Below are 56111 nucleotides of genomic sequence, written 5' to 3' on the forward strand. Positions count from 1 at the left end.
TCGCCTCACCGGTGTCCATGATCGCGAACAGCGTCCGCTTCCCGATCTTGAGCGGCGGGCACAGGTCGTGCGAGCCGTCCGACTTCGTGTCCCCGTTGACGCAGTTGGGCTGGTTCCACAGCACCTTGCGCACCACGTCGTTCAGCCCGGTCGAGATCGGGTTCCACTCGAACTGCTTCCAGTTGCGCTTGGCGTCCTCCTTCGCGTCCGGGATCCCCGAGGAGTCCTGCCGGACGAGGGAGTCGGTCGGGTAGCCGGAGAAGGCCGGGCGCAGGTAGAAGCTGTCCACGTGCATGCCCCACGGGTCGGACTCGCCGTCCAGGAAGCGCACCGCGTCGGGGTCCGAGGCGATCCACGACGTCAGCTGGTACGTCATGTCCGCCGTCCCGCCGAACACCGTCGGGGTGGTGTTGTTCGAGAGGCAACCCGTGGGCCAGGAGACCGTGCCGTCCGAGGGCAGCGGGTTCAGCTTCTGGAACTCCGGGTCGTCGAAGATGCAGATCGGGTTGCCCTTCACCGACGGGATCGCGGCGCCGGGCGAGGCGTAGGACTGCGTGAGCAGCTTGGCCAGCAACCGCGCGTTGAGCTTCATGCTCCTGATCTGCCGACCGGTGTTCGGGTCGTCCACGACGAACACCACGGAGATCCCCGAGGTCGCGATCGGCGAGTACACGTACGGGCGCGGTGGCGGCGCCTGGGTGTCCGGCCGGGACGCCAGCGCCATGTCGCCGCCGCCCGACAGGAAGTCCGTGCGGGCCTGGGCGTCGCCGTTCGCGAAGCCGTACGTGAGCGACATCGGCTCGGTGCCCTGGCACAGCCCGGCCTGCCACTGCGCCATCGCCCGCTTGGCCGGTTCGAGTCCGGCCACCCTGAAGGCCGCGTGCTGGTCCGGACAGGCCGCCGCCGTGGGGGCGAACTCCAACGGCACCACCGTGCGGCGCTCCCAGGAGCACTGCTCGGACGTCTTCATGTTCGTGTAGCGGTTGATGGTGCCGTTGAGCTTCAGGTCGGACGCCATGCCGAAGTCCAGGTCCAGGCTGTGGTTGTCGCAGCCGAGGACGCCCTTGCGGGTCTTGTCCGCCCAGGCGATCGAGTCGCCACCGTAGTTGGGCTCGACGACCAGCGAACACGGGTGCTTGTCGTCACAGCCCAGGGTGGGGCTCTGGTCGGCCGTGTAGAGCTCGATGTCCGCGAAGCCCGAACCGTCCGGGCCCGTGACCGAGACGACCATGTTCGACGGGTAGTCGGGGAAGGTCGTCCCCGGCGCGGGCGTCTTCTGCTGGAAGCCCGCCGCCGCGTCGGCGTTGTACAGGGTGCTGTCGTAGCAGTCGGTGACCTTGGGGTCGGTGCCCCGGCACTGGTACACCCGCACCTGGTAGAAGGGCTGCTCGCTGCGCGGTGCCGGCCCGTTCAGCCAGGGATCGCCGTTGGCGTCCGAGGTCGGGGTGAACCCCTTCCAGCCGACGTGGACCACCTGGTTGACCAGGTTCCTGGTCTGCACGACGCTCACACTGCCCTCGGGGCCGTACACGCCCTCGTTCGGCTGCCACACCTTGGGCCCCGGCACCGTGACGGCGGAGTCCTCCGCCACGGCCTGCGGCAGCGCCCCCAGGCCGATCGGCAGCACGCCGACAGCGACCACCGACGACCACACCATCGCGAGAGCGGGCAGTCGGCGGCGCCACCGGCCCAAAGGTCTCCGGTCGGGCGGTCGGACTCTCATGGCGGGTACCTCCGTGCGATTGCGCGCCGCCGGGAGACGCGGCGCAGGGGATCAGGCATCGAGCGGCCAACGATTCCGGTACCCGTCCATTCGGCCAGCCGCAGATGGCCGGATCCGGTCGCGCGCGTGTACGAGACCACAACGCGGCACCTCGGTAGCGGAGTTGACGCCTCCACGGAAAAACAGGCCCGCGCCTGTCGGCACGGGCCTGGACCAACCGGTGGGCGATGCTCAGCCGTTGACGGTCAGCGCGAAGGAACCGACCGCCTGACCGTTCGTGAAGAAGGCGGTGTTCAGCTTGCTGTCGAGGAACTGCGCACCCGCGGCGTCCACGGTGAGGGCGGAGGCGGTCAGCGACTGCGTGGTACCGCTCTGCTCGGTCCGCTGGAGGCCGGCTGGCTTGAACAGCAGGACCGGGTCGGTGGCGCCGTCCGGCACACCGGTGAGGCGCCAGTCGTCGGCGCTGAACGCGAGCTGCTTGAAGAGCACGCTCTTGCCGGTGAAGACGTCGACGAACAGCAGGCTGCCACCGAGCGTCGCGTTGCCGTAGTAGCCGCGCAGGTTCACGCTGCCGCCGGTCACCGGGAGGCTCGTCGCCAGGCCCGCGGTGGTGTTGTAGGAGACGCTGGCGTTCGGCAGCGGAACGATGAACACACCGTTTCTCGCCGCGGCCTGGAGGAAGGTGTTGTTCTCGGTCACCACGGCGCTGCCGGTGGGGACGGGAGCGGCGTCGGCCGCGGCCACGCCGCCGAAGGCGGTGACGGCGAGGACGACCGCGACGCCGCCGGCGAGGAACCGACCGGTGGTACGGGACATGCTGGGCTCCTTGGGAGAGGAAGGTTTCGCGCTGAGGGTGGAGAACCGGTCCGAGGGCCGGCCGACGGGTCCGACCGGAGCCGGCCCGTTCCCTTCGAGACGTCCCGCCGGTGGGCCGGCGGCCACGGGCGCGAAGCCCGTGGCCGCCGGATGGTGCGGGGTGGATCAGGTGCGGGATGGATCAGGTGCGGGGTGAGTCAGGTGAGGGTGGATCAGGTGAGGGTGGCGACACCGCAGGCCGGGGTGGCCAGGAAGCCGTAGCTCGCCAGGTCGGCGGCGGCGACCGGGTCGGTGCAGATCCAGCCGTTGGAGCCGAAGATGGCCTGGAGCGCCTGGCCGTGCGCGTCGGTCGCCGTCCACTCGGTGTCGCGGATCACGTTGTAGACCACGCGGCCGAAGGAGGAGTTGGCGAACTTGGTGTTGATCACGTTGTTGGTGACCGGGGTCAGGGTGGCGCCGTTGACCACGATGTTGCGCAGGGTCAGGCTGCCGGGGGCGTCGGTCGCCGTGCCGTGGCCGCCGACGGTCTGGCCGAGGTAGTGGGCGACGGAGTAGGGGAAGACGACGTTCGGGTCGGTCAGGTTGGCGTCGGTGCCCTCGTTCTCCTCCGGGCCGGTGGTGACGCAGGCGCCGGGGGTGGTCACGCCGATCGCACCCAGGAAGAAGGAGCGCGTGCCGGAGTCGGCCTGCGGCAGGAACGGCTTGATGGTGGCGTTCGGCAGGCTCGCGCTGATCTGGTTCCAGTTGGTGGTGGTGCAGTTGTAGATCGCGGTCAGCTGCGCGGAGGTCAGCTGCGCCGGGGCGTTGCCGGTGCTCGGGGCGGACCAGGTGACGGCATCCTTGGCGAGCGCGACGAAGTCCAGGCCGTGGGCGTCGGTGGCCGCCGGGCCGCGCGAGGAGCGGGCGAAGTCCACGGTCGCGCCGGTGTTGGCGACCAGGGCCTTGATGCCGGCGCCGGAGCCGTTCGGGCGGGCGATCGAGGTGGCGCCGGTCTTGGTGGTGATCGGCGAGGTGCCGGTCGCGTCCCAGCTGTACAGGCGCGGCGCGGTGGAACCGGCGCCCAGGGAGGCGTTGTAGTCGGCCGAGAACTGGTTCAGCAGGACCTGGATGGTGTCCGAGCCGACACCCACGATGTCCTGGGCGGCCGGGGTGACACCGGCGGCCGGGTCGGCGATGGCCGAGCCCGAGGCGACGGTGGCGAGGGAGGTCGCCAGGGCGGCAACGGTGAGCAGCTTGGCAGCGGTCTTACGCATGTTTCTCTTCCTCCGGTGGGAGAGACGTCCATCGCGTGAACCCGTGCTCTGGTTGGGAGCCCGGGGCCGGTGGCCGCGTCCGCTGCGGCCGCTCCGGCAGTGCAGATCCTGTCCGGCCCGGAGGTTCCGCCGGAAGGGAGGTCGAGGGCGGGTCGGGATTGTCGACTCATCGGTTCGACGAGGTTTAGCGACTGGTCAGCGCGGGCGCGGCGGAGGGGAAAGGGGGTGGTCGGAGGCCGGTGACGTTCTTCTCCAGGTGGCGACTCGGGGTGTTGCCGGAAACCTGCGCTTCACCGGAACTGCACGTGGGCCCCGGCCGCCTCACAGCGGCCAGCGGCCGTCCCGACCGCCCCGCCGCAACTCCTGCCCCACCCACTGGAGTCCGGACAGGAAGCCCTCGGCGCCGGCCTGGCACTGGTCGCGCCGCAGGTAGCCGCGGGCGCTGCGTGCCACCGGCGCGGGCTCGACCGCCGCCCGCCGGGTGCTGCGCGCCGGCAGGTAGGCGGACCACACCCACTGCCGGCCCTCGGACTGGGCCACCGAACATCGAAGGGCCGCCCGCTCGATCAGCAACACCCGGACCGCCTCGGCGAGTTCCTCCTCGCTGCGGTAGGTGCGCACGCCCACGCCGAGCGGCCGCCCGTTGGCGGCGCGCAGCGCCCAGCCCAGGCAGCGTTCGGGTGCGGGGACGATCAGCAGACGGGGGCCGCGCCCCTCAGCGGCCATCGGGGCGTCTCAACGAGACGGTGTTCCGGGGAAGTTCACGGCCCGGAAGATCACGAACCGGCCGCTCCCTGGCAGGCCGCTCACGAACGGCTTGGTCGCGAACGGCTTGGTCGCGAACGGGCCGGTCACGCGCGGGCCGGTCACGCGCGGGCAGCTCCCGCACGGGCAGGTCCCGCGCGGGCTGTTTGGCCAGCAGCACGACGAAGCGCCGGAAGGCGTTCTGGCAGGTCGCGTACCGCTCGTACGCGCGGCTGGAGCGCACCTCGGGCAGGCTGCGCGACCCGGGGACGACCCAGATCCAGCCGATGCCGTCCCGGACGTGGGTGATCCGCGCGGTGAGTTCGGCGGCCCCGACGCGTAATCCGTCGAAGCCGCGCTCGGCCTCGCCGGGCGTCTCGAACATGGCGGCGGTGATGGCCACCACCCGGCCGTTCGGCGCCTTCAGCTGCCAGCGGTACCGCCCGTCCGGGGCGCGCTCCGTCCTGAACCCGCCTCGACTTGCCCCTGCTGCGGTGTTCCCGCGGCCAGACGCGTCCACTGCTCCCCCCGTCCGGTTACCCCTCCGAGACCGGTGCAAAGCTATGTGTGCACACGGACCCACGGAAAGCCCAGAACGTTCACAACTTGCGCTGTTGGTCGGGAAGTTCTCCCTCGTTTAACTTTCACCGGCCAACTGCCGAGGAGGATCGGGCCGGGCTCAGAGCCGGGCCGTCCAGCGGACCATGGTGCCCTTCCCGTACGGTCCGGTCTCGTGCCAGGCGGCGCCGCCGAGCGCCTCGGCCCGCCGGGTCAGGTTGAGCAGGCCGCTGCGGCGCCCGCCCGCCGGGATGCCGACGCCGTCGTCGGTCACCGTCAGCAGCACGCCCGGGCGCCCGCCCCGGTCCAGCGACTCCGGGTCGCCGCTCACCGGCCGGCCGGTGTCGTCCAGGTGGGCGGTCGCGTCGATCTCGACGCCGACCCGGGAGGCCCGCGCGTGCCGGGCCGTGTTGGAGAGCATCTCCCTGAGCGCGGCGAGCAGTTGACGGCCGTTCTTCTCCTCGACCAGGCTCTCCACCGGCCCGACGAAGCTCACCGAGGGTTTGAAGCCGAGCGCCGCCGCGGCCTGGCTGGCCTCCCGCAGCACCCGGGTGCGCAGGGTGTCCGGCGCGTCGCCGTGGTTGTCGTGCTGGAGGGCGTAGATGGTGGTGCGGACCTCCTGGATGGTGGCGTCCAGCTCGTCCACCGCCTTGCCGATGCCGACCTTCACCTCGGGCACCACGGACCGCCGGGCCGCGCTCTCCAGCATCATCCCGGTGGCGAACAGCCGCTGGATCACCAGGTCGTGCAGGTCGCGGGCGATCCGGTCGCGGTCCTGGAAGACGGCCAGGCGCTGCTGGTCGCGCTGGCCCTCGGCGAGCCGCAGGGCCAGCGCGGCCTGCGAGGCGAAGGTCTCGGCGAGCTGCTTCTCGGTGTCGGTGAACGGCAGGGCGCCGCGCGGGCGCCAGACGCAGAGTCCGCCGAGCACCCGCCCGGCGGCGACCATCGGGACGGCCATCGACGGGCCGAAGGCGCGGGCGAGCCGGATCTCCACGGTCGGGTCGCTGGACATGTCGTCCAGGTGGACGCTCTCCCCGGCGAGCAGCCGGGCCGCGAAGCTCTCCCTGGGCAGCAGCTCGCCCCGGACGAACTCGGCGGCCTCGCCGGAGGCGTGGGCGACCCGCATCTGCCCGTCGCCGTCCTCCGTCGGTTCGGTCGGGAGCAGGATCATGCCGAGCGCGGCGTCCGCCAGCTCCCGGACCTGCTCGGCCGCGACGGTGAGCGCGGTCTCGGCCTGGTCGGTGGAGAGCAGCGCCGTGGTGACGGCGGAGGCGCCGGCGATCCAGCGTTCCCGGCGCCGCCCCTCCTCGTACAGCCGGGAGTTCTCGATGGCGACGCCGGCCGCCGCGGCGAGCGCGTGCACCACCTGTTCGTCCTCGGGGGTGAAGGCGCCGCCGCCCTTCTTCTCGGTGAGGTAGAGGTTGCCGAAGACCTCGTCGCGGACCCGGATCGGCTCGCCGAGGAAGGTCTTCATCTCCGGGTGGTGCGGCGGGAATCCGGAGGAGCGCGGGTCGGCGCCGAGGTCGGCGAGCCGCAGCGGCTCGGGGCGGTCGATCAGCGCGCCGAGGATGCCGCGGCCGGCGGGCAGGTCGCCGATCTCGGCGGCGGTCTCGTCGTCGACGCCGACGTGGATGAAGTCGGCCAGGCCGGTGCGGCCGGGGGCGATCACGCCGAGGGCCGCGTACCGGGCGTCGACGAGTTCGGCGGCGCCGGTGGCGATCCGGTGCAGGGTGGCGTGCAGGTCGAGCCCGGCGCCGATGGAGACCACCGCCTCCAGCAGCCGCTGCATCCGGTCGGTGACCGCGGCGGCCGACTGCAGGCGCTCCGCGACCTCGGTGACCAGGGTGTCCAGCCCGAGCGAGGCGATCTCCGGCACCCGATGGGGTGTCGGCTCGGGCGCGGCGACGGAGGGCTCTGGCGTGGGGTCCATGCAGAAAGCCTAGTTTGTACGCTTTTCATCCGAAGGACGGCGCGACTCGGGAACCGCGCCCTGCCCGGGCCCGACGAGCGGCCCCGACCAGGCTGAACGGGCGGCCCCGACCGGGTCTAACGGGCGGCCCCGACCGGTTCCAGCAGCCCGTCCGCCTCCCGCTCCCGCCGCCACATGGTGTGCAGCCGCCCGTCCCGGTCCGCGATCAGCTCCGACCAGCGGCCGCGCTCGGCGACCCGGCCGCCGTCCAGCACCAGCACCTCGTCGACGGTGGTGTCGTCCAGTCCGGCCAGCCGGTGGGTGATCAGCACGGTGGTGCGGCCCTCGGTGGCGGCCAGCAGGTCGGTGGTGAGCGCGTCGGCGGTGGGCAGGTCGAGGTGTTCGGCGGGCTCGTCCAGGACGAGCACCGGGAAGTCGGCGAGCAGGGCCCGGGCCAGTGCGAGCCGCTGCCGCTGGCCGCCGGAGAGCCGGGCGCCGTGCTCGCCGACCATGGTGTCCAGGCCGTCGGGCAGGGTCAGCGTCCAGTCCAGCAACCGGGCGGCGGCGAGCGCGGCGCGCAGGTCGTCCTCGGTGGCGCCCGGCCGGGCCAGCCGCAGGTTCTCCCGCAGCGAGCTGTCGAAGACGTGGGCGTCCTGGGCGCACAGTCCGATCACCCGGCGGACGTCCTCGCCCGCGAGCGCACGGCTGTCCACAGCCTGTGGACGGCCGTCAGCGAAGGTGACGCCGCCCGCGCTCGGCTCCAGGAACCGCAGCAGCGCCTGGGCCAGCGTGGTCTTGCCGGAGCCGGACGGGCCGACCACGGCGATCCGGCGGCCGGCCGCGAGGTCGAGGTCGACGCCGGTGAGCGCGTCCACGGCCTGCCCGGGGTGCCGGACGGTCAGTCCGCGCGCGGCGACCGGCAGCGGCTGTTCGGGCAGCGCGGCGGGCGCGGCCGGCTCCGGGACGGCGGCCTCGGCCTCCAGCACCTCGTCCAGCCGGGCCCGCGCGGCCCGGCTGCGCTGGCGCGCCTGGACGGCCAGCGGCATCCCGGTGACGGCCTCGAACGCGGCCAGCGGGGTGAGCACGACCACGGCCAGGCAGACCGGCGCCAGCGCGCCGCCGTGCACCCCCTGGACGCCGACGGCCGCCGCGGCGGTCACGGTCAGCCCGGTGAGCAGCGCGATCAGCCCGGTGCCGAGCGCGGTGGTGGCCGCCGAGCGGGCGGCCAGCCGGGTGAGCGCGGCATCGGCGCCGTGGACGGCCGCGAGCCGGCCGGGCAGCGCGCCGGCCACGGTGAGTTCGGCGGTGCCGGTGAAGGCGTCGACGACGGTGGTGGCGAGCCGCCCGCGCTCCGGGGCCTGCCGCCGTTCGGCACCGGCCGACCAGCGGGCGGCCAGGGCGGGCACCACCGCGCCCGCGAGCAGCAGCCCGACCCCGAGCACGACCCCGGCGGCGGGCAGGAAGGCGCCCATCGCCGCCGCCGCGGCCAGCGAGACCACGCCCGCCACGGCGGCCGGCAGCCGCCAGCGCAGGTGGTGGTCCTGGACCGCGTCGACGTCGGCGACCAGCCGGGAGAGCAGGTCGCCGCGCCGGAAGGCGGGCAGCCCGGCCGGGGCGAGCGCGGTGAGCCGCCGGTAGACGGCGGCCCGCAGGGTGCCGAGGGTGCGCAGCACGGCGTCGTGCGAGACCAGCCGCTCGGCGTAGCGGAAGACGCTGCGGCCGATGCCGAAGGCCCGTACCGAGGTGACGGCCATCATCAGGTAGAGCACCGGCGGCATCTCGGAGGCCCGGGAGATCAGGTAGCCGGAGGTGGCCATCAGCGCGACGGCGCAGCCGAGGGCGAGCGCGCCGAGCAGGACGGACAGCGCCAGCCTCGGGGTGGCGGCGGCTTCGGGCTCGTCCTGTGCCGTGGCGGGGGCGGGTGTCGGCCGCCCGCTGTGCGCGGGCCGCTCGACCGGAGCGGAGGCCGCAGCGGAGGACGTAGCCGCGGCCGGGCCGGCGGCCGGGGCGGGCGCCCCCGCCAGCCGGACCCGGTGGTCGGCGACGGCCAGCAGCGCCGGCCGGTGGGCGACGATCAGCACGGTGCGTGCCGGGTCCTCGGCGAGCGTCCGGACGGCGTCCACGACGGCGGCCTCGGAGGCGCCGTCCAGGTTGGCGGTCGGCTCGTCGAGGAGGACCAGCGGCCGGTCGTCGGCGAGCAGGACCCGGGCGAGCGCGAGCCGCTGGCGCTGCCCGGCGGAGAGCCCGGCGCCGTCCTCGCCGAGCGGGGCGTCCAGCCTGGTCACGAAGTCGAGCGCGTGCGCGGCCCCCAGCGCCGTCCACAGCTGCTCGTCGGTGGCCTCCGGGCGGTAGAGCCGCAGGTTGTCGGCGACCGTCCCGGCGAACAGGTGCGGGTGCTGCGGCACCCAGGCGATCTGCCGCCGCCAGCTCGCCGGTTCCAGTGCGGCCAGGTCGTGGGTCCGCCCGTCGGCGGTGATCCGGACGGTGCCGGCGTCCGGGGCGACGAGGCCGAGCAGGACGGCGAGCAGGGTGGACTTGCCGGCCCCGCTCGGGCCAGTGAGGGCGGTGGTGGTGCCCGGGCGCAGGGTCAGCGCGGCGCCGTCCAGCGCGGGCTCGGTCCGCCCGGGGTGGCGTACGACCAGGTCGGAGACGGCGACGACGGCCCCGGTGAGGGCGGGTGCGGGCACCGTGCCGGCGGCGGGCAGCGGGGTCTCCAGCACCTGGAAGATCTCGTCGGCGGCGGTCAGGCCCTCCACGCTGGAGTGGTAGAGCGCGCCGACCTGGCGGATCGGGAAGTACACCTCGGGGGCGAGGATCAGGATCAGCAACCCGGTCTCCAGGTCGAGCGTGCCGTCCACCAGCCGGAAGCCGACGGTGACCGCGACCAGCGCGACCGACAGGGTGGAGAGCAGCTCCAGCGCGAAGGAGGAGATGAAGGCGATCCGCAGGGTGCGCAGGGTGGCGCGGCGGTAGTCGGCGGTGATCCGGGCGATGGTGGCGGCCTGGGCGCGGGCCCGGTTGAACACCTTGAGGGTGGGCAGTCCGGCCACCACGTCGAGGAAGTGGTGCGAGAGCCGGGCCAGGGTGCTCCACTGCCGGTCCATCCGGCTCTGGGTGGCCATCCCGATCAGCACCATGAACAGCGGGATCAGCGGGAGCGTCCCGGCGATGATCGCGGCCGAGGTGAAGTCGGCGCCGACGATCCGCAGCAGCACGATCACCGGGACGACGACGGCGAGCGCCAGCTGCGGCAGGTAGCGGGCGAAGTAGTCGTCCAGCGCGTCGACGCCGCGGGTGGCGAGGGTGGTGAGTTCGCCGGTGCGCCGGCCCGCCAGGTAGGCCGGGCCGAGCGCGGTGGCGTGGTCGAGCAGCCGGCGCCGCAGGGTGGACTTCACCCGGGCGACGGACCGGTGCGCGGTGAGTTCGGTGAGCCAGCCGACCAGCCCGCGCCCGACGGCCGTCAGGGCGAGCAGCAGCAGCGGCGTGGTCAGTTCGCCGAGGGTCGCCTGGCGCTGGAAGGCGCGGACGACGATCTCGGCGATCAGACTCGCCTGGGCGACCACCAGGGCCGCGCCCGCCCCGCCGAGGAGCACGGATCCGGCGAGGAAGGCACGGGTGGTGCGGGCGTACCCGAGGAGTCGGGGGTCGACCGGCTTCACGGCGTCAGGCCTGGTCGAGCGCGGCGGCCGGGTCGTGCCCGGGGATGTGCTGGACGCCGATGCGCTTGCGGAACACCCAGTACGTCCAGCCCTGGTAGAGCAGCACGAGCGGGGTGAACACCGCGGCCACGATGGTCATCAGCTTCAGCGTGTACGGCGAGGAGGCCGCGTTGGCGACGGTCAGGCTCCAGCCGTCGTTCAGGGTGGAGGGCATGACGTCCGGGAAGAGCGCCAGGAAGAGCATCGCGACGGCGGCCACGATGGTCGCCCCGGAGAGGATGAACGCCCAGCCCTCGCGGCCGAGTTGGTTGGCCGCCAGCGCTCCGACCAGCGCCAGCACCGCGATGACCAGGGCGGCCAGGCTGCGGCCGTTGCCGTTGTCGGCCTGCGTCCAGAGCAGGAAGGCCAGCGCCAGCACCGCCGCCACCACGCCCACCCGCAGGGCGGTGGCCCGCGCCCGGTCGCGGATGTCGCCGACCGTCTTGAGCGCCGCGAACACCGCGCCGTGGAAGGTGAACAGGCTGAGCGTCACCAGGCCGCCGAGGATGGCGTACGGGTTGAGCAGGTCCCAGAAGGTGCCGACGTAGTTCTTCTGCGCGTCGATGTCGACGCCGCGCACGATGTTGGCGAAGGCCACGCCCCACAGGAAGGCCGGGAGCAGCGAGGTCCAGAAGATGGCCTCCTCCCAGTTGCGCTGCCAGCGCGCGTCGTCGCGCTTGGCCCGGTACTCGAAGGCCACGCCGCGCACGATGAGGCAGACCAGGATGATCAGCAGCGGGATGTAGAAGCCGCTGAACAGGGTCGCGTACCAGTCCGGGAAGGCCGCGAAGGTGGCGCCGCCGGCGGTCAGCAGCCAGACCTCGTTGCCGTCCCAGACCGGGCCGATGGTGTTGATCAGGACGCGCCGTTCGGCGGTGTTGCGGGCGAGCGGCTTGGTGAGGATGCCGATCCCGAAGTCGAAGCCCTCCAGGAAGAAGTAGCCGATCCACAGGACCGCGATCAGTACGAACCAGACGTCGTGGAGTTGCATGTCAGATCCCCTGTGGTCCTCAGTAGGCGAAGGCGAGAGGCTTGTCGGCGTCGTCGTCCGAGGACGGTCCGCGCAGGGTCGGGTCCTTGGCGGGGGGCTGCTCGGTCACCACCGGGCCGGCCTTGGCGTACTTCACCAGCAGCCGCACCTCGACGACGGCGAGGATCGCGTACAGCAGGGTGAAGGTGGTGAGGGCGCCGATCTGGGTGCCGACGCTCACGTTGGGGGAGACCGCGTTCGCCGTGGTCATCAGGCCGAAGACGGCCCACGGCTGGCGGCCCATCTCGGTGAAGATCCAGCCGAAGCTGTTGGCGATCAGCGGGAAGCCCATGGTCAGGATGCCGATCCGCCAGCTCCACTTGGTGAGGAACGGACCCATCTCCCGTCCCGGGGTGAGCATCAGCCGGGGCACCTCGGTCTCGCCGGTGCGGAACTCGGGGCGCAGGAACTTCTTGCGCCGGGTGGTCCAGAGCCCGATCAGGCCGGCCACGAAGGAGGTCATCCCGAAACCGATCATGAGGCGGAAGCCCCAGTAGGTGACGAAGATGCTCGGGATGTAGTCCTTGGGGTCGCCGCCGTACTTGGCGGCCTCGGCGGCCGCGGTGTCGTTGATGCCGGGGACGGAGGAGTTGAAGTCGCTGTGGGCGAGGAAGGAGAGTATCCCGGGGATCTCCAGCTCGACCGAGTTGTGGCCCTTGCTGACGTCGCCGACCGCGAAGATCGAGAACGGCGCGGGCGACTGGGTGTCCCACAGGGCCTCGGCGGCGGCCATCTTCATCGGCTGCTGCTCGAACATGACCTTGGCGAGCGAGTCGCCGCTGAGCGCGGTGCCGGCGCCGAAGACCACGGCGAGGACCAGGCCGAGCCGCAGCGAAGTGCGCATCACGGCGGTCTTCTTGGGGTCGGCGCTCTCCGGCTTGCGCTTGGCCTTCCAGAGGTGGAAGGAGGCGATGCCGACCATGAAGGCCGCGCCGGTGAGGAAGGCGGCGGTCAGGGTGTGCGCCACCACGGTGAGGGTGGTGTTCTGGAACAGCACCTTGGCAATGTCGGTGAGCTGGGCCTTGCCGGTGGCCGGGTCGATCGAGTAGCCGACCGGGTGCTGCATCCAGGAGTTGGCCGCCAGGATGAAGTAGGCGGAGAGCACGGTGCCCAGGGCGACCATCCACATGCAGGCGCAGTGGATCTTCTTCGGCAGCTTGTCCCAGCCGAAGATCCACAGGCCGATGAAGGTGGACTCGAAGAAGAAGGCGATCAGCGCCTCCATCGCGAGCGGGGCGCCGAAGACGTCGCCGACGAAACGGGAGTAGTCGGACCAGTTCATGCCGAACTGGAATTCCTGGACGATGCCGGTGACCACGCCCATCGCGATGTTGATCAGGAAGAGCTTCCCCCAGAACTTGGTGGCGTGGAAGTACTTCTCCTTGTTCGTCCTCACCCAGGCGGTCTCCAGCCCGGCCACGATGGCGGCGAGGCTGATGGTGAGCGGGACGAAGAGGAAGTGGTAAACGGTGGTGATGCCGAATTGCCATCGCGCGATGGTCTCGTGAGCGATTGCCAGCTCCACGTCGCCCTCTCTCCAACCGACCGGCCCTGTTGAAGGGCATGTTTCGGACAAACTTCATCTATAGCTGTAGACCGCTGCCCAACCACGCAAGCTTGTCCGCTTGTGAACGTGAACACGTTCACAAGGAGCAGTATCCATCATCCTTACGAAGGAATCGCAGGCGGGGTGTGGTTGACACCTTCGGAACGGTGTGTAGCCGTACGTAGCGGGGCGTGGCCGTGTGTGGCCGTGCGGCGGCGGTGCAGTGGTGAACGCAGTGGCGGTGGGGACAGTCTGCGGAGCCGTCCACGGCCCTGACAACGAACGGCCGGGCAGCCGGCGGAGCGATCTTGGCCGATCCGTCGCTTGACACGACGGCGCCCACGCCGTCGCGGACGGCGTGGGCGCTGACCGGGCCAGGGGGCCCTGGCCCTTTCCGCGTTCTTCCGCTACGCCCTTCGGCTACGTCCGGCCATTACGCCCGGCCGAGGAGCTGGGTGCCCGGGGTGGAGTCGGCGCGGGCGGTGAAGAACTCGGTGAAACCGTGCAGGAACTCCTCCACGGTGATCCGGCCGTCCCCATCCACGTCCAACTGGCGGAACCCGTGCGAGAGTTCGGCCGGATGGACGCGCGGTCCACCGAACACCGCCCGGTACTCGTCCGCCTCCAGGAAGCCGCTGCCGTCGGTGTCGGCGGCGGTGAACACGGCCCGCAGCGCGGGCAGCAGCCCCTGCTCCAGATAGGCCGGATCCCGGTCGCAGCCCGCGACGGTGGCCGCCACGAACTCCTCCCGGCTCACCTTGCCGTCGCCGTTCGCGTCCATCGCCGCGCGCAGCTGCTCCCACCAGCCGTCGAAGGCCTGATACACCCGCGCCTCGGCGGCCTCGTCCAACTCCAGCTGCCAGCACACGTTGTGCGCCATCGCCCGCAGGTCGTGGACGGTGAGGAAGCCGTCGCCGGTCTGGTCCAGCACCTCGCGGAAGAACCGGTCCACCCGGGACCCGCGCGCGTCCCGGCGCGGCGGACGCCACCGGGACGGGGCACCGCCCTGCCCCGGGGAGCGGTAGCGCAGCCGGTCCGGCAGCAGCGGGACGACCGCGCCGGCGCCCCGGTGCAGCAGCCAGGACAGCAGCGCGGCCCGCCGCGTCCGCACCAGCCCGAACCGCTCCCGCACCGCCGGCGGCAGATCCGCCACCGTCAGCGCCGTGATCGCCCGCGCCACCACCGCCCGCAGCACCCGCCACCCGGCGTCGCCGAGGAACCACAGCCGACGCGGCCGCGGCGCCCCGCGCAGCATGTCCTCCAGCAGGTAGCGGGCCGCCTCGGTGAGCTCCAGCCGCTCGCGCGCCGCCCGGGCGAAGTACGCGGGCAACTCGGCCGCACTGCGGGGAAGTTCACCCTCAGGCAGCCCGAAGGCCGCCACCGACCCGGTGAACTCCTGGTACGCCGCCTCCAGTTGACCGGCGTCGTACGGATCCCCGCCCAGCCGCCGCATCGCGACCACGCACTCGAACAGCGTCAGCAGCACCCACGCCCGGGTCGCCGCGTCCTCGGCGTCGTACGCCCGCCCGTCCGGCGCCGTCCCGCGGATCCGCTTGTGCGCCCGGTCCAGCCGCGCGACCTCCCGCCGCAGCGCCTCCCCGTCCTGGTAGAACAGCCGCCGCCCGCTCCCCAGCGTGTGCTCCACCCGCCGCCACGGATGCGCCTGGTACGTCGAGTGCTCGGCCATCCCGGCCCCCACCACCGGATCCGCCGCCTGCAGCACCAGCAGCCGCCACGCGACCAGCGCGATCCGCCACTCGGACAGGTCCCGCCGGAACGACACGCCGGGATCAACCACGGGATCAACCACGGGATCAGCCACGGCGCTCACCGGTGACCTCCGGCCCGATCACGAACCCCTTGGCGGGGCCCTCGGGGATCACGGCCTCCTCCCCGTACGGGATCCGGGTCGAGGACGCGTACGCACGGCGTTCGGGGTCGGGGCGGGAAAGTACGGTCACGGTACCGCCGTGACCGTAGTCATCGATGACCACGTACACCGGAATGTCCGCGGAAGCGTAGGCGCGCGGCTTGAATTCCTGGTCACGGCGTTCGTAGCAGTCGGGCCACACGACCTCGGCGACAAGGGGGATCCCGGACGCCAGAAGCCCCACACCCTCCGGGTGTTCGATCGCCTTCGTGTCGTCCGGTGCCACGGCGAAGTCAGGTTTCATCGCCTTCAAACCGGCGATCACATAACGGCCCTGCGTCGCCGTGTACCCCGTCCCGCGCAGGTGCTTCGTCAGCGCCTTCCTGAGGCCACCTCCCACCGCCGCATGGCGGAGGTCACCGATGACCGAGATGGTGATGCTGTCATCTCCGATCTCTGCGCGCGCGATCTTCGGGACGGCCATGGCCTTCCAGGCCTTCCATAACCTCTGATCAGGGTCCATAGCGATCTCCCGGTGCGTGAGTGAGCACCTGGACCGTCGCACAGGACCGGGGGGCCGGTCGGGTGAACGGCGGGGGTTCACCCGATCGGGGCGTTTCGGGGCCGGGAAACGCGAAACCGCAGGGCGGGCCGGGAGGGGGCCTGCCCTGCGGTTCGGGGGTGCTGTGGGGTTCGCGCCCTCCTCCCGAGCGGGCGCGAACCGGGTGGATCAGGAGGAGGAGCGGGCCGGCTTGCGGCGGGAGACGTAGAGGGCCGCGGCACCCAGGCTGAGGGCCAGGCCGGAACCCAGCGCCAGGTACGGGGTGGCCGGGTTGGAACCGGTCTCGGCGAGCTCGGTGGTCGAACCGGTGGTCGCCTTGGCCGGGGCGGCGGTCGTCGACCTGGCCTGGCTGCTCGCGGTGGTCGCCTTGGTGCCGGCGCCGGTGCCGTTGGTGGTGGTGGTCGCGGTGGTGTCCGAGACCGGGGTGACGGCGGCGGACTGCTGGGCCGGCTGCTCCGCCGGGGCCGGGGCGGGCTGCTCGACCGGCTTCTCGCTCGGCTTGTCGGCCGGCTTGTCGACCGGCTTCTCGGCGGCGGCCTTGGCCTCGGCGAGGGCCTTGTCCGCAGTGGCCTGGGCGGCGGCCGCGGTCTTGGTGGCCTCCTGCAGCACGCCGAGCTTGCGCATCGCCGCGACCTTGGCGTCGTCCAGCGCCGTGCCGGCGGCGGTCACGGCGGCCTTGGCCTTGGTGTCCGCGTCGGTGGCGGCGTTGGCGGCGTCGAACGCCGCCAGCATCCGCACCCTGGCCGCTTCCAGTTCCTCCGGCTTCGCGGAGCGGTACGCGGCCGAGGCCTCCACGGCTTCGTTGTAGGTCTTCTCGTGGGCCGCGGCGGCCGTCTTGGCGGCGGCCTGGGCCTCCTGGAGCTTGCCGAGGTAGGGCTGCGGGTTGTTCATGAAGGCCGTGGTCTCGGCCTGCCCGGCGGCCTCGGCGGCGACGGCGGCCTGGTGGGCCTTGGCCGCGGCGGCGGCGGCCTTCTCCAGCTCCGCGATCGAGCCGGTGTCGTTCCGGGTCTGCGCCGTCGAAGCCGACTCCGCGAAGGCGGGTGCCGCGGAGAGCATGGCTGCGGGCGAGATCACGGCGGCGACGAGGGCGGCCGAGACCAGCGTACGGCGGAGTTTCACAATGACCCCTTTCGGGTCGGAAAGAAAGCAAAAGCCGTGTGCCGGGCTGTTCTTGACGACCCGACGGCGTTGATCATAGGCACACGGATTCTTTACGCTCCATGCCGCATTCCGGCAATGAAATCGGCCCGCCATTGCTTGGTCAGCAAGGGAATTGACGTGTCGACAATGCCGTCAGGAAGTCCGGTCACCGTTGGTGGGCAGTTCGACCCGGAACGTGGCGCCGGCGCCGGGGGCGGTGTCCAGGGTGAGGGTGCCGCCGTGCGCGTGGGTGAGCGCGGTGGCGATGGCGAGGCCGAGTCCGGCGCCGCCTCCGCCGTGCCGGCTGCGGGAGGCGTCGACCCGGTAGAAGCGGTCGAAGACCCGCTGGGCCTGGCCGTCGGTGAGCCCCGGCCCGGCGTCGGCGACCTCCAGCAGGCAGACACCGCCCGCGCCGCCGACCCCGATCCGCACCGGGGTGCCGGGCGGGGTGTGCTTGACCGCGTTGCCGACCAGGTTGGTGACCACCTGGCGCAGCCGGGCCTCGTCGCCGAGGACGGGGGCCGCGCCGGGGGCGCCTGTGCCGGACGGGCCGGTGAGGGAGACGGGCCGGGTCGGGTCGAGGGCGGTGAGGTCGTGCAGCGCGTCCGCGGCGAGGGTGCGCAGGTCCATCGGGGCGAGGTCGAGCGGGCGTTCCTCGTCGAGCCGGGCGAGCACCAGCAGGTCCTCGACCAGGGCGCCCATCCGGACGGCCTCGCTCTCGATCCGGGTCATGGTCCGCTTGACGTCCCCGTCGGTGGGCAGCGCGCCCATCCGGTAGAGCTCGGTGAAGCCGCGGATCCCGGCGAGCGGGGTGCGCAGTTCGTGCGAGGCGTCGGCGACGAACCGGCGCATCCGGGCCTCGGATTCGGCGCGGGCGGCGAAGGCGGCCTCGATCTGGGTGAGCATGCCGTTGAGCGCGATGGAGAGCCGCCCGACCTCGGTGCCGGGGGAGAGTTCCGGCATCCGGTGGGAGAGTTCGCCGTCGGCGATCCGGGCGGCGCCGGCCTCGATCCGGCGCAGTGGCCGCAACCCGGCCCGGACGGCGAAGAAGCCGAGCCCGGCGATCAGCAGCAGGACGGCGCCGCCGATCGCGAGGAAGGAGCTGCGCAGCTTGCCGACGGTGGCGTCGATGTCCGCGCGGGAGACGGCCACCATGACGTAGGTCGCGGTGACGGCGGGCGAGGCGTAGTCGCTGGGGCTGGCGGCGGCCGGGGCCCGGGGGGTCTGGATCGGCAGCACGAGGACCCGCCAGTTGTAGTGGCCGCGCTGGTCGGGCAGGTCGAAGGGGACGTCGGGCTCGGTGCGGGTCGGGTCGAGGCCGGCGAGTTGGGGCGCCGGGTCGCTGTCGGAGACGGGCTGGCGCATGACGGCCTGCACCTTGCCGTCCGAGGAGAGGTACTGGACCAGGTACTGGCTGGGGAGGGTGCTGCGTTTGCCGGTGACGGCGGGGCGCCCGGCCTCCGGGGTGCCGACCCGTACCGGGCCCTTGTGGGACAGCGGCAGCCCGTACCGCTGGAGCTGCTCGTCGAGTTGATCGACCAGCTGCACCCGGACGGTGCCGAGCACGACGGCGTCGCTGACCGCCAGCCCGGTGGTGACCAGCACCAGCGCGAGCACCAGCAGCCGGGCGCGCAGGGACAGCCGGGACAGCCCGGTCAGCCTCGACAGCCGGGAGAACAGCCGGGAGAACGGCCGCCGGAGCAGGGGCAGCCGGGAGAACCGCCGCCGGAACACCGACAGCCGGGTGGAGAGCCGGGCGGGCACGGAGCGGACCGGTCAGCCCTGCGGGGGGCGGCGCAGCGCGTAGCCGATGCCGCGCACGGTGTGGATCAGCTTGGGGCCGTGGGCCGGGCCGGAGTCGAGCTTGCGGCGCAGGTAGGAGATGTACGACTCGACGATGGAGAGGTCGCCGCCGAAGTCGTAGGCCCAGACGTGGTCGAGGATCTGCGCCTTGGAGACCACCCGGCCGACGTTGGCCATCAGGTAGTGCAGCAGCTTGAACTCGGTCGGGGAGAGCGCGACGGGGGTGCCGGCCCGGGTGACCTCGTGGGCGACCGGGTCGAGGCTGAGGTCGGCGACGATGAGCCGGCCGTCCTCGGCGGGCCCGCCGGAGCGGCGCAGGATGGCGCGGATCCGGGCGATCAGCTCCTCCAGGCTGAACGGCTTGGTGACGTAGTCGTCGGCGCCCGCGGCGAGGCCCTGGACCTTGTCGCCGACGCCGTCCTTGGCGGTGAGGAAGAGTACCGGGAGGTGGTCGCCGGGGTGGCCGTGCACGGGCCCGGCGATCTGGCCGCGGTTGGTCCGCTCGCGCAGCTTCTCGACGACGGTGAAGCCGTCGAGGTCCGGGAGCATCACGTCGAGGACGACGAGGTCGGGGCGTTCGACGGCTATCAGGTCGAGGGCCTCGGTGCCGCTGGCGGCGGAGGCGACCCGGAAACCGGAGAAGCGCAGCGAGGCGGCGAGCAGCTCGCGGATGTTGGGTTCGTCGTCGACGACGAGGAGGAAGGCCTCGCCAGGGCCGCCGGCCACCGCGGACCCGCCTGGTGTGGTGACTGTGCCTTGCACGGGGCTTTCGCCTCCTGGTCGGACGATGGCATTCGGCATGAGGCTAGCCCCCGGAGGCTATGCGGCATCGATGAATGTTGGATTAACACCTTATCGGTCGGTTTTTGAAGCACAAGGCCCCCAGCGCAGGCTGGGTGGTATGCGCACGGACGGTAACGCCCCGGAAGCACCGACGGCCGAGAACCCGACGGCCGGGAACCCGACGCCCGCGGCCGGGGAGACCACTCCCCGGCCGCGGAAGGGGCTCCGGTCAGGCGTGCTGACCGGGCCGGTAGCCGCCGGCGGGCATCCGGGTGATGACGTTGCCGCGGTTGAAGGCGTTGATGATCGCGATGAGGGACACCAGGGCCGCGAGCTGCTCCTCGTCGTAGTGCTGCGCGGCGTTCGCCCAGGCCTCGTCCGTGACCCCGCCGGCCGCGTCGGCCAGGCGGGTGCCCTGCTCCGCCAGCTCCAGGGCGGCGCGCTCGGCGTCGGTGAACACCGTCGCCTCCCGCCAGGCCGCGACCAGGTTGAGGCGGGTCGCCTCCTCCCCGCCGTGCACGGCGTCCTTGAAGTGCATGTCGACGCAGAAGCCGCAGCCGTTGATCTGGCTGGCGCGCAGCTTCACCAACTCCTGCGTCGCGAACGGCAGAGTCGACTCCACGATCACCTTGTTGGCCGCGATGAGGTGCTTGAGGAACTTGGACATGGTCTGGCTGGCGAAGGGGTTCAGGCGGGCTTCCATCGTGTGCTCCCTTGTCGTTGTCCGCTGGTGCCCTCTGAGACAGGGCACCCCGGCGGGCCGTGACAGGTACGGATGTGATCTGCGTCACTGCCACCTGGGCACCGTTGGATACCCTGCTCGGCGAACCGAGGGAGGGGTTCCAGTGCCGGAATCAGCCATCACCACGGACGCGACCGGATACCGGCCGCTGCTGTTCTCCATCGCCTACGGGATGACGGGCTCCGTGGGCGACGCCGAGGACATCGTCCAGGACGCCTTCCTCGGTCTGACCCGGGCCGACCAGGCCGGGACCACGATCACCAACCTCAAGGCGTACCTGACCACGTCGGTGACCAGGCTGGGCATCAACCACCTGACGTCGGCCCGGGTCCGCCGGGAGACGTACGTGGGCGAGTGGCTGCCCGAGCCCGTCGTGGTCACCGCCGACCGCCCGGGGCCGGCCGAACACGCCGAGCTGGCCGACGCGTTGTCGATGGCGTTCCTCGTCCTGCTGGAGGCCCTCTCCCCGACCGAGCGGGCGGTGTTCATGCTCCGCGAGGCCTTCGGGTACGGCTACCCGGAGATCGCCGACGCCGTCGGCAAGTCCGAGGCCAACTGCCGCCAGATCCTCACCCGCGCCCGCAAGCGCCTCGCCCCCTCCGCCCAGGCCGTCGACACCCGGGCGCGCAAGGCGGAGGCCGACGAACTCGCCCGCAGGTTCTTCGAAGCCACCGAAGGCGGCGACCTGGACGCCCTGCTCCGACTCCTCTCCCCCGACGTCGTCTTCCACGGCGACGGCGGCGGCAAGGCCCGCGCCCTCGGCAAGGCCCTCACCGGCCTGCGCCGCGTCGCCCAGCTCCTCATAGGCGGCCTCCGCCGCAACCGCAAACTCGGCGTCACGCTGACGCCCGCCACCGTCAACGGCCGCCCGGGCGCCGTCCTCCACGACGCCTCCGGCCGCGTCGCCAGCGTCCTCGAACTCCACATCGCCGACGGCACCATCCAGGCCGTCCACGCCGTCTCCAACCCCGACAAGCTCACCCACCTCGGCCCGGTCTCCGGCATCGGCCTGGTGAAGCCGAGATGACCTGCCGTCACCCATGAGGCCCGGCTGCTTCGGATCAAGCGTCAATGCCCTTGACGTACTCCTCGAAAGGCACCGATTCAGCGACGGCGATCCCCTCTGCCGTGAGCGAGCGACCAAGGGTCAAAAGCGCTGACGGTCGATCAGTTGTCGGTGTGACTCCTGCAGTCCCTCGGGAAGATCGTCCGGCGAGAACCATCGAGCCTCCAGAATCTCGAACGAGGCCACCTCGATCCGGCCACTGACGTACAGTGCCTCGTAGGCGACTTCGACCCGCAGTTGGTAACCGCTCTTCAGGTGCGCCAGCTCGCAGACCTTCACCGTGAGCCCGGTCTCCTCCCGGACCTCGCGCACGACGGTGTCCTCGAAGGTCTCCTTCGCGTTCGCGTAGCCAGTCGGCAGCCCCCACTGCCGGCCCTCCGGCCACATGCGGTGCTTCAGCAGCAGCACCCGGCCGTCCTGGTCACGGACGATACCCGTCACGCCGACCATGAACTTCGAGTGCCACAACCACAGCACCCGCCACTGCATCGGCCCCCGAATGATCCGCCAGAGCCGCGCAGCGATCTTCTTCATGGGTTCGCCCCTTCATCGGTCGGGCCGCTCTCACGCTTCTCGCGCAGTCGACCCACGATCCCGCACGCCACGCCATCGACGCCAACTCTGCGATTTGTCAGATTAATTCGAGGACATCGCGCATCGGGGCTGCCGCCTCACCCGTGGCGGGCGAGCACCAACATATAGGGCGGCAAGGCGCGCTAGAAGGCGATTTCCTGTTCCCTCAAGAACTCGTCCCTGATGCTCTCGATCAGGCTGCGCATCTCGTCACCGGGCAAGGCCACGCCCACGAACCCGTCGAACTTTCGAACATAGACCTCAACGTCGCGAGGGTCAGTGACTACCACCTCGGCATGGACGGTTTCGACCGTGACCATGCGGTCATCCCGGATGACGAAGGAGTGTGCCGGAACGTCGGACTGCGGTGCAGCGAGAGGCACAATTCGAATATCCACATGCGGCAGGCGGGATACGGAGACGATACGGTCCAACTGTCCGGCCATCATTGCGGGCGGGACCAGTCGCCACCGGAGAACAGGCTCGGTGATGACGAATCGCAGCGTCTTGGTGGTGTCGTAGAGGGATTGCTGCCTTGCAAGGCGTGCTGCGACCACCCTCGACAACTGCTCTTCGGTGAGGCCCCTTCTCGCGAACACGGCACGCACGTACTCCGGGGTTTGCAGCAGCCCGGGAACCAGGGAAGGCTGGAACAGGCGAAGAAGCTTGGTCGAGTCGTCCAACGCTTTGATCTGCTGCTGCTTGCGGTGGTAGCCCAGACGCCGGATCAGACGCCACGCTGTCGCCTCCGTGGCCTCCGCCCGTGCAGCAGCCATGTACTCGGCCTTGACGTCATCGGACACGCCTATAGCCGTGAGGATGCGGTCCACGTCGACGACGGTGGGTGACACCTTGCCGGTCTCGATCTTGCTCAACTTGCTCGCAGACATGACAGCGCTGCGGGCCACGGCCTTGGCTTCTTTGCCTGAAGCCTGCCGAAGTTCCCGCAGCGCCGACCCGAGCCGTGTTCTGTTCACTCGCCGTACTGGTCCCACCATTCCGCGAACGACACGGACCGCGCCATCACCGTGTCACGGTACGCCCTGAACTCATCGATCCGACCGCCGTCGAGGAATTCACTTCCGAGATACTTGCCGTTCCCGTCATAGCTCATCGCAGCCACGGTCTCGTCATCGAACAGCCAGAAGTCCGGAGCCTCCGGGACCGGGTTCCCCTGATCAGTCAGGTCCAGAGTTGGACAATCACCCTCGTCACAGGAACCCGCAAGCCTTGTCAGCTCCACCATTGCCCCCTCGATCGCTCGCCACCCCCACGATGTTCCCGAGGCAACCACGACACGGCAAGAGGTTCGCGTTTCCGATACTGGAAACCGCCCAACTTCGAACAGGTGATCAGAAGTTCATCGACCGCACGCCTGTCCGGCGGCAGCCCCTCGCGCGGGTAGGCGCGAGGGGGAGGCGGCTTCGGGGGGGGGGGGGGGGGGGGGGGGGGGGGGGTGGGCGGGGTGGTGGGGGGGGGGGGGGGGGGGGGAGGGGGGGGGGGGGAGGGGAGGGGATCATCTCTCGCCCCCCCCCCCCCCCCCCCCCCCCCCCCCCCCCCCCCCCGGGGCGCGGGCAGCGCCGTGACGTTCCGCCGGCGACTGGGTGCGGGGCGCGTAGGGGTGCCGTCGGTGGGGCTGGGTGGCGGCGGATCGCACGAGTCGGCGTCGGGGCTCACCGGGCGCAGGCAACCTTTCGGCCCGTTCGCGGCATCTAAGTGGTGTCAGGGCCGCGAGAGGGGGAGGACGCGGTAGGCGGGAGCCACGGGTGCCGCAGGCATGGTCCGTGGTGTGTCACGGGGGGGATGGATTAGTTAAAGGCGGCCTGTATTTCTATTGCGCCAATTTGGTGCGTATGCGATTTGACGTGCCGTGGTCGACTTCCGCTATCTGTTGCACAGCCGTGACAGCCTTGCGCGAAAAAACGTTCGATCCGCAGAGTGTGTGAGGACTAGCATTCCGGGATGGAATCGAATCTCCCTCCGATATTGAATTCCTCCGACAGTGCGGCTCTCCCCCCGCCCCGCAGGACGCCGCTCCGGCTGGCCCGCTTCGGTGCGATCTTCCTGGCGGCGAGCGTGGTGTCCGGTGTGCTGCTGGCTGGCCTCGCCCTGCCCGCCGCCGGCGGTTTCGGACTGACCGCCAAGGGCACGGCGGAGGGCTTCGAGGACATCCCCAGTGACTTCAAGACTCCGCCGCTCACCCAGGCGACGCAGATCTTCGACGCCAAGGGCGGCCTGATCGCCAAGGTGTACGAGCGCGACCGCACGGTCATCACCCCTGAGCAGATGTCGCCGTTCATGCGACAGGCTCAAGTCGACATCGAGGACGCCCGGTTCTACGAGCACGGCGCCGTCGACCTCAAGGGCGTGCTCCGCGCGATCAGCAAGAACGCCGAGAGCGGCACCGCCTCGCAGGGCGCCTCGACGCTGACCCAGCAGTACGTGAAGAACGTCAACGTCGAAAAGGCGGGCGAGGACCAGGCCGCGGTACAGGAAGCGCAGCGCAAGACCCTGGGTCGCAAGATCCAGGAGCTCAAGGTCGCGATCAAGCTGGAGGAGGACCTGTCGAAGGACCAGATCCTCACCAACTACCTCAACATCACGTACTACGGGAACGGCGCCTACGGCGTGGAGGCCGCCTCCCAGCGCTACTTCAGCAAGAGCAACAAGGACCTGACCATCGCCGAGGCCGCCATGCTGGCCGGGCTGGTGCAGAACCCCTCCCAGTACGACCCGAAGCTGCACCCGGTGGCCGCGCAGAAGCGCCGGGACACGGTCATCGACAAGATGCTGGAGAACAAGCACATCACCGCGGACCAGGCCAAGGAGGCGAAGGCCGCCCCGCTGGGTCTCAACTTCAAGGACCCGCAGAACGGTTGCATCACCGCCACCGCCCAGGGCGGCATGGGCTTCTTCTGCGACTACGTCCGGCACGTGGTCAAGCAGGACCCGGCGTTCGGCCAGAGCGCCGCCGACCGCAAGAAGTTCTGGGACACCGGCGGCCTGAACATCTACACCACGCTGGACCCGGACAAGCAGGCTGCCGCCCAGAACGCCGTGACCTCCAACGTGAAGATCACCGACAGCGTCTCGGCCGCCGCCACCATGGTCGAGCCGGGCACCGGCAAGATCCTGGCCATGGCCCAGACCCGCCCGTACGGCCTGGACGCCAACAAGAACCAGACCGTCGTCAACCTCAACGTCGACGCGGCGATGGGCGGCGGCAACGGCTTCCAGCCCGGCTCCACGTTCAAGCCGGTCGTCGCGGCCGCCGCCCTGGAGGCGGGCCTGCCGGCGACCCAGGAGTACTCGGCCCCGAACAAGCTCGAATACCCGACGATGAAGACCTGCGAGGGCACCTGGAAGAACCAGGGCCGGCCCAAGACGGTGGTGCCCAACGAAAGCGAGAACGAGAAGGGCCCCTACCAGCTGAAGCAGGCGATGGCGCTATCGGTCAACACCTACTTCGTGCAGATGGAGCAGGAGATCGGCCTCTGCGCGGTCAAGCAGATGGCCAACAAGCTGGGCGTCACCGGCAAGGCCAGCGGCAAGCCGCTGGAGGAGGTCCCCGCCATGGCGCTGGGAGTGGAGGAGATGAGCCCGCTGACCATGGCCAACATCTACGCGACCTTCGCCGCCCAGGGCACGCACTGCGCCCCGATCGCCATCAACAAGATCACCACCGTGGACGGCAAGGACGTCCCCGTCCCGGCCGGCCAGTGCGAGAAGGCGTTCTCCGATGACACGGCGCGGGCGATGAACACCGTCCTGAACGGCGTGACCGAGAACAAGGGCACCGGCGCGGCGCTCAACCTGGACGACAACCGGCAGATCGCCGGCAAGACCGGCACCTCGGACCGCAAGCGGGCCGCCTGGTTCAACGGCTACACCCCGCAGCTCGCCACCGCCGTCTGGCTCGGCGGCCCCAACGGCGGCGTCGAGATGCGCAACATCACCATCAACGGGAAGTACCACAGCGAGGTGTTCGGCGCCGACGGCCCCGGCCCGATCTGGCAGGACGCCATGAACCAGGCCCTGCGCGGCACGCCCAAGAAGTCCCTGCCGATGGCCGACATCCCCGACCCGGCACCCAAGTCCGACCCGAACAACACCGGCACCGGCACGGGCGCCCCCGCCACCACCCCGCCCGGCCCGCAGCACTGACAGCAGTCACACCGGCGGCCCCTTGCGAGAGCAACAAGGGGCCGCCGGATCGTTTCGCTCAGGCGTCACCGGTGAAGTGGTCGAACTCCCCGGCCTTCGCGCCCCGGAGGAACGCGGCGAACTTGAGGGCGGTGGTGCGGACGATGACCTCGCCCTCGTCGGACTCCCGGAGTTCGATCAGTCCGGCGACCGCGCGGACCTCCACACAGTTGTCGCTGGAGCTACTGAAGGACGACTTCTGCCATTGGTCTTGAGACATCTCAGCCTTTCAGGTTCTTGGCCGTGCGATGGATCAGATCTCGCGAATCCTCGCCATTGAGAGCAGCCTTCTCGATGCGGTTGAAGACTTCACGATAGGACTCAAGCTCGCTCGGGGCGTCGAAGAAAATCGGGCCCTGCGATGACTCCACCTCGGCCGTATCAAGCTCGGGTACCTCCCCGGAGGTGTAGATGAGGCTCTCGACCGGTCCGGGATAGGTGTGGGCGGTGAAGGGGATGACACGGATGCTTATGTCATCCCTGAGGGAGTCATCGATCAGGCTGTGAAGCTGCCCTCGCAGCACGTCGGTGCCACCGAAGCGTGTGAGCAGACTGGACTCATGTAGATAGGCTTCGAGCTTCTTCCGAGGGCCCTGAAGGACCCTCGTTCTGCGCTCCGAACGGAACGCGACATGCAGATCGAGTTCGTCGGCAGGAAGTCGAGGGATCCGTCGACTGAAGATTCCTCGTGTGTAGTCGTCTGTCTGCAGAAGTCCCGGAAGGAACGTCGACGCGCAAACCCTGATCGTCGTTGCCGCGAAGTCCTCGTGCTCGGCGGATTCGAGGAAGACGTCGGGAATGTGGTTGCGGTACTGCTCCCACCAACCCTTGTCTCGCACTGTGATGATGCCGTTGAGGGCGTCGATGAGCGGCTGGTTGTAGCACTCGCAGGCATCGGCGACTGTACGGAGCCGGTCCACGCTGACGCTGGTCTTCCCGCTCTCCATCTGCGTCACCTGGGCAGGGCTCACTCCGAGCACGCGAGCAAGTTGGCTGCCCCCGAGGCCCGCTTGCTCTCTCATCTTTCTCAGTTCAGCGCCCAGGCGACGCTGACGAAGGGTTGGGTTGTGGCGACCTGGCATGGCGTCCTCTCAACATCCTGTGGGATCAGTGTGCCGCGTCGGCTACGGCAAGGACCATCCGTCCCCCGGGAGAGGGATCTTCCTCGCAACTACCTAAATTTAAGTTCCGATGCGCTATCGTCAACCCCAGATCGATCCGACGGATCGTCAGCAATGCCTGTTCGCCGGGTAGTAGGCGCCCGCTGCCCGCGCGCTGAAGGCATCTCCCCCTCCCCACACCAGCAGCCTCGCGGAGGTTCCCGTGTGCACCCTCAACACCCCCTCGCTCGCGCTCGCCCGGCAGTCCCTGCGGGACGCCCTGACCCGCTCCGGGTGGGACGCCGAGACCATCTTCTTCGCCGAACTCGCCCTGGCCGAACTGGTCGTCAACGCCTGGCGGCACGGCAAGACCGCCTCCCCCGTCGTCCTCCTCTCGCTCCTCGACGGCACCCTCCGGGTCTCCGTCTCGGACGAGAGCGACGTCCTCCCCGAGCGACACCAGCTCCCCGACCTGGCCACGACCGGCCGGGGGCTCCAGCTCATCGAGGGGCTCACGCACCGCTGGGGCGTGGACACCCAGGAGCGTGGCAAAACGGTCTGGTACGAGCTGGACTTCGCCGCGTGAGCGCCGCCCGCGAACCCGTCGCGCCGGACGACCCCCGGATGCGCGACTACACCCCGCCCCAGATCGTCGCCCTGCTCGGCGAGGTGCACCAGCGCGGACGCTCCTACGGTCTCCTCTGGGGCTCCGCCTTCCCCCACGAGACCACCCTCGACGGCCGGATCCTCGTCGACTTCGGCAACGCCCCCGTGAGCACTCTGCTCAACCTCCTCCACCTCCTCCGCGACGTGGAACGGGACGAGGCGTGGGGGTGATGAGCTTCTTCGTCGGCGCGGCCCTGGTCTTCCTCCTCGCGCCCGCGATCGTCATCGTGGCCCTCGGTGCCATCGCGACCCTCAAAACGCCACACCCCGGCGACGAACGCGACAACCAGCGCTGACCACATGCGAAGGCCCTCGCCCCAGGGATGGGCGAGGGCCTCGCGGCGTCCGGGAGCTACGGGGTCAGCCCCCGGACGGGTTCCTGGGAGCACCGCCACCGCCGAAGCCACCGCCGCCGAAGCCACCCGCGCCACCCGCACCGGCGGCCGCGCCTTCGACGAGCTGGCTGGCCGCGTAGCCGCCGTTGGCGTCGGGGGTGCCGACGACGGTCACGCTCTGGCCGGGCTGGAGGTCGGCGACCTTGCCCTCCTTGTTGAGCTGGACCTTCGTCGCGTCGCCGGTGGTGACCTTGACGGTGTTGCCGTTGGCGTCTGTCAGGTAGACGGTGGTGCCGTCGACGGCCTTGACCGTGCCCCGGGTGAGCCCGGCCTGCCCGCCCTGGCTCTGACCAGTGCCCTGGCCCTGACCACCACCCTGACCACCCCGGCGGGAGCCGCCCTGCCCGTACCCGCCACCGCTCGCCCCGGCCGCCCCGGCCGCCCGCTGCTGCGGCACAGCGCCAGAGGCCGTCGCGTGCGAGGAGCCGCTCTTCGTCCCGTGGTTCTGCTGGTACCAGACCCCGCCCGCGAAGGCCCCGCTGGCGATGACGCCCCCCGCCAGCACCAGGCTGAGCCAGGGCAGCTTGCGCCGCGGCGGGGCGGCGAGCTCGGCGGTGACGTCGCGGGCGTCCGGCGGGGTGGCGAGCAGGGCGACCTGCTCGGCCGGCGTGCTGCTGCTGACCGTGGCGATCTCGTTGCTCATGGGAGTCCTACTCGTGCCGGAGGGCGTCGATCGGCCGCAGCGAGGCGGCCCGGTTGGCGGGGTAGCTGCCGAAGAACAGCCCGATGGCGACGGCGATGCCGAACGCGCCGATCACGGATTCGGGGATCACCACCGGTTTGATGCCGACGATGCTGAAGTGCGAGCCGGCGATCCCGGCGGCCACCCCGAGACCGGCGCCTAGCACGGAGAGCAGGGTCGACTCGGTCAGGAACTGCCCGAGGATCACCGCGCGCGGGGCGCCGAGCGCCTTGCGGATGCCGATCTCCCTGGTCCGCTCGGTGACCGTCACCAGCATGATGTTGGTGATCCCGATCCCGCCGACGAGCAGCGAGATCGCCGCCACCGCGCCGAGCAGCACGGTGAAGGTCTTCGTGGTGCTCTCCCTCGCCGTGAGCAGCGAGGACTGGCTGGTGATCCGGAAGTCGGCCTTGGTCGGGTCGGCGATCGCGTGGGTGCCGAGCAGCACCCGGGTGATCTCGGCCTGGGCCGCGGTCGTGCTGTCGGCCGAACTGGCCTGCACCAGGATCTGGTTGACGGCCCCGAAGCCGGTGAAGGCGTTCTGCACGGTCGGCAGCGGGGCGATCACCACGTCGTCCGGGTCGGTGAAGCCGCTGCCGCCCTTGGCCTGGAGCACGCCGACCACGGTGAACGGGGTGCCGCCGAGGACGATCTTCTTGCCGACCGGGTCCACGGTGTCGAACAGCTGCTTGGCCGTCGTGGCGCCGAGCACCGCGACCTTGCGCGAGCCGAGCACGTCGTCGTCGGTGAAGTACTCGCCGTGCGCGACCTTCTGGTTGGCGGTCTCGAAGTACGCCGGGTAGGTGCCGACGATCGAGCCGGGGCTGTACGAGATGTCCCCGTACAGCGCCGTCCCGCTGGTGGTGACCACCGGGGCGACCGACCTGATCGCGGTCGAGTCGGTGTCGGCGGCCAGTGCCTTGGCGTCGGCGACCGTCAGCTTCTTCACCGAGGAGGTGGCACGGGCGCCGCCGCTGGCCGAACCGGAGCTGACCGTGAGCGAGTTGGTGCCGAGCGAGGTGATCGACTCCTTCACCGCCACCGACGAACCGTTGCCGACGGCCAGCAGCAGGATCACCGAGGCGACGCCGATCAGCACCCCGAGCATGGTGAGCGCCGAGCGCACCTTGTTGGCGGCCAGGCCGCCAACCGCGAAGCGGAGCATCTGCCAGAGGATCACGCCGACACCCCCAGCTCGCGCAGCAGCGGCGGCGGCCCGTCCACCGGGGCCTGCCGGACGTCGCTGACGATCCGGCCGTCGACCAGCCGGAGCACCCGCTTGGCGTGCCGCGCGACTTCGTCCTCGTGGGTGATCAGGACGACTGTGCGGCCGGTGGCGTTGAGCGCGTCGACGAGGTCGAGGACCTCCTCGGTGGAGCGGCTGTCCAGGTTGCCGGTGGGCTCGTCGGCGAGCAGCATCGCCGGTGCGGTGACCAGTGCCCGGGCGACCGCGACGCGCTGCTGCTGGCCGCCGGAGAGCTGGTTGGGCCGGTGCCCGGCGCGTTCGGCGAGGCCGACCAGGGAGAGCGCGGCCAGGGCTCGGCGGCGCCGCTCCGAGGCCCGGACGCCCGCGTAGGCGAGCGGCAGCTCGACCTGGGCGAGCGCGGTGGTGCGCGGGATCAGGTTGAAGGACTGGAAGACGAAGCCGATCTTGCGGTTGCGGACCAGCGCGAGCTGCCCCTCGTCGAGGTGGCCGACGTCGATGCCGTCCAGCAGGTAGCGGCCGGCGGTCGGGACGTCCAGGCAGCCGAGGATGTTCATCATGGTGGACTTGCCGGAGCCGGAGCTGCCCATCACCGCGACGTAGTCGCCCTGGTGGATGTTCAGGCTGACGCCGAGCGGGCCGCCGGTGTCCGGGTCCTCCGGGCCGTGCAGCGCGTGCACGACGGCGTCGCCGTGCCCGTACGCCTTGGTGATCCGGCGCAGCTGGATGACGGGCGGGGGCGCCGCCGGGACGCGCTTGTCGATGACGTGACGCATGCTCAGCCCTTACCGCCCCGGCCGGCCCCGCCGCCGGCGGCACCGCCGCCACCGCCACCGCCGACGCCCGCCAGGCCGGCGCCGCCGCCCTGGCCGCCACGGCCCTGGCCGCCGCCGATCCCCGGGAAGGAGGCGTTCGGGAAGCCGTTGCCGCCGCTGGTGGTGGGGAGTTCGACCTTGTCGCCCTCCTTCAGCCCGGAGACCACCTGCACCGTGCTGTCGCCCTCGACGCCGACCCCGACGCTGACCCGCTCGCTGGAGCCGTCCGGGTGCACCACGGTCGCGGTGCGGCTGGCGCCGGTGCCGGAGAGCGCGGAGGTCGGCAGTGACAGCGCGCTGTCCGCCTCGCCGGTGATCACCTGGACGGTGGCGCTGAGGCCGGTGCGCAGCGCGCTGGTGTCACCGCTGAGCTGGAGCGTGGCGGCGTACTGGACGGCCGTCGAGCCGGCGCTGCCGCCGCTGCTACTGCTGGGCAGCGAACTGACGGACAGGACACTGGCGTTGAGCTTGGTGTCGGACTGCGCGTTCAGGGTGACGGTGGCCGCCTCGCCCTTCTTGAGCTTGAGCGAGTCCAGTTCGGAGAAGTTGGCGGTGACCTGCATCCCGGTCGGGTTGGTCAGCACGATGAAGCCGCTCGGCGCGCCGCCCGAGGCGGTGCTGCCGGTGGACGACTTGCCGGTCGACCCGGTCGATCCGGTGGAGCCCGACGAACCGGACGAGCCGCCGGAACCCGCGCCGCCCACGGTGTCGCCGACCTTCGCCGAGACGGACGCGACCGTCCCGTCCACCGAGGCGGTCAGGGTGGTGCCGGTCAGCGCCGCCTGGGCGTTGGCGAGGGTGGTCTGCGCGGTGGCGACCTGCTGCTGGGCCTGGGCGACGGCCGCGTCGTCGACCTTGGTGGTGGTGATGGTGGTGGTCTGCGGAGCGGGCGTGCTGTTCGCGCCCGCTCCGCGGTCCCCACCACCGCCGCCGTTGCCGCCGGCGCCGGAGGTCGCACCCGGCAGCGGCTGGGTGGTCGTGGTGGTGACACCGGCCTGCGCCTTGGTGAGGTTGGCGTTGGCCGTGGTGAGGGACGCCTGGGCGGCGTCCACCTGCTGCTGGGCGGCCGTGGTGTCGACGGTGGCGAGCACCTGGCCCTTCTTGACGGCGTCCCCCACCGCGACCTTGACCGAGGTGAGCCGGCCGCCGGTGGCGAAGTCCTGGGCCGCGTCGGTCGGTGAGACCAGGGTGCCGGTTCCGGACACGGTGGCCAGGACCGTTCCCTTGGCCACGGTCGCCGTACGGATCTGGGTCTTGCCGGCGGCGGCACTGGTGCCGCTGTTCACTGTGGCGTACACCAGGGCGGCACCGCCCAGGAGCGCCACGCCGAGCGCGGAGTTGACGAGGACGACGCCTCGCCGTCGCGGGAGCACCTTCATGCCGGACAGCTTTCCTGGGCGCTCTTGCGGAGCCCTGGGCGCGGGCTGGGAGAAGACTGACCGGGCGGATCCGGGCATTCCGGTCACACCGCCCGGTTCGCGCGGGCGCCTTGGCCGTGCCGTGGGCCGTCGTTGGCCGAACTCCCAGCGGGCTCCCAGTGAGTTCCGGTGAGTTCCGGTGATCTCCAGCCATCCGGCAGCGCCCCGGGTCCCACCGCCGACCGGCCCCAGACCCCCGGGAACGCCGTAGGGGCGCACCGTGAACGGCGCGCCCCTACGGAGAAGGGAGGGATCAGAGCGTCTTGCGGAACGCCTCGGCCACCGAGAGGAAGATCGAGTTGCCCTCGGTCTCGCCGATCGAGATCCGGACGCCCTCCGGGAACGGCCGGACGATCACCCCGGCCTCGGCGCACGCGACGGCGAACTCCTGCGAGCGCTCGCCGAGCCCCAGCCAGACGAAGTTGGCCTGCGAGTCCGGGATCTCCCAGCCCTGGGCGCGCAGCCCGGCCACCACCCGGGTGCGCTCCTCGACCAGCGCGTCCACCCGTTCCAGCAGCGCCTGCTCGGCGCGCACCGAGGCGACGGCGGCGTTCTGGGCGAGCTGGCTGACGCCGAACGGGACGGCGGTCTTGCGCAGCGCGTTGGCCACCGGCTCGTGCGCGATCGCGAAGCCGACCCGCATGCCCGCGAGGCCGTACGCCTTGGAGAAGGTGCGCAGCACGCAGACGTTGGGGCGGTCCCGGTAGAGGTCGATGCCGTTGGGCACCTCGGGGTCGCGGATGAACTCGATGTACGCCTCGTCGACGACCACCAGGACGTCGGACGGGACGGCGTCCAGGAAGCGCTCCAGCTCGGCGCGGTGGATCACGTTGCCGGTGGGGTTGTTGGGGTTGCAGACGAACACCAGCCGGGTCTTCGGGGTGATCGCGGCGAGCATCGCGTCCAGGTCGTGGTCGCCGGCCTCGGTGATCGGCACCGGGACGGGGGTCGCGCCGGCGACCTGGGTGATGATCGGGTACGCCTCGAAGGAGCGCCAGGCGAAGACCACCTCGTCGCCGGGGCCCGCCGTGGCGAGGATCAGCGACTGGGCGACGCCGACCGAGCCGGTGCCGGTGGCGATGTGCTCGACGGGCACGCCGAAGCGCTCGGCCAGCACCTCGCTGAGCTCGCCGACGGCCATGTCGGGGTAGCGGTTGAGCGAGCCGGCCGCCGCGACCGCCGCCTCCAGCACGCCGGGCAGCGGGTCGTACGGGTTCTCGTTGGAGGACAGCTTGTACGCGTCGGCGCCGGCCGGCTTGCCGGGCTTGTAGGTGGGGATGCCGTCCAGGGTCGGCCGCAGCCGCGGGCCCTGCGCTGACGTACTCGTCACGGTCCTACTCCTTCTCGATGCTGTCCGCGCGTGTTCGGCACGCGTTCGGCGCGTGTTCGGCGCGTGTTCTCCGGTGCGGTCGCCCCCGCCACCTGTGGGATCGCCACCGTGCCCGGGATCTCGGAACGCGTCCGGGGCACCCCGGTCGGGTGCCTTGAACGATACCGACCGCGCTCACCCGTAGGGGTGAGATGCCCGGTCGGGTGACAGGCGCAGATCAGCCATTCTGCCGGGTTCCTTTGGCACATGTCAGAGGTAAGACGGCTGGTTTCGTGCGGGTATCGAAGGAGCGCACCCCGGCTCACTCTTGGAGAAACGTATCTCCGAGGGCTCCCGATGCGCCGGTCACAGACCCTTGTCAGGAGCCATACGATCGGTCCGCCATGACAGCAGCAGCCAACCAGAGCGGTCGGCGTCCCACCACCTCACGGCGTCTGGAACGGGCCGGCATCCGGGATGTGGCAGCAGCCGCCGGAGTGTCGATCACCACCGTCTCCGACGCGCTGAACGGAAAGGGCCGCCTGCCCGACGAGACCCGCAGCCGGGTGCGCGAGGTCGCCGAGCGCCTCGGCTACCGGCCCTCCGCGGCCGCCCGCACCCTGCGCACCGGACGGTCCGGCCTGATCGGGCTGACCGTCACGACCTACGGTGAAGAACCGTTCACCTTCACGGAGTTCGCGTACTTCGCCGAGATGGCCCGGGCCGCCACCAGCGCCGCCCTCGGCCGCGGCTACGCGCTGGTGGTGCTGCCCGCCTCCTCCCGCCACGACGTCTGGGGCAACATCGCCCTGGACGGCACCGTGGTGATCGACCCGCCCGACCAGGACCCTCTGGTCAGCGAGCTGTACCGGTCCGGCGTCCCGGTCGTCAGCGACGGCAAGCCCGGCAACTGCCCGGTCACCGCCTGGGTCGACAACGACCACGAGGCCGCCGTGCTCGGCATCCTCGACCACCTCTCCGAGGCCGGTGCCCGCCGCATCGGCCTGCTCACCGGCACCAGCACCGACACCTACACCCGGCTCTCCACCGAGGCCTACCTCGGCTGGTGCACCAAGGTCGGCCAGGAGCCGGTCTACGAGGCCTACCCCGCGCACGACCCGGCCGCCGGCGCCGTCGCCGCCGACCGGCTGCTCGCCCGCCCCGACCGGCCCGACGCCGTCTACGGCCTGTTCGACCCCAACGGCACCGACCTGCTCGCCGCCGCCCGCCGCTACGGCCTGCGGGTCCCCGACGACCTGCTGCTGGTCTGCTGCAGCGAGAGCGACGTCTACGCCACCACCGAACCGCCGATCACCACGCTCTCCCTCAAGCCCCGCCGGATCGGCACCACCGTGGTCAACCTGCTCATCGACGCCATCGAGGGCGTCGACTCCGGGACGGGCGTCGACATCGCCCGGCTCTTCCCGCCGCGCTTCCGCACCGCCGGCACCGGCCCGCCACCGGGCACCCTGATGCCGACCGAGCTGATCGTCCGCGCGTCCTCCCAGCGCCGGAGCCCGCGCACCACCGTCAGCCCTCCCCGACTCCCGGGCGAGGTCTAGACCATACCGAGCCGGGACAAAACGGACCTTGCGGGACGGCCCGGCTGACGCTCCGGAGGATTGGATACCCACCAGGTGACGACGCCGGGAGAGTGGTCTTCCTATGATGGGCGAATGACACCCGAGGACCGCTTCCCCGGGCCTGAACACCCCGACTCAGGCCCCCGCCACCAGCCGGACCTCGACGTGCTGCCGTACGGCACCTACTACGAACCGGAGCCCGCCACCGGCTACCCCGGCACGCCGTACGAAGCGGAGACCTACAGCGGCTACGGCGGAGCCCGCTACCTGGAGCAGCACTGGCCCGCCGACGGGCAGGACCACACCGTGCACGCCCCGGAGAACGCCCCGCTCTTCTCCCACCAGGACCACCCCGGTTCCCACCAGGACCACCCCGGCTACGAGCCGGCCCTGCCCGACCAGCAGTCCCCCGCCCACCAGGACCACGCCCACCAGGCCCCCGGCCGCGACGACCCGCCGACCATCGAACTCGGCCCGCCGCTGCCCGACCCCTCCGCGCCCAGCTACCCGTACCCCGCCCCCGGCCCCGGCGAGCCCCCCGGCCCGCTCTACGTCGTCGGCGACGTGCACGGCTACCTGGAGGAGCTGCGCGCCGAGCTGCGCCACCAGGGCCTGATCGACGCCGAAGGCCACTGGTCCGCCGGCCGCTCCCGGATCTGGTTCCTCGGCGACTTCACCGACCGCGGCCCCGACGGCATCGGCGTCATCGACCTCGTGATGCAGCTCGCCGCCGAAGCCGCCGCCGCCGGCGGCTACTGCCGCGCCCTGATGGGCAATCACGAGCTGCTCTTCCTCGGCGCCGCCCGGTACGGCGACGAACCCGTCCAGTCCACCGCCGGCACCGCCTCCTTCCTCGCCGCCTGGCGGCTCAACGGCGGCCAGCAGCACGACCTGGACCGGCTGGAGGGCCACCACATCAGCTGGCTCTCCCGGCTGCCCGCCATCGCGCTGGAGGACGGCCACCTGCTGCTGCACTCCGACACCACCGCGTACCTGGAGTACGGCGAGTCCATCCCCGACGTCAACGACGCCGTCCACAGCCTGCTCGCCGACGAGGGCGTCGACGAGTGGTGGGACTGCTTCCGCCGCTTCACCAAGCGCTTCGCCTTCCGCGGCGACGCCGGCCCGACGGCCGTCCACGAACTCCTCGACACCTACGGCGGCACCCGCATCGTGCACGGGCACAGCCCCATCCCGTACCTCACCGGCGCGGTGCACGCCGACGACGGCCAGCCGCCGCACATCCCCGGCCCCTACGTCTACGCCGACGACCTCGCGGTGGCCATGGACGGCGGCGTCACCATGGAAGGGCGCCTGCTCGTCGCCCGACTCCCCGTCAGCTGAGGCCCGCGGACCGGGGCCGGTCGAACGGGCGTTCCCGGCGCCCGGGCCACCGCACGCGCGCGGGCCGGGGCGCGAAATTCCGGAAACCGACTGTCAGCACGGCCGCGCCCGCCCCTAACATGAGGCACACCACACCCGGCCGCCCGTCCGGCGGCCCGCCTCCGCGCCCGTTTCGGCGCCCCTGAGGGTCCCGCGGCCCCTGGGGCGGAGCGAACCGGGGTCCGCATGAACGGGGTCCCCATGACCAACCCCCCGCCGCTGCTCGCCGAGGACCGCCCGGAATACGAGCGCCTCCTCGCCGAAGCCCTGCGCGACCACACCGTCCTCACCGCCCTGCGCGCCCCCGGCGCGCTCACCACCGACCAGCTGCGCGTCCGCGCCCTGCGCGACGCCGACGCCATCGCCGCCGCGGCCGCCACCGAGTACACGCACTACACCCGGCTGCGCGAGACCCTGCGCACCACACCCCCGCCGCCCCCGGGCGCCGAACCCATCGCCCCCGGACTGCTCACCCAACTGCGCTCCGCCAACGGCGGCGCCGGGCTCTTCCCCGTCCTCACCGTGCTCACCCCGGTCCTCGCCTGGACCGCCGCCCTGGTCCTGCTGCTCATCGGCTACCTGCTGCGCGCCGCCAACCCCGACCTCACCCTCGCCCGCAGCCTCGTCACCGCCGGCTGGGTCGCCCTCGCCGCCGGAGTCGCCGCAATGGCCATCGGCATCATCGGACTCGTCCTCACCGCCATACGCGACGGCGGCGCCGCCGCCCCGGCCGGCACCGACCCGGAACTCGCCGCCGAACTCGCCGACGCCCGCCGCGAATGGCGCACCGCGCTGCGCGACCGCGGCCTGCTCCCCTACCTGCACACCCACCTGCCCGCCGTCCCCGCCGGCGCCCCCGAGTTCACCAGCCCGGGGTACACCTCACCCGACTTCTCCAGCCCGGGCCCCGTCCCCACCGCCGACTACACCTCACCCGACTTCACCAGCCCCGGCGCCGTCCCCACCCCGGCCCCCGACTTCACCGCCCCCGGCTACACCAGCCCCGCCTTCACCAGCCCCGACGACGTCACCTGACACCCGAACCCCGGCCAGTCCAGCAGGAGTTCGGCCGCCGGGGTGCGGTTGCCGGTCGCCGACGCCGCCGCCATGGCCGTGGAGGCCGTCTCCGGGTCGGTGCGGGGCGGCACGACCAGGAGGAGGAAGTGGTCCTGGAAGCCGCGGGTGACGCTGATCGTCGCGCTGCTGCTGGTGAGCCAGTTGATCCTGATCAGGAGGCCGTTCACCACGACGGAACGGGGCACGCCGTCCCAGGCCGAGGTGTCCAGGCCCACCCGGATGATGCGCCCCAGGTGGGCGCCGAGCGCGGTGACCAGGTCCGGCAGTTCGGCCAGCACCCGGTTCGAACGCGGCCACCAGGCACCGTCGAACACCCCGCCCCGCGCCATCGTCGGCTCCAGCACCAGACGTGGCAGCAACGGGACTCCGGGCACGGACCACGGCCCGGGAGTGGTGGGAACGGGGAGGGGGATCGGCAGCATCAGAAGCCGCCCGTCCGGTCCGCAAGGACCTGTCATGACCCAGGGCGACACCAGCGCCGGTACCGGTATACGGAATGTCCTCGGTTGTCTCCCAACGGTACTCCGCGGCACCCCCCGGCGGGCCTGCCGTCACAGGAGTAGGCTCGAAGACATCCAGGGCATTCCGCATCCCGGTACCCGTTCCGGCTTCGTTCTGGGTGAAGGGTCGTCCGGGCCGTTCCGGCCGGACACCCGGGGACGGGAAGCGGTGACCACCGTGACCACTCACACCCCGCAGGCGGCACGCACCGGCCACGGCCTCACGGTCGCCGACGCGATGGAGCCCTGCGAGTACCAGATAGCCGACGACAGCACCGTCGACCAGGCCAACGACATCCTGCGCGGCGCCCACGTCGAATACCTGCTCGTCCGCGGCCACGACGGCCGGTGCGAGGGGCTGGTCACCCGCACCGGGCTCCACACCTTCCTGGAGCACCCCCGGACCACCGAGCGGACCTCGATCAGCGCCACGGCGCACCAGCGCGGCCCGTTCGCCTGGCCGGGCCTGGGCCTGGCCCTGGCCGCGATCGCGATGCGGGTCAAGCGCATGGCGGTCTGGCCCGTCGTCGACGACGACGGCTACATCCTCGGCATCCTCACCGCCGACCGCGCCACCGTCCTCCTCGAACCCGCCCCCGCCCTCGCCTGACCCGCCCCGCCCCGCCCCGCCGGACGCCGGGACGCCGCGCCACTACGAAGAGTTGCGTCAGTCAGGGATGGCTCGCGGCGAAGACCTCAACCTCGCACTTTGCCGCACCGCTGCGTTTGATCCTCGCGTCGCTCGTGACCAGCGGTGCGCCGAGGGCTTCCGCCAGGGCCACGTACTGGGCATCGTAGGAGCTGAGGTTGGCGTGCAGCTTCTTCACCCTGTCCCAGAACGGCAGCGTCTCCCGTTTGGCGATGGGAAGCATCCGGTAGGCGACGACCGCTCTTTCCACCTCCTTCTCGGTCAACTTGCCGCCACGCTGCATGCCGAGCAGGGCCGACTGGATCTCGTAGTCCAGGAGGGTGGGGGCGTAGACGTCCCCCGCCTCGGCCACACGGCTCCGGATGAGCTCTCCGTTCGAGCTGTGGGCCGTGAGGACCAGAACCAGAGCGGAGCAGTCGATGACGATCAACGCCCGGCTCGCCCCTCGTCAATGGCAGAAACGATGTCGGCGGCGCTGACGCGAGCGGTGGTCTCCCGGTTCAGCCGCTCCATCATCTCCGCCATCGTGGGCTTGGACGTTTCTCTTGCGATCAGGTCCTGCATGAATGCCTGGAGCGACTTGCCGGCCTGGGCCGCGCGGACCTTCAGGGTCTGGATCTGGTCGTCCGGGACATCTCGGATGGTGAGTGCCGTCATATCTGCACTCTAGCACCACTAGCTGCAAAATGCAGAACTCCATCCGGCCGGATCACGCCTCTTTCATGGGCTTGATCAGCAGCGGCGAGTACGGCATACCAGCTCCTCACTGAGGGTGATTGGGACGGCGCTCAGCGTAGTACGCCGGATGTGCCCGCGTCCGAAGTCCGGACAAGTGTGTTGCCGTCCGCCTTCCGTGCGCAGACACGGTGCCGCCCCGGCAAGCGTCGAAGCTCACCGGGGCGGCAGCGAGGTGCAGCTGGACGTCAGTCGGCCAGCGGGAGGTAGACCCGGTTGCCCTGGGCGGCGAACTCGGCGGACTTCTCCGCCATCCCGGCCAGCGCCTCGGCGTCGAACTCGGTCTCCACGGCACTGGAACCGTCACCGTGCTCGGCGCGGATCTTCTGGCTGATCTTCATCGAGCAGAGCTTCAACCCAGAACCAGCACATTCACGCTGGCCAACCACACTGGCGCACCGCCCGGACCGGACGAGACCGTCAGTACGGGAGCAGAACCGTGGTGTCGAGGGTGAAGCCGAACGGCTCGGGGATGTGGATGACCTCCCCGAAATCGGCGTCTTCCCTCATCCGATAGCGACCGGCCTCGGGCTCCCTGAAGAGCGTGACGGTCTTCTGCGCGGCGTCCACCAAGAGGTAGAGCGGGATCTGCATCAGCGGGTAGTCACGGAGCTTGCCGACCCAGTCGTTCTCCGGGTTCGACGGCGAGACGATCTCGACTGCGATGAGAGCCAGCTCGGCCGGAACCCTGTTCTCCGTGGTCGTCATGGCGTCTTCGGGGAGATACGTGAGGTCTGGGTTTCGCAGCTTCGACACCTGAGGAGAGGTCAGGTCCATGTTTCCCGTGGAGAGGTATCCAGCCGGAGCACGGGCCTCGAACTGTCGGCGGACAACGGAGAGGTTCCGCTCGTGGATGGCCGAGGGCGACGCCTGCATGATGACGATGTCACCAGAGAACTCGATCTTGAAGTTCGCCGGGGCGGACCTGCGGAACTCCTCGATCAGGGCGAGGTGCTCAGGGTTCATCTGTCCTCCTGGGGTATGGCCCAGCACCACGCTACCGGCTGATGAGGAGACGCTGCCCCAGGACAGCCTCTTCGGTGTCAAGGGACAGCGCCATCGTCAGACCCTCGTCAGTCGGCCAGCGGGAGGTAGACCTTGTTGCCCTGGGCCTTGAACTCCTCGGACATGGCCTTCATGCCCTCGACGGCTTCCTCGTCGTACTCGGGCGAGGCCGCACCGTTGCCGAACTTCTCATTGATGCTTTTGCTGATCTTCATCGAGCAGAACTTCGGGCCGCACATGGAGCAGAAGTGGGCCGTCTTGGCGGGTTCGGCGGGGAGGGTCTCGTCGTGGAAGGAGCGGGCGGTCTCCGGGTCGAGGGCCAGGTTGAACTGGTCCTCCCAGCGGAACTCGAAGCGGGCGTCGGAGAGGGCGTCGTCCCAGTCCTGGGCGCCGGGGTGGCCCTTGGCGAGGTCGGCGGCGTGGGCGGCGATCTTGTAGGTGATCACGCCGGTCTTGACGTCGTCGCGGTTGGGCAGGCCCAAGTGCTCCTTGGGCGTGACGTAGCAGAGCATCGCGGTGCCCCACCAGGCGATCATCGCGGCGCCGATGCCCGAGGTGATGTGGTCGTAGCCGGGGGCGACGTCGGTGGTGAGCGGGCCGAGGGTGTAGAACGGCGCCTCGTCACAGATCTCCTTCTGGAGATCCATGTTCTCCTTGATCTTGTGCATCGGGACGTGGCCCGGGCCCTCGATCATCACCTGGACGTCGCGCTCGCGGGCGATCCGGCCGAGTTCGCCGAGGGTCTGCAGTTCGGCGAACTGCGCCTCGTCGTTGGCGTCCGCGATGGAGCCGGGGCGCAGGCCGTCGCCGAGCGAGAAGGTGACGTCGTAGCGCGCGAGGATGTCGCAGAGCTCCTCGAAGTTGGTGTAGAGGAAGTTCTCCTGGTGGTGCGCCAGGCACCAGGCGGCCATGATCGAGCCGCCGCGCGAGACGATGCCGGTCTTGCGGCGGGCGGTCAGCGGGACGTACCGGAGCAGGACGCCGGCGTGGACGGTCATGTAGTCGACGCCCTGCTCGCACTGCTCGACGACGGTGTCCCGGTACACCTCCCAGCTCAGGTCCTCGGCCTTGCCGTCGACCTTCTCCAGGGCCTGGTAGAGCGGCACGGTGCCGATCGGCACGGGGGAGTTGCGCAGGATCCACTCGCGGGTGGTGTGGATGTTGCGGCCGGTGGAGAGGTCCATGACGGTGTCGGCGCCCCAACGGGTGGCCCAGGTCATCTTCTCCACCTCCTCCTCGATCGAGGAGGTGACGGCGGAGTTGCCGATGTTGGCGTTGATCTTCACCAGGAAGTTGGTGCCGATGATCGCCGGCTCCACCTCGGGGTGGTTCACGTTGACCGGGATGACGGCCCGGCCGCGGGCCACCTCGGCCCGCACGTACTCGGGGGCGAGGCCCTCGCGCAGCGCCACGAACTCCATCTCGGGGGTGACCACGCCCCGCTTGGCGTAGGCGAGTTGGGTGACGGCGGCACCGCCGCGGCCGCGCAGCGGGCGACGCGGGCGGCCCGGGAAGACGGCGTCCAGGTTGCGCAGGTTTCCGCCGCGCGGCGAGGTGTGCTTGATCCCGTCGTCCTCGGGGCGCGCCTCGCGGCCGTCGTACTCCTCGACGTCGCCGCGCTGGCGGATCCAGGCGTCGCGCAGGGCGGGCAGGCCGCGCCGCACGTCGGGTTCGTAGGCCTGGTCGGTGTACGGGCCGGAGGTGTCGTACAGCGGGACGGTCCTGCCGTTGGTGAGCTGCACCTCGCGGTACGGGACCCGCAGGTCGGGCCGGGACCCTTCGCGGTAGGCCTTGCGCCAGGCCGGGGTGGGGTAGCCGGTGCCGGCGCTGGTGACGGTGGCGGTGACGGTGGCCGTGGCGGTGGCGGTGGCGGTGGCGGTGGCGGCCTCGGTGCTGCCGGCCTCGGTGCCGCTGTTCCCGGTGCTGCGGGCAGGCTGCGGCTGTGCTTCGAACGTGGTCATCTGACCTCATACTCCCTACGCCGGCATTACCCGGTCAGGTTCCTGCGGTCGACGCAGCCGTCGGTCCGTCCGTCGACGTCCCGGTCAGCGCCCTCTCAGCCCGGTGCTCCGAGCTCCCGCGTCGGCAGGCGGTGTTGCCTGCACATGACGCCCAACACCGTAGCGAGCCGATCGCCGCAGGTCCAGCACGCCTCCGGCCGGCCGGACCCCGCGCCAGGAACGCCGAAGGCCCGGCCCCCTGGACGGGGGCCGGGCCTCGGGCGGTTGCTCAGCCCTTGGCGGCCTTCTTCACCAGGACCACCACGGCGGCGGCGATGCCGGCGACGACCAGCACCTTGATCATGATGCTCAGCAGGGCGCCGACGACACCGAAGACGAATCCCACGATGTTCCAGAGCAGCACCAGGACCAGCACCGGGATGACGATGTTCCGCACCCAGGAGGGCAGCGACTTCCAGAGCTCAGCCATGACCGTTCCTTCTCTCCCCGTGGGGTCGGCTGCCGTCCGGTGCCGCATCCCGCTTGCTTTCGGTACTTCGATCGTACGGGGACACGAGTGCCGGAACGAGGCCCGTCGGCCCGGAGAGAACCCCTAGATCACCCCGACCCGGGGCCCCGGGGAGACCCGGGTGCGGACCTCGGGGACGACCCCCGGCAAGGGCCCCGCACCCCCTGCGACCAGCGGTCAGACCGGCCAGCGCTCGCCGCGCCAGGCGGCGTCCCAGAACATCCACTCGTAGCGCGAGGTGGTCGTGAAGTGCTCGACGACCCGGCGCCGTTCGGCCGGGGAGATCTCCTCGCCGAGGCGGTCGGTGAGCGCCAGCACCCGGCGGACGACGGACTGGAACGCCTCGTCGCCGTAGGTGGCGATCCACTTGGCGTACAGCGGGTCGGGGGAGCCCTGGGCGAGCAGCGCCTCGCCGACCCGGGCGTAGATCCAGTAGCAGGGCAGCACCGCGCCGACGGCCTCGGCGAAGGAGCCGCCGTAGACGGTGGCCAGCAGGTAGCTGGTGTAGGCCCGGGTGGTGGGCAGCACCGGTTCGGCGGCGGCCTGCTCGGCGCTGCCGCCGAAGGCGGTCAGGAACTCGGCGTGCATGCCCTGTTCCGCGGCCAGCGCGCCGACCGCGTCGTCGGCGAAGGCCCGCACGTCCTCCTCGCCGGGCGCCTTGGCGGCGCAGACGGCGAGCGCGCGGGCGTAGTCGCGCAGGTAGTGCGAGTCCTGGACGACGAAGTGGCGGAAGGCCGCACGCGGCAGGGTGCCGTCGGTGAGGCCACCGATGAAGGGGTGGGCGAGGATCTCGGCGTACACCGGCTCGATGGCCGCCCAGAGTTCTTCCGTCAGGCTCTTGCTCATGCCCAGGACCCTAGACGGTCGGTCCGCGGGCGGTCAGCCCTCGGGCGGGGAGAACACCACCAGGACCCGCAGCTCCTCGGTGACGTGGTGGAAGCGGTGCGGGGTGCCGGCCGGGACGTAGACGACGGTGCCGCGCCCGACCGTGGCGGTCTCGGCGCCGACGGTCAGTTCGGCGCGACCGCTGATCACCTGGTAGATCTCGTCCTGGTCGTGCGCGGTCTGCGGGTCGGTGTCGCCGGGGGAGAGCGCGTAGAGCCCGGCGGACATCCGCGGTTCGCACAGGAAGCGCAGGTACGCGCCGTCGTTCGCCGCGCGTTCGACGTCCAGTTCGTCCAACCGGAACAGCTTCACCGCTACTCCCCTCCTTCGTCCATCCACCGTGCGGGCCAGGGGCATTCAACACCACGGGCACCGGACCGGGGGCGCCAGGATGTCCGGCGGGAGCGCCAACATGTCCGAGGAGAGCTTCCCCCGGGACGGCGGGGCCTGCCAGGCTTGGGCGTCATGAAGGGTTTCCTCATCAAGACAGTGATCAACGCGGTGGCCATCTGGGTCGCCGCCTGGATCGTCAACGGTATCCAACTCGCGAGCGGCAAGGCCGACCTGGGCCACAAGGCCCTGACGGTGGTCGCCGTCGCCCTGGTCTTCGGCCTGGTCAACTTCCTGATCAAGCCGCTGGTCAAGCTGTTCTCGTTCCCGCTGTTCATCCTCACCCTGGGGCTGATCACCTTCGTGATCAACGCCCTGATGCTGTGGCTGACCTCCTGGGCCGCGGGGAAGCTGCACCTGGACTTCAACGTCACGGGCTTCGTGCCGGCGCTGCTCGGCTCGCTGATCATCAGCCTGGTCTCGTGGGGGCTGCACCTGGCCCTGGACGACGACTGACCTCGGCCGTGGCCGGGCACCGACTGGCCGAACCCGACCCGGCCGGTCACGAGGCGGCCGGACACCATCAGGCCGAACACCGTCAGGCCGACACGAGAGGGGCCCGCGCCCGGGTGGTTCACCCGGCGCGGGCCCCTTCGTCGGTGGCAGCGGCGCGGCCACCGCTCACCCCGCGTTCTCACATCCCCGGAGGATGTCCGCGAGCTCGGCGTCGAGTTCCTGCCCGGTGATCTCCTGGCCCATCGGCACCAGCCGGTCGGTGCGTGCCAGGAAGGCGACCAGCGGCGGCGCCGAGGCCCGCAGCAGGGCGTCCCCCTCGGGGGAGTGCAGCACGATGCAGACCTCGGTGAGCTCCTCGCCGACCGGGTGGATGTGCACGTCGCCCTCGCCGGAGGGCCGGCTGATGCCGTCGAGCAGCAGCTCGCGCGCGAACACCCAGGTGACGGGTTCGTCGCCGGGCAGGTGGAAGGTGAACCGGACGGCGTACGGGTCGTCGGGCTCGTACTCCAGGTCCACCACGATGCGGAAGGAGAGCTCGTGCGAGACCACGAGGTTCATCACCAGGTGTCCCTGGACTGTGCTGTGCTGCATGGCGCCAGTACCTCTCGTGGGGCCGGCCGGGTGGGCCGTGGGGTGGGGGGGGTGGGGGCAGGGCTGGGGGGCTTCGGGCGCGGGGCCTGGATCGTCAATTGCTGGGTGCGGGGCGCTTTCTGACGGTTTTGTGCAACCAATCCCCGTTAGGTCACCATCGTCCATGTTTGGGGACGTAGTGGACAAGGTGTGCTTTTTCAAATGGTGAACGAACGGGATCCGTGCCGGCGCGAGGAGCGTCAGAGGACGAACGACGGGCCCATCGCGCCCACGCTGCGCCGCAGTTGGCCGGCGACGACGGTCAGCCGGTCGGCCTGTTCGACGGGCAACGAGAGGGCCATGGTGGCGACCATCGGCCCGACGGTGATGGGGACGGCCGCGCAGACGGTGCCGAGCGCGTACTCCTGACGTTCCAGGACGGGCATGGTCGGTCGCAGGGAGGCGAGCCGGCGCAGGACGGCGGCCTCGCCGGTGACGGTGGAGGGGGTGAGCCCGACCGGCGGGTGGCGGGCGAGGTGGTCACGGCGCTCCTCCTCGGACAGTTGGCCGAGCAGGCACTGGCCGATGGCGTGCGCGTGGCCGGTGGCGCGGAGGTCGGCCCAGGGCTGGACGGCGGGGCGGCCGGGGTCGTCGGCGACGTCCACCACGTGGATCTCGCCGTCCCGGTAGAGCGCGAAGTAGACGGGGGCCCCGAGTTCGTCCCGTAACCGCTGCATCCGCGTGCGCAGGTCGTGCCGGTCGGACTGCCGGTCGTCGGCCCGGCCTATGCCGTTGACCGACTCCCCGTAGAAGAACCGGCCGTCGGAGCGCCGGAGGTAGCCCTCGTGGGTGAGGGTGCGCAGCAGGTGGTAGGCGGTGCCGAGCGGCAGTCCGGCGGCGCGGGCCAGTTGTTTGGCGGTGGCGCCCTGCCGGAATCCCCCGACGGCCTCCAGCAGCCGCAGCGCCCGCTGGACGGAGCCGATCAGGGTGGGGCCGCGGCCCTTGCCCGGCGAGGTGGACGGCGAGGTGGACGGCGGCGGGCTGCCGGGCGGCGAGGTGGGCGTCGGCGACCTGGTGACGCGCCCGGTGCGGACCGTCCTGGACGGCTCTGCGATCTGATCCATGGCCACGTCCATCCCCCAGCCCGAGTCAATGCACAGAAAGGGCATCCGGAGCGAAGCCCTCCGATCTGCCCGATAGTGGCTCATTGCAGCACAGGGATGACCTCCCTGCAATCACTCTTACACCGATCACTCGGCAAAATCCTTCGATTCGAAGGCGAGAATCAGAATCGACCAATATTTGGAAGATCAGTTCAAGATTCACCTTCGCTATCCAAGATCTATCCGCAGTTACTCCCCGCCCCCGAACGGACGCACCGGTTCGGGCGGGTTTCGGCCGGACCGTCCCGCGGGAGACTCCCGCACAACGCTCCAGCCCCGGAGGTCGCCATGGGCCCCGACAACCGAACCCCGCCGCCCCGCCCGGTGGTGAAGCGCACCGCGCGGGCGATCCTGCTGGAGCTCGACCCGGACGACCCGTACGGCCCGGCCTCGATCGTGCTGATCCGGCGGGTCCGGCCCGGCGCGCCCCAGCCGTACTGGATCACTCCCGGCGGCGGGGTCGAGCGCGGCGACCGCACCGTGGTCGAGGCGCTGCACCGCGAGGTGGACGAGGAACTCGGCGGCAAGATCGTCGACGTGGTGCCCGCCTTCGTCGACACCATCAGCCACACGCACCATGACGACGGCACCCTGCTCCACCCGCACGGGGTCAAGGTGCAGCACTTCTTCGCCTGCCGGCTCGCCTCGATGGACCTCAGCCGGCGGCACGGCCCCGAGGTGGACGAGCCCAACGGCGAGTACCAGGTGGTCCGGCTGCCGTTCACCCGCGAGGGGGTGACCTCCGTCAACGTCGTCCCGCCCCGGCTGCGGGCGTACCTGGCGGCCAACATCGAGGGCGTCCGCGCGCTGCTCGCCCCGGACCTCGGCTGACCGGCTGAGCCGCCGACCCGCTGACCAGCTGACCCGCCGACCCGCTGGCCACTCCCGATCCCGGCTGATTCTCCCGCCGGGGCCACCCGATCACCCCGCCGCCCGATCACCCCGCCGCCCGATCACCCCGCCGCGAGGTCGCCCACCAGGTCGTGCCGGATCCGCTCGGCCGCCACGCCCGAGCGCAGCAGCACCCCGACGCCCCGGCGGACCATCGCGGGCGGCCCGCTGAGGAACGCCTCCCGCCCGGCCCACGGCCCGAACCGCCCCACCACCTCGGGGAGTTCGCCGGTCAGCGCACCCTCGGCCGGCCCGGTGCCGGAGAGCACCGGCCGCACCGTGAGCCACGGCAGCCGCCGGGCCAACTCGTCCAGCCCGTCCAGCTCGTACAGGTCGGCGGCGCGGCGGGCCCCGTAGAACACGTCGACGGCGCCGACCGGCGTGCCGCGCTCGGCCACCTCCTCGACCAGCGCGCGGATCGGCGCGATGCCGGTACCGCCGCCGAGGCAGAGCAGGTCCGCGCCGGCGACGTGGTCGGCGGTCATCGTGCCGGCCGCCGGGCCCAGCCGCAGGACGTCCCCGGGCGCGGCCCGGTGGACGAGCGCGTTGCTCACCCAGCCCGCCTGGACGGCCTTCACGTGGAAGGTCAGCAGCCCGTCCGGCCGGGGGGCCGAGGCGAACGAGAAGTGCCGCCAGACCCGCGGCCACCAGGGCGTCTCCAGACTGGTGTACTGCCCGGCCCGGTACGGGTACGCCTGGTCCGGCCGGACGGTGATCACCGCGACGTCCCGGGTGCGGCGCTCGTGCCGGACCACCTCGCCCTGCCACCAGGGCGGCGAGGTGCGGGCGGCGTCCTCGGCGGCCTCGATCATGATCGAGGAGACCAGCCGGTAGACCCGGCGCCAGGCCAGCTCGGTCTCGGCGTCCCACCGGCTGCCCGCGTACCTGGCCAGCGCCTGTACCAGGCACTCGCCGACCGGGCCGTAGTGGCCGGTCAGCGTGCCGTACCGGCGGTGGCCGCGACCGAGCGCGCCGAGGTGGACGCGCAGGCCGGCCGGGTCGTCGGCGGCGCGGGCGGCGGCCAGCAGCGCGCGGAACAGGCGGTCCCGCTGGACGTCCATGGCGGCCGGGAAGAGCGCCCGGACCTCGGGGTGGTGCAGGAAGATCAGCGCGTAGAAGTGCGCGGTGGCGCGGTCGGCGACCGGCTCGACGACCGCCAGGCTGGCCCGGATCAGCTCGACGTCCCGTACGGTGAGCGGCTGTTCGACGGGGGAGGCGCTGCGGTCGGGGGCGCTGCGGTCGGGGGCGGGCAGCGGGACGGGCAGCCGGGCCGACAGTTGGGCCGGACGGCCCTCGGCGGGCTCCTGCACGGCCCAAGCCCTGGTCCAACTGTCGCCGGGGCCCGCCCAGTTGAGGCCGGGAGCGTCGGTGAACAGCGGCCGGAACGCGGGGGCGGCAGACGGCACGGCGGGCGACTCGGCCGGCGGCTCCGGGTAGTTGGGCGCGGGGACGGCCGGCGGCCGCACCGGCGGAGCGGGCACCGCCGGGAGGACGGCTGTCGGCGCCTCGGCCGGGATCTGCGGCGGGAGGTCCGGCGGGTCCAGCGGCATCGGCGGCCGTTCGGGCCCCGCCCCGGCCGCCATCCCGGCCGCCGTCACCTCGGCCGTCACGTGCGCCATCGTGTCCGCCGCCGCGTCCGCCGGGAGCTCCGGCAGGCCCGGGACGGAGGCGGCACCCGCCGAGCCGTGCCCGGTGCGGACCAGAAGTGTTCTGCGGGACTTCACCGCAACGTTTCGAGTACCCAAGAGAATCGTTTCGCCTCCGGCCGCCCTGCGCCACCACCTGGCTTGTCTCTGCTGACGCCTAGGCAGCGTGGCACGCCCGAACTGCTCATCCGACAAATCACGCGAAGCCCGGACACCCGGGCCCGGGACGCGCTACTCTCCCTCGATTCGCGCCCCGTCGCCCTGGGTGCGGAGCACGCCACCCAGGGCGACCGAGTCGTGCTCAGAGCTGCCGCAGCAGCGTCCCCGGCCGCTCCACGCAGTCCGCGACGAACCGCAGGAAACCGCCCGCCGTCCCGCCGTCGCAGACCCGGTGGTCGAAGGTGAACGACAGCTGCACGACCTCGCGCACCGCCAACTCCCCCTCGTGCACCCAGGGTTTGGCGACGATCCGGCCGACCCCGAGCATCGCCGCCTCGGGGTGGTTCAGGATCGGGGTGGAGCCGTCCACGCCGAACACCCCGTAGTTGTTCAACGTGAAGGTGCCACCGGTCAGTTCGGCCGGGGTGAGCGAGCCGTCGCGCGCCGCCTCGGTCAACCGGCCCAACTCCTCGCCGAGTTGCTCGGTGGTGCGGGCGTGGGCGTCCCGCACCACCGGGACGACCAGACCTCGCTCGCCCTGCGCGGCGAAGCCCAGGTGCACCGCCGAGTGTCGGATGATGCCCGAACCGTCCTCCGTCATACTGGAGTTGAGCTCCGGGAAACGGGCCAGCGCGACCGTGCAGATCCGGGCGAGCAGCGCCAGCACGCTCACCTTCGGGCCCGGGGTGGCATTCAACTGTCGCCGCAGCACCATCAGTTCGGTGGCATCGGTGTCCACCCAGCAGGTCACTGCGGGGATCTCCCGGTGGCTGCGGCTGAGCTTCTCGGCCACCGCCTTGCGCAGCCCGCGCAGCGGGACGACGCCCTCCCGCGCCACCGGCGCCGGAGCCGTCGGTGCCGCCGCCTTCGCCGCGACCGCCCGTTCGACGTCCGCGCGCATGATCAGCCCGTCCGGGCCGCTGCCGGAGAGCGTGGCCAGATCGACCCCCTGTTCCCGGGCCAGCCGCCGCACCAGCGGCGAGATCACCGGCACCACGCCCGGAACGGTCCGCACCACCAGCGCGGGAGCCGGAACAACAACCGGAACAGCAGCAGGAACAGGAGCCGGATCAACAGCAGCAACAACAGCAGGAACAGCAGCCGCACCCCCCACCCGGCGCCGCCGCCCGCCCTTCCCCGGCTCGGCGACCCCGTACCCGACCAGCGGCCGCTCCACCTCCGCCGCCGCCTCGACCAGCATCCCGGCCGCCGCCTCGGCCAGCAGCGAAGCCCCTTCCGCCGGAGCCACCGCGACCGTCACCAGCGGCGCGCCCACGGCGATCTCCTCGCCCTCCTCGCCGTACCGGGCGGTGACCACCCCGCCGTACGGGCAGGGCACCTCCACCACGGCCTTGGCGGTCTCCACCTCCACCACCGGCTGGTCGACCGCGATCACCTCGCCGACCTCGACCAGCCACCGCACCACCTCGGCCCCGGTGAGTCCCTCACCGAGGTCGGGCAGCCGGAACTCGCGCACGACGGGCATCATCCTCGGTCCTCCCACTGCAACCGGGCGACCGCGTCCAGAATCCGGTCCACCCCGGGCAGGTGGTGGTGCTCCAGCATCGGCGGCGGGTACGGGATGTCGAAGCCGGTCACCCGCAGCACGGGCGCGGCCAGGTGGTGGAAGCAGCGCTCGGTGACCCGGGCCGCGATCTCCGCGCCGGTGCCGCCGAAGCCGCTCGCCTCGTGCACCACCACGGCCCGGCCGAGCGAGCGCACCACCCGGCAGACCGTCTCGTCGTCGAACGGCACCAGGGTGCGCAGGTCCAGCACCGCGAGGTCCCAGCCCTCGGCCTTCGCCGTCTCGGCCGCCTCCAGGCAGACCGGCAGCGAGGGCCCGTAGGTGATCAGCACGGCGGAGGTGCCGGGCCGCCGCAGCACGGCCCGGCCGATCGGCTCGACCGGCGCGGCCGGGTCGAACCCGTCCTTGCCCCAGTAGAGCCGCTTGGGCTCCAGGAAGACCACCGGGTCGTCGGAGGCGATCGAGGCCCGCAGCAGCCCGTACGCGTCGGCGACCGTCGCCGGGGTGACCACGTGCAGGCCGGGGGTGGCCGCGTAGTACGCCTCGGAGGCGTCGCTGTGGTGCTCGACCCCGCCGATGCCACCGCCGTACGGGATGCGGACGGTGATCGGCAGCGGGAGCCGGCCGGCCGTGCGGTTGCGCATCTTGGCGACGTGCGAGAACAGCTGCTCCAGCGCCGGGTAGGCGAAGGCGTCGAACTGCATCTCGACGACCGGGCGCAGCCCGTACATCGCCATGCCGATCGCGGTGCCGAGGATGCCGGCCTCGGCCAGCGGGGTGTCCAGGCAGCGGTCGGGGCCGAACTCGGCGGTCAGCCCGTCGGTGATCCGGAAGACGCCGCCGAGCGCGCCGACGTCCTCGCCGAGCACGTGCACCGCGGGGTCCTCGCGCAGGGCGTCGCGCAGCGCCGCGTTGAGCGCCTGCGCCATGCTCGCCGTACGGGTCGGTGTGGCCGTCTGGTTCATCAGTGCTGCACCTCGGCCTCGGCGGCCAGCTCGGCGGACAACTGGGCGGCCTGTTCCCGCAGTTGCGGGGTCGGCTCGGCGAAGACATGGGTGAACAGCGCCATCGGGTCCAGCTCGGGGTCGGCGTGGAACTCGGCCCGCATCCGGGCCGCCAGCGCCTCCGCCTCGTCGGCCGCCGACTGCACCAGCGCGTCGTCCAGGACGCCGAGTTCGCGCAGCGAGCGGTCCATCAGCAGGATCGGGTCGTACTCCCGCCAGGCGGCCACCTCCGGGTCGGTGCGGTAACGGGTGGCGTCGTCGGCGTTGGTGTGCGCCTCGACCCGGTAGGTGAGCGCCTCGACCAGGGTCGGGCCGCCGCCGGTCCTGGCCCGCTCGACCGCCTCGGTCAGGACGCCGTGCACGGCGGGCGCGTCGTTGCCGTCCACCAGCCGGCCCGGCATGCCGTAGCCGACGGCCTTGTGGGCGAGGGTGGGCGCGGCGGACTGCGCGCTGAGCGGGACGGATATCGCGTAGCCGTTGTTCTGCACCAGGAAGACCACCGGCGCCTGGAGCACCGCGGCGAAGTTCAGCGCCTCGTGGAAGTCGCCCTCGCTGGTGCCGCCGTCGCCGAGCATGGCCAGCGCGACCACCGGCTCGCCGGCCAGCCGGGCGGCGTGCGCCAGCCCGACGGCGTGCGGGGCCTGGGTGGCGAGCGGGGTGCAGAGCGGGGCGGTGCGGGTGGCGCGCGGGTCGTAGCCGGTGTGGGCGGTGCCGCGCAGCAGGGTCAGCGCCTCCAACGGGTCGACGCCCCGGGAGACCACCGCGAGGGTGTCGCGGTAGCTGGGGAACAGCCAGTCGGCCTCGCCGAGCACCAGCGCGGCGGCGACCTGGCAGGCCTCCTGGCCGGTGGACGCCGGGTAGACGGCCAGCCGGCCCTGCTTGGTCAGGGTGGTGGCCTGCTGGTTGAAGCGGCGGCCGACCACCAGGCGGCGGTACAGCTCGCGCAGCAGTGCGGGGTCGTACTTCTCCAGCGCGGGGGTGCCGAGCACCCGGACCGGTGAGGCGTCCGGGAGCAGGGGGGCCGGGTCGGTCCGCGGGGCGGTGGCCCCGGGGGTCCAGCCGGGCACCGCCGTGTGGTGTCTGTGGTCGAGAACGGTCATCTCGGGGCACCTCCTGGGGTGGCGGGGGCTCCCTACCGATTGTTCGGTCGTCTGTTCATCTTGACCAGAAGCGTGACAAGGTGGTGGACATTCGGCCTGAGCGGCGGTCGACTGGTGGCAGTGCGTCCAATCGGCGAGGGTGGGGGGTCATGTCGGCTGAACAGATGTCCAGACTCGACCGGGTCGACCGTTCGATCCTGCGGCTGCTGCAGCAGGACGGCCGCGCCTCGATCCGCTCGGTGGCCGAGCGGGTGCACGTGTCCCGGGCGAACGCCTACGCCCGGATATCCAGGATGGTCGAGGACGGCATCATTCGCGGCTTCACCGCCCGCGTCGACCACGAACGGGCAGGTCAGGGCGCGTCCGCGTACATCACCCTGAAGATCGTCCAGAACTCCTGGCGCACGGTCCGGGAGCAGCTGCTGGAGCTCCCCGGGGTCGCCCACATCGCCCTGGTCGGCGGAGACTTCGACGTCCTGCTGCTGGTGCACACCGCGGACAACCACGCGCTGCGGGAGCTGGTGCTGGGCAGCATCCAGTCCATCCCCCAGGTGCTCGGCACCCGGACCATGCTGATCTTCGAGGAGACCGACCAGGTCCCCCCGGACTGACCAGGTCCCCCGGACCGACCGGCAGGCCCCGGCCACCGGCCGGCGGCGGCTACCGCGCGCGCAGCCCGTCGAAGGCCAGGTGGACGACCGCGTCCGCGAGGCCGTCGGTGCCCTTGAGGCCCGGCCGGTACCACTCCACGATCGAGTTGATCATCCCGAACAGCAGCCGGGTGGCCAGCCGCGGCTCGACGTCCGCGCGCAGCGCACCGTCCGCGACCGCCGCCCGCAGCAGCTCGGCGACCTGGTGGTCGAACTCCCGGCGCCGCTCCAGCGCCCACTGCTCGGTGACCGTGTTCCCGCGCACCCGCAGCAGCAGCGTCACGTACGGCAGTTCCGCGAGCAGCACCTCGGCGGTGCGGCGCACCACGTGCTCCAGCCGCTCCACCGCCGGGCCCCGCACCGCCGCCGGCTCGGCCAGGATCGCGAACAGCCCGTCCAGCGCCCGCCCGACGGCCAGCCGCAGCAGCTCCTCCTTGCCCCGGACGTGGTGGTAGATGGACGACTTGGAGATCCCGGCCGCCCGGGACAGGTCCTCCATCGAGGTGCCGTCGTAGCCGCGCTCGTTGAACACGTCGACGGTCACCGCGAGCAGTGACTCCACGGTGTAGGCGGTACGCGTGCTGTGATCGGCCATCCTCCGAGTATCCCCGGCCGCCCCGCGCCGTACGCGGTCGGGTCCGGTCGGGTCCGGTCGGGTCCGCGGCAGCGCACTGGTCCACACCAGGCCCCGATGCGCAGGCCCTAGACTCGGCGGACGATCGTCCACGTCCAGCAGGGTGGGGTCCAGTCCGAATGAACGCAATACCGGCCGTCGCCTCCGACGTGCCCGAGCAGCGCAGCGATGATCCGGAGGGCGTGCCCGGCGGCGGCTGGCGGGAAGGCGCCCGCGCCCTGGTGGTCCGGTTCGGGCCGGCGGTGTGGTGCTACGCGGTGCTGAAACTGATCGGCTTCACCGTCTTCATGAAGCTGCTCTCCTTCTCCGGGGACTACCTCAAGAAGCCGGCCCGGTTCGGCGGCGGCGCCAACCCCTGGGACGTGCTGGCCACCTGGGACGGCTGGTGGTACCAGCAGGTGGCCCAGTTCGGCTACCACCCGGCGCTGGTCACGATCCCCAACGGCCCGGTCGGCTTCTCCGTCGAGCAGAACTCCGCCGCGTTCTTCCCGCTCTACCCGGGCCTGATGCGGATGACCTCGGACGTCACCGGCCTCGGCCTGTACGGCGCCGGGATGCTGGTGTCGGTGGTGGCCTCGCTGTTCGCCGCCGCCGGGATCTACGCCGTGGTGGACCGGATGGCCGGCCCCAGGGCGGGCGTGATCGCGGCCGGGATCTGGGCGATCGCCCCGGGCTCGGGCGCCGAGTGGGCGGTCTACTCGGACTCCACCTTCGTCGCACTGGCCGCCTGGGCCTGCTACTGCGTGATGACCAAGCAGTGGGTCGCCGCCGGGGTGATCACCCTGGTCACCGGGCTCAACCGGCCGACCGCCGCGGCGCTGATAGGCGCGGTCGGCCTGGCCGCGCTGGTGGAGCTGTACCGGCGCGAGAACGGCGTCCTGCGCCCGCTGACCGCGATGCTGCTGGCCCCGGTCGGCCTGCTCGGCTACGTGGCCTGGGTGGGCTGGCGGATGGGCGAGTGGGGCGGCTACTTCCGGCTCCAGCACGACGCCTGGCTGCACTACTTCGACTGGGGCCAGGGCACCTGGCACGCGATCCGCGGCGTGCTGCTCGGCCGCAACGACTACCCGTTCGCGTTCCCGGTGCCGGACCTCTTCGCCACCCTGATCGTGCTCACCCTGCCGGTGCTGATCGTGCTGCTGATCCGGCTGCGCCCGCCGCTGGTGCTGACCGCCTACACGCTGGCCACGATCGTCTCGGTGCTGGGGAGCCTCGGCATCTTCGGCAACGTCTCGCGCTACCTGCTGCCGGCGTTCCCGCTGCTGATCGCGCTCGCGGTGGCGATGCGCAAGCTCAGCTGGCCGGTGCTGGCCGCGGTGCTGGGTTTCGGCGCGGTCGCCTCCGGCTGGTACGCGGGGTACGTCATCTTCGAGCTGGGCGTGCCGTAGACCCTGCCCCGCACCGGCCCCCGGGGGGGGGTCCGCCACGGACGCGCCCCCGCGCGCTTTCCGGCCACCGCCCCGCGCGTCTTCCCGGATTCCGTCCCCTGCACCCTCTTGAGCCGACCGATCGTTCGGTTACCCTGTGACGTGTCCCGTCCTCCCTCCTGAGGAGCGCACAGATGTCCGCAGCGGTCACCCACCCCCTCGTCGGCGAGCTGGTCGAGCGCCACCAGGCCACCCTGGACGCCGCCCTCGACGCCGCCGCCAAGCGCGACTACTGGTCGCCCTACCCCGAGTTCCCGAAGGCGTACGGCGAGAGCGGCCCGGCGGACGGCAAGGCCGCCTTCGACGCCCTGCTCGGCCAGCCGTTCACCCTCGACGGCCACCCCGCCGACGGCGACCTGGTCGGCGGCGAGGCCTCCCCGTACGGCATCGAGCTGGGCATCGGCTACCCGCACGCCGAGCCGGACGCGCTGATCGCCGCGCTGAGCGCCGCCCGGCCCGGCTGGGCCGCCGCCACCCCGCTGGAGCGCGCCGCCGTCTGCCTGGAGATCCTGCACCGGATCAACGCCCGCTCCCACGAGTTCGGCCAGGCCGTCATGCACACCACCGGCCAGGCCTACGGCATGGCCTTCCAGGCCGGCGGC

Annotated in this window: 54 protein-coding genes and 1 pseudogene (2 of these 55 running past the window's edge); 14 read left to right on the forward strand and 41 right to left on the reverse strand. The window is 71.5% G+C overall.

Features of this window, described 5'->3' with window-relative positions; translation table 11 throughout:
* The 15 genes from AC07BF_RS18435 to AC07BF_RS18505 all read right to left on the reverse strand — a co-directional run.
* On the reverse strand, window positions 1-1642 hold the 5' portion of the coding sequence (locus AC07BF_RS18435) for a hypothetical protein (RefSeq protein ID WP_400985464.1). It extends 938 nt beyond the left edge of the window; the window shows 1642 of its 2580 coding nt (coding positions 1-1642); the start codon lies at window positions 1640-1642; its stop codon lies off the left edge, out of view.
* Between the two features lie 312 nt (window positions 1643-1954).
* Window positions 1955-2539 carry a hypothetical protein gene (locus AC07BF_RS18440; RefSeq protein WP_363628043.1) on the reverse strand — a complete coding sequence of 195 codons (585 nt, stop codon included), beginning with the start codon at window positions 2537-2539 and terminating at the stop codon, window positions 1955-1957.
* A gap of 212 nt (window positions 2540-2751) precedes the next feature.
* Window positions 2752-3792, reverse strand: a complete 1041-nt coding sequence (locus AC07BF_RS18445) for a PstS family phosphate ABC transporter substrate-binding protein (RefSeq protein WP_363581526.1) — start codon at window positions 3790-3792, stop codon at window positions 2752-2754.
* Window positions 3793-4113: 321 nt separating this feature from the next.
* Window positions 4114-4518, reverse strand: a complete 405-nt coding sequence (locus AC07BF_RS18450) for a hypothetical protein (protein ID WP_363581528.1) — start codon at window positions 4516-4518, stop codon at window positions 4114-4116.
* The gene (locus tag AC07BF_RS18455; RefSeq protein ID WP_400804413.1) at window positions 4508-4939 is read right to left on the reverse strand and encodes a hypothetical protein; all 432 of its coding nucleotides are present in this window, start codon (window positions 4937-4939) and stop codon (window positions 4508-4510) included. The genes AC07BF_RS18450 and AC07BF_RS18455 overlap by 11 nt, the downstream gene beginning before the upstream one ends.
* A 276-nt stretch (window positions 4940-5215) precedes the next feature.
* Window positions 5216-7024: a sensor histidine kinase gene (locus AC07BF_RS18460; RefSeq protein WP_400804410.1), complete on the reverse strand. Its 1809-nt coding sequence runs from the start codon at window positions 7022-7024 to the stop codon at window positions 5216-5218.
* Between the two features lie 116 nt (window positions 7025-7140).
* The gene (gene cydD / locus AC07BF_RS18465) at window positions 7141-10662 is read right to left on the reverse strand and encodes a thiol reductant ABC exporter subunit CydD (RefSeq protein ID WP_400804407.1); all 3522 of its coding nucleotides are present in this window, start codon (window positions 10660-10662) and stop codon (window positions 7141-7143) included.
* A 4-nt stretch (window positions 10663-10666) separates the two neighbouring features.
* Entirely contained in the window at window positions 10667-11692 is a 1026-nt protein-coding gene (cydB, locus tag AC07BF_RS18470; RefSeq protein WP_363581534.1) for a cytochrome d ubiquinol oxidase subunit II, read from the reverse strand.
* 19 nt (window positions 11693-11711) lie between these two features.
* On the reverse strand, window positions 11712-13256 hold the full coding sequence (locus tag AC07BF_RS18475; RefSeq protein WP_363581536.1) for a cytochrome ubiquinol oxidase subunit I: 1545 nt from the start codon (window positions 13254-13256) through the stop codon (window positions 11712-11714).
* A 454-nt stretch (window positions 13257-13710) separates the two neighbouring features.
* Entirely contained in the window at window positions 13711-15075 is a 1365-nt protein-coding gene (locus AC07BF_RS18480) for an oxygenase MpaB family protein (RefSeq protein WP_478333598.1), read from the reverse strand.
* A 16-nt stretch (window positions 15076-15091) separates the two neighbouring features.
* Window positions 15092-15670, reverse strand: coding sequence for a Uma2 family endonuclease (locus AC07BF_RS18485; RefSeq protein ID WP_363581540.1), 579 nt, complete (start codon window positions 15668-15670; stop codon window positions 15092-15094).
* Window positions 15671-15877: 207 nt separating this feature from the next.
* The gene (locus AC07BF_RS18490) at window positions 15878-16828 is read right to left on the reverse strand and encodes an LAETG motif-containing sortase-dependent surface protein (RefSeq protein ID WP_478333599.1); all 951 of its coding nucleotides are present in this window, start codon (window positions 16826-16828) and stop codon (window positions 15878-15880) included.
* Between the two features lie 174 nt (window positions 16829-17002).
* Window positions 17003-18613 (reverse strand): sensor histidine kinase, encoded by a 1611-nt coding sequence (locus tag AC07BF_RS18495; RefSeq protein ID WP_478333600.1) that lies wholly within the window; start codon window positions 18611-18613, stop codon window positions 17003-17005.
* Window positions 18614-18625: 12 nt separating this feature from the next.
* A complete protein-coding gene (locus tag AC07BF_RS18500) occupies window positions 18626-19414 on the reverse strand; it encodes a response regulator transcription factor (RefSeq protein WP_244293403.1) in 789 nt (262 codons plus the stop codon).
* 250 nt (window positions 19415-19664) lie between these two features.
* A complete protein-coding gene (locus AC07BF_RS18505) occupies window positions 19665-20138 on the reverse strand; it encodes a carboxymuconolactone decarboxylase family protein (protein WP_363581546.1) in 474 nt (157 codons plus the stop codon).
* A gap of 142 nt (window positions 20139-20280) precedes the next feature.
* Between AC07BF_RS18505 and AC07BF_RS18510 the strand changes: the two genes are divergently transcribed.
* Window positions 20281-21204: an RNA polymerase sigma-70 factor gene (locus AC07BF_RS18510; protein ID WP_363628038.1), complete on the forward strand. Its 924-nt coding sequence runs from the start codon at window positions 20281-20283 to the stop codon at window positions 21202-21204.
* A gap of 120 nt (window positions 21205-21324) precedes the next feature.
* Here AC07BF_RS18510 and AC07BF_RS18515 read toward each other — a convergent pair whose 3' ends face one another.
* The 3 genes from AC07BF_RS18515 to AC07BF_RS18525 all read right to left on the reverse strand — a co-directional run bounded on the left by AC07BF_RS18515 (window position 21325) and on the right by AC07BF_RS18525 (window position 23062).
* A complete protein-coding gene (locus AC07BF_RS18515) occupies window positions 21325-21777 on the reverse strand; it encodes an NUDIX domain-containing protein (RefSeq protein WP_363628037.1) in 453 nt (150 codons plus the stop codon).
* Between the two features lie 182 nt (window positions 21778-21959).
* Window positions 21960-22793 (reverse strand): helix-turn-helix domain-containing protein, encoded by an 834-nt coding sequence (locus tag AC07BF_RS18520; protein ID WP_363628036.1) that lies wholly within the window; start codon window positions 22791-22793, stop codon window positions 21960-21962.
* Window positions 22790-23062 (reverse strand): DUF6879 family protein, encoded by a 273-nt coding sequence (locus AC07BF_RS18525; protein ID WP_478333601.1) that lies wholly within the window; start codon window positions 23060-23062, stop codon window positions 22790-22792. The genes AC07BF_RS18520 and AC07BF_RS18525 overlap by 4 nt, the downstream gene beginning before the upstream one ends.
* An 842-nt stretch (window positions 23063-23904) precedes the next feature.
* Here AC07BF_RS18525 and AC07BF_RS18530 point away from each other — a divergent pair.
* Entirely contained in the window at window positions 23905-25980 is a 2076-nt protein-coding gene (locus tag AC07BF_RS18530; RefSeq protein WP_478333602.1) for a transglycosylase domain-containing protein, read from the forward strand.
* Between the two features lie 58 nt (window positions 25981-26038).
* Here AC07BF_RS18530 and AC07BF_RS18535 read toward each other — a convergent pair whose 3' ends face one another.
* Window positions 26039-26239 carry a DUF397 domain-containing protein gene (locus tag AC07BF_RS18535; RefSeq protein WP_363581558.1) on the reverse strand — a complete coding sequence of 67 codons (201 nt, stop codon included), beginning with the start codon at window positions 26237-26239 and terminating at the stop codon, window positions 26039-26041.
* A 1-nt stretch (window position 26240) separates the two neighbouring features.
* A complete protein-coding gene (locus AC07BF_RS18540) occupies window positions 26241-27101 on the reverse strand; it encodes a helix-turn-helix domain-containing protein (protein ID WP_363581560.1) in 861 nt (286 codons plus the stop codon).
* Between the two features lie 241 nt (window positions 27102-27342).
* On the opposite strand from AC07BF_RS18540, the gene AC07BF_RS18545 reads away from it, so the two are divergent.
* From AC07BF_RS18545 to AC07BF_RS18555, 3 genes are read left to right on the forward strand one after another with little or no spacing between them, the layout of a single operon-like run.
* Window positions 27343-27705, forward strand: coding sequence for an ATP-binding protein (locus AC07BF_RS18545; RefSeq protein WP_363621077.1), 363 nt, complete (start codon window positions 27343-27345; stop codon window positions 27703-27705).
* Window positions 27702-27956: a hypothetical protein gene (locus tag AC07BF_RS18550; RefSeq protein ID WP_363581564.1), complete on the forward strand. Its 255-nt coding sequence runs from the start codon at window positions 27702-27704 to the stop codon at window positions 27954-27956. The genes AC07BF_RS18545 and AC07BF_RS18550 overlap by 4 nt, the downstream gene beginning before the upstream one ends.
* The gene (locus AC07BF_RS18555) at window positions 27956-28081 is read left to right on the forward strand and encodes a hypothetical protein (RefSeq protein ID WP_363581566.1); all 126 of its coding nucleotides are present in this window, start codon (window positions 27956-27958) and stop codon (window positions 28079-28081) included. The genes AC07BF_RS18550 and AC07BF_RS18555 overlap by 1 nt, the downstream gene beginning before the upstream one ends.
* Window positions 28082-28145: 64 nt before the next feature.
* On the opposite strand, the gene AC07BF_RS18560 is transcribed toward AC07BF_RS18555, so the two are convergent.
* The 5 genes from AC07BF_RS18560 to hisC all read right to left on the reverse strand — a co-directional run bounded on the left by AC07BF_RS18560 (window position 28146) and on the right by hisC (window position 33629).
* Complete coding sequence (locus tag AC07BF_RS18560) at window positions 28146-28823, reverse strand: hypothetical protein (protein WP_363581568.1); 678 nt, start codon at window positions 28821-28823, stop codon at window positions 28146-28148.
* A 7-nt stretch (window positions 28824-28830) separates the two neighbouring features.
* Complete coding sequence (locus AC07BF_RS18565) at window positions 28831-30042, reverse strand: ABC transporter permease (RefSeq protein WP_363581570.1); 1212 nt, start codon at window positions 30040-30042, stop codon at window positions 28831-28833.
* Window positions 30039-30842, reverse strand: a complete 804-nt coding sequence (locus AC07BF_RS18570; protein WP_350876857.1) for an ABC transporter ATP-binding protein — start codon at window positions 30840-30842, stop codon at window positions 30039-30041. The genes AC07BF_RS18565 and AC07BF_RS18570 overlap by 4 nt, the downstream gene beginning before the upstream one ends.
* A 2-nt stretch (window positions 30843-30844) precedes the next feature.
* Window positions 30845-32260: an efflux RND transporter periplasmic adaptor subunit gene (locus AC07BF_RS18575; protein WP_478333603.1), complete on the reverse strand. Its 1416-nt coding sequence runs from the start codon at window positions 32258-32260 to the stop codon at window positions 30845-30847.
* 292 nt (window positions 32261-32552) lie between these two features.
* On the reverse strand, window positions 32553-33629 hold the full coding sequence (gene hisC / locus AC07BF_RS18580; RefSeq protein WP_371517822.1) for a histidinol-phosphate transaminase: 1077 nt from the start codon (window positions 33627-33629) through the stop codon (window positions 32553-32555).
* 383 nt (window positions 33630-34012) lie between these two features.
* On the opposite strand from hisC, the gene AC07BF_RS18585 reads away from it, so the two are divergent.
* From AC07BF_RS18585 to AC07BF_RS18595, 3 genes are all read left to right on the forward strand, one after another.
* Window positions 34013-35170 (forward strand): LacI family DNA-binding transcriptional regulator, encoded by a 1158-nt coding sequence (locus AC07BF_RS18585; protein ID WP_363581576.1) that lies wholly within the window; start codon window positions 34013-34015, stop codon window positions 35168-35170.
* 114 nt (window positions 35171-35284) lie between these two features.
* Window positions 35285-36535, forward strand: coding sequence for a metallophosphoesterase (locus AC07BF_RS18590; RefSeq protein WP_363581578.1), 1251 nt, complete (start codon window positions 35285-35287; stop codon window positions 36533-36535).
* A 240-nt stretch (window positions 36536-36775) separates the two neighbouring features.
* Window positions 36776-37609, forward strand: a complete 834-nt coding sequence (locus AC07BF_RS18595) for a hypothetical protein (RefSeq protein ID WP_363581580.1) — start codon at window positions 36776-36778, stop codon at window positions 37607-37609.
* On the opposite strand, the gene AC07BF_RS18600 is transcribed toward AC07BF_RS18595, so the two are convergent.
* Window positions 37567-38010: a DUF5994 family protein gene (locus AC07BF_RS18600; RefSeq protein WP_400804368.1), complete on the reverse strand. Its 444-nt coding sequence runs from the start codon at window positions 38008-38010 to the stop codon at window positions 37567-37569. The two genes, AC07BF_RS18595 and AC07BF_RS18600, sit on opposite strands and share 43 nt — an antisense overlap.
* A gap of 319 nt (window positions 38011-38329) precedes the next feature.
* Here AC07BF_RS18600 and AC07BF_RS18605 point away from each other — a divergent pair, with 319 nt between their 5' ends.
* Window positions 38330-38761, forward strand: a complete 432-nt coding sequence (locus AC07BF_RS18605) for a CBS domain-containing protein (RefSeq protein ID WP_363581584.1) — start codon at window positions 38330-38332, stop codon at window positions 38759-38761.
* A 61-nt stretch (window positions 38762-38822) separates the two neighbouring features.
* Here AC07BF_RS18605 and AC07BF_RS18610 read toward each other — a convergent pair whose 3' ends face one another.
* The 8 genes and pseudogenes from AC07BF_RS18610 to AC07BF_RS18645 form a co-directional block, all read right to left on the reverse strand.
* Complete coding sequence (locus tag AC07BF_RS18610) at window positions 38823-39230, reverse strand: type II toxin-antitoxin system VapC family toxin (protein WP_363581586.1); 408 nt, start codon at window positions 39228-39230, stop codon at window positions 38823-38825.
* Window positions 39227-39457 carry a FitA-like ribbon-helix-helix domain-containing protein gene (locus AC07BF_RS18615; protein ID WP_363581588.1) on the reverse strand — a complete coding sequence of 77 codons (231 nt, stop codon included), beginning with the start codon at window positions 39455-39457 and terminating at the stop codon, window positions 39227-39229. The genes AC07BF_RS18610 and AC07BF_RS18615 overlap by 4 nt, the downstream gene beginning before the upstream one ends.
* A gap of 266 nt (window positions 39458-39723) precedes the next feature.
* A pseudogene (locus AC07BF_RS18620) lies at window positions 39724-39906 on the reverse strand (phosphomethylpyrimidine synthase ThiC); the annotation flags it as partial.
* A 49-nt stretch (window positions 39907-39955) separates the two neighbouring features.
* Window positions 39956-40501, reverse strand: coding sequence for a Uma2 family endonuclease (locus AC07BF_RS18625; RefSeq protein ID WP_363581590.1), 546 nt, complete (start codon window positions 40499-40501; stop codon window positions 39956-39958).
* A 107-nt stretch (window positions 40502-40608) separates the two neighbouring features.
* On the reverse strand, window positions 40609-42501 hold the full coding sequence (gene thiC / locus AC07BF_RS18630) for a phosphomethylpyrimidine synthase ThiC (RefSeq protein WP_400804363.1): 1893 nt from the start codon (window positions 42499-42501) through the stop codon (window positions 40609-40611).
* 268 nt (window positions 42502-42769) lie between these two features.
* Window positions 42770-42970, reverse strand: coding sequence for a DUF5326 family protein (locus AC07BF_RS18635; RefSeq protein ID WP_063348421.1), 201 nt, complete (start codon window positions 42968-42970; stop codon window positions 42770-42772).
* A gap of 216 nt (window positions 42971-43186) precedes the next feature.
* Window positions 43187-43855 carry a thiaminase II gene (tenA, locus tag AC07BF_RS18640; RefSeq protein WP_063348422.1) on the reverse strand — a complete coding sequence of 223 codons (669 nt, stop codon included), beginning with the start codon at window positions 43853-43855 and terminating at the stop codon, window positions 43187-43189.
* A 33-nt stretch (window positions 43856-43888) separates the two neighbouring features.
* A complete protein-coding gene (locus tag AC07BF_RS18645; protein ID WP_363581594.1) occupies window positions 43889-44206 on the reverse strand; it encodes a cupin domain-containing protein in 318 nt (105 codons plus the stop codon).
* Window positions 44207-44359: 153 nt separating this feature from the next.
* Between AC07BF_RS18645 and AC07BF_RS18650 the strand changes: the two genes are divergently transcribed.
* Window positions 44360-44740, forward strand: coding sequence for a phage holin family protein (locus AC07BF_RS18650; protein WP_363581596.1), 381 nt, complete (start codon window positions 44360-44362; stop codon window positions 44738-44740).
* 165 nt (window positions 44741-44905) lie between these two features.
* Here AC07BF_RS18650 and AC07BF_RS18655 read toward each other — a convergent pair whose 3' ends face one another.
* Together AC07BF_RS18655 and AC07BF_RS18660 are read right to left on the reverse strand one after the other, a co-directional pair.
* Window positions 44906-45331 (reverse strand): SsgA family sporulation/cell division regulator, encoded by a 426-nt coding sequence (locus AC07BF_RS18655; RefSeq protein WP_363581598.1) that lies wholly within the window; start codon window positions 45329-45331, stop codon window positions 44906-44908.
* Between the two features lie 239 nt (window positions 45332-45570).
* Window positions 45571-46434 carry an IclR family transcriptional regulator gene (locus AC07BF_RS18660; RefSeq protein WP_363628020.1) on the reverse strand — a complete coding sequence of 288 codons (864 nt, stop codon included), beginning with the start codon at window positions 46432-46434 and terminating at the stop codon, window positions 45571-45573.
* Between the two features lie 327 nt (window positions 46435-46761).
* On the opposite strand from AC07BF_RS18660, the gene AC07BF_RS18665 reads away from it, so the two are divergent.
* The gene (locus AC07BF_RS18665; RefSeq protein ID WP_363581602.1) at window positions 46762-47304 is read left to right on the forward strand and encodes an NUDIX domain-containing protein; all 543 of its coding nucleotides are present in this window, start codon (window positions 46762-46764) and stop codon (window positions 47302-47304) included.
* Between the two features lie 122 nt (window positions 47305-47426).
* Here AC07BF_RS18665 and AC07BF_RS18670 read toward each other — a convergent pair whose 3' ends face one another.
* The 4 genes from AC07BF_RS18670 to pdhA form a co-directional block, all read right to left on the reverse strand.
* Window positions 47427-49088, reverse strand: a complete 1662-nt coding sequence (locus AC07BF_RS18670) for a globin domain-containing protein (RefSeq protein WP_478333604.1) — start codon at window positions 49086-49088, stop codon at window positions 47427-47429.
* Between the two features lie 223 nt (window positions 49089-49311).
* Window positions 49312-50655 (reverse strand): dihydrolipoamide acetyltransferase family protein, encoded by a 1344-nt coding sequence (locus AC07BF_RS18675; RefSeq protein WP_478333606.1) that lies wholly within the window; start codon window positions 50653-50655, stop codon window positions 49312-49314.
* Window positions 50655-51659: an alpha-ketoacid dehydrogenase subunit beta gene (locus AC07BF_RS18680; protein ID WP_350876812.1), complete on the reverse strand. Its 1005-nt coding sequence runs from the start codon at window positions 51657-51659 to the stop codon at window positions 50655-50657. Before AC07BF_RS18680 ends, AC07BF_RS18675 begins: the two co-directional genes overlap by 1 nt.
* Window positions 51659-52798 carry a pyruvate dehydrogenase (acetyl-transferring) E1 component subunit alpha gene (gene pdhA, locus AC07BF_RS18685; RefSeq protein ID WP_063348428.1) on the reverse strand — a complete coding sequence of 380 codons (1140 nt, stop codon included), beginning with the start codon at window positions 52796-52798 and terminating at the stop codon, window positions 51659-51661. Before pdhA ends, AC07BF_RS18680 begins: the two co-directional genes overlap by 1 nt.
* 149 nt (window positions 52799-52947) lie before the next feature.
* On the opposite strand from pdhA, the gene AC07BF_RS18690 reads away from it, so the two are divergent.
* Entirely contained in the window at window positions 52948-53409 is a 462-nt protein-coding gene (locus tag AC07BF_RS18690) for an Lrp/AsnC family transcriptional regulator (RefSeq protein WP_350876808.1), read from the forward strand.
* 49 nt (window positions 53410-53458) lie between these two features.
* On the opposite strand, the gene AC07BF_RS18695 is transcribed toward AC07BF_RS18690, so the two are convergent.
* The gene (locus AC07BF_RS18695) at window positions 53459-54043 is read right to left on the reverse strand and encodes a TetR/AcrR family transcriptional regulator (protein WP_363581608.1); all 585 of its coding nucleotides are present in this window, start codon (window positions 54041-54043) and stop codon (window positions 53459-53461) included.
* Between the two features lie 158 nt (window positions 54044-54201).
* Here AC07BF_RS18695 and AC07BF_RS18700 point away from each other — a divergent pair, with 158 nt between their 5' ends.
* Together AC07BF_RS18700 and paaN are read left to right on the forward strand one after the other, a co-directional pair.
* Entirely contained in the window at window positions 54202-55470 is a 1269-nt protein-coding gene (locus AC07BF_RS18700; RefSeq protein ID WP_400985494.1) for a hypothetical protein, read from the forward strand.
* A gap of 173 nt (window positions 55471-55643) precedes the next feature.
* A protein-coding gene (gene paaN, locus AC07BF_RS18705) for a phenylacetic acid degradation protein PaaN (protein ID WP_363626233.1) crosses the window boundary here: on the forward strand, window positions 55644-56111 show its start. The gene runs 1233 nt beyond the window's last position; the window shows 468 of its 1701 coding nt (coding positions 1-468); it begins with the start codon at window positions 55644-55646; its stop codon lies off the right edge, out of view.

Source organism: Kitasatospora sp. NPDC043950, from assembly GCF_056435345.1.

What these genes read in the sequence shown, in the direction of transcription:
- AC07BF_RS18660 (WP_363628020.1), bottom strand. Translation starts at nt 46,434, where the DNA reads ATGGATCAGATCGCAGAGCCGTCCAGGACGGTCCGCACCGGGCGCGTC.
- AC07BF_RS18525 (WP_478333601.1), bottom strand. Translation starts at nt 23,062, where the DNA reads ATGGTGGAGCTGACAAGGCTTGCGGGTTCCTGTGACGAGGGTGATTGT.
- pdhA (WP_063348428.1), bottom strand. Translation starts at nt 52,798, where the DNA reads ATGACCGTTCTCGACCACAGACACCACACGGCGGTGCCCGGCTGGACC.
- AC07BF_RS18665 (WP_363581602.1), top strand. Translation starts at nt 46,762, where the DNA reads ATGGGCCCCGACAACCGAACCCCGCCGCCCCGCCCGGTGGTGAAGCGC.
- AC07BF_RS18595 (WP_363581580.1), top strand. Translation starts at nt 36,776, where the DNA reads ATGACCAACCCCCCGCCGCTGCTCGCCGAGGACCGCCCGGAATACGAG.
- AC07BF_RS18515 (WP_363628037.1), bottom strand. Translation starts at nt 21,777, where the DNA reads ATGAAGAAGATCGCTGCGCGGCTCTGGCGGATCATTCGGGGGCCGATG.
- AC07BF_RS18570 (WP_350876857.1), bottom strand. Translation starts at nt 30,842, where the DNA reads ATGCGTCACGTCATCGACAAGCGCGTCCCGGCGGCGCCCCCGCCCGTC.
- AC07BF_RS18690 (WP_350876808.1), top strand. Translation starts at nt 52,948, where the DNA reads ATGTCGGCTGAACAGATGTCCAGACTCGACCGGGTCGACCGTTCGATC.
- AC07BF_RS18445 (WP_363581526.1), bottom strand. Translation starts at nt 3,792, where the DNA reads ATGCGTAAGACCGCTGCCAAGCTGCTCACCGTTGCCGCCCTGGCGACC.
- AC07BF_RS18450 (WP_363581528.1), bottom strand. Translation starts at nt 4,518, where the DNA reads ATGGCCGCTGAGGGGCGCGGCCCCCGTCTGCTGATCGTCCCCGCACCC.
- AC07BF_RS18615 (WP_363581588.1), bottom strand. Translation starts at nt 39,457, where the DNA reads ATGACGGCACTCACCATCCGAGATGTCCCGGACGACCAGATCCAGACC.
- AC07BF_RS18700 (WP_400985494.1), top strand. Translation starts at nt 54,202, where the DNA reads ATGAACGCAATACCGGCCGTCGCCTCCGACGTGCCCGAGCAGCGCAGC.
- AC07BF_RS18680 (WP_350876812.1), bottom strand. Translation starts at nt 51,659, where the DNA reads ATGAACCAGACGGCCACACCGACCCGTACGGCGAGCATGGCGCAGGCG.
- tenA (WP_063348422.1), bottom strand. Translation starts at nt 43,855, where the DNA reads ATGAGCAAGAGCCTGACGGAAGAACTCTGGGCGGCCATCGAGCCGGTG.
- AC07BF_RS18650 (WP_363581596.1), top strand. Translation starts at nt 44,360, where the DNA reads ATGAAGGGTTTCCTCATCAAGACAGTGATCAACGCGGTGGCCATCTGG.
- AC07BF_RS18485 (WP_363581540.1), bottom strand. Translation starts at nt 15,670, where the DNA reads ATGGACCCTGATCAGAGGTTATGGAAGGCCTGGAAGGCCATGGCCGTC.
- AC07BF_RS18535 (WP_363581558.1), bottom strand. Translation starts at nt 26,239, where the DNA reads ATGTCTCAAGACCAATGGCAGAAGTCGTCCTTCAGTAGCTCCAGCGAC.
- cydB (WP_363581534.1), bottom strand. Translation starts at nt 11,692, where the DNA reads ATGCAACTCCACGACGTCTGGTTCGTACTGATCGCGGTCCTGTGGATC.
- AC07BF_RS18625 (WP_363581590.1), bottom strand. Translation starts at nt 40,501, where the DNA reads ATGAACCCTGAGCACCTCGCCCTGATCGAGGAGTTCCGCAGGTCCGCC.
- AC07BF_RS18460 (WP_400804410.1), bottom strand. Translation starts at nt 7,024, where the DNA reads ATGGACCCCACGCCAGAGCCCTCCGTCGCCGCGCCCGAGCCGACACCC.
- AC07BF_RS18540 (WP_363581560.1), bottom strand. Translation starts at nt 27,101, where the DNA reads ATGCCAGGTCGCCACAACCCAACCCTTCGTCAGCGTCGCCTGGGCGCT.
- AC07BF_RS18575 (WP_478333603.1), bottom strand. Translation starts at nt 32,260, where the DNA reads ATGAAGGTGCTCCCGCGACGGCGAGGCGTCGTCCTCGTCAACTCCGCG.
- AC07BF_RS18590 (WP_363581578.1), top strand. Translation starts at nt 35,285, where the DNA reads ATGACACCCGAGGACCGCTTCCCCGGGCCTGAACACCCCGACTCAGGC.
- AC07BF_RS18585 (WP_363581576.1), top strand. Translation starts at nt 34,013, where the DNA reads ATGACAGCAGCAGCCAACCAGAGCGGTCGGCGTCCCACCACCTCACGG.
- AC07BF_RS18635 (WP_063348421.1), bottom strand. Translation starts at nt 42,970, where the DNA reads ATGGCTGAGCTCTGGAAGTCGCTGCCCTCCTGGGTGCGGAACATCGTC.
- AC07BF_RS18440 (WP_363628043.1), bottom strand. Translation starts at nt 2,539, where the DNA reads ATGTCCCGTACCACCGGTCGGTTCCTCGCCGGCGGCGTCGCGGTCGTC.
- AC07BF_RS18655 (WP_363581598.1), bottom strand. Translation starts at nt 45,331, where the DNA reads ATGCAGCACAGCACAGTCCAGGGACACCTGGTGATGAACCTCGTGGTC.
- AC07BF_RS18560 (WP_363581568.1), bottom strand. Translation starts at nt 28,823, where the DNA reads ATGAGCAACGAGATCGCCACGGTCAGCAGCAGCACGCCGGCCGAGCAG.
- thiC (WP_400804363.1), bottom strand. Translation starts at nt 42,501, where the DNA reads ATGACCACGTTCGAAGCACAGCCGCAGCCTGCCCGCAGCACCGGGAAC.
- AC07BF_RS18695 (WP_363581608.1), bottom strand. Translation starts at nt 54,043, where the DNA reads ATGGCCGATCACAGCACGCGTACCGCCTACACCGTGGAGTCACTGCTC.
- AC07BF_RS18675 (WP_478333606.1), bottom strand. Translation starts at nt 50,655, where the DNA reads ATGCCCGTCGTGCGCGAGTTCCGGCTGCCCGACCTCGGTGAGGGACTC.
- AC07BF_RS18555 (WP_363581566.1), top strand. Translation starts at nt 27,956, where the DNA reads ATGAGCTTCTTCGTCGGCGCGGCCCTGGTCTTCCTCCTCGCGCCCGCG.
- AC07BF_RS18505 (WP_363581546.1), bottom strand. Translation starts at nt 20,138, where the DNA reads ATGGAAGCCCGCCTGAACCCCTTCGCCAGCCAGACCATGTCCAAGTTC.